The sequence below is a fragment of the Sphingomonas sp. S-NIH.Pt3_0716 genome (assembly GCF_003950715.1).
Lineage (GTDB): Bacteria > Pseudomonadota > Alphaproteobacteria > Sphingomonadales > Sphingomonadaceae > Sphingobium > Sphingobium yanoikuyae_A.
On record NZ_QLJK01000014.1, the window covers coordinates 54965 to 110656 of the forward strand.

The 55692-nt window shown below is 66.1% G+C and carries 59 protein-coding genes (2 of these 59 only partly in view); 41 read left to right on the top strand and 18 right to left on the bottom strand.

All coding sequences use genetic code 11. The features are described 5' to 3' along the window. From ptsP to BRX37_RS13030, 10 genes are all read left to right on the top strand, one after another. Positions 1-377, top strand: partial view of a phosphoenolpyruvate--protein phosphotransferase gene (gene ptsP / locus BRX37_RS12985; RefSeq protein ID WP_125987459.1) — the end only. The gene continues 1897 nt to the left of window position 1, outside the view; the window shows 377 of its 2274 coding nt (coding positions 1898-2274); the start codon falls outside the window, past its left edge; its stop codon occupies positions 375-377. A 74-nt stretch (positions 378-451) separates the two neighbouring features. Then, positions 452-1390: a helix-turn-helix domain-containing protein gene (locus tag BRX37_RS12990; protein ID WP_125987461.1), complete on the top strand. Its 939-nt coding sequence runs from the start codon at positions 452-454 to the stop codon at positions 1388-1390. 96 nt (positions 1391-1486) lie between these two features. Next, entirely contained in the window at positions 1487-2428 is a 942-nt protein-coding gene (locus BRX37_RS12995) for a tol-pal system YbgF family protein (protein WP_004208018.1), read from the top strand. A 10-nt stretch (positions 2429-2438) separates the two neighbouring features. Further along, positions 2439-3386 (top strand): tRNA lysidine(34) synthetase TilS, encoded by a 948-nt coding sequence (gene tilS, locus BRX37_RS13000; protein ID WP_125987463.1) that lies wholly within the window; start codon positions 2439-2441, stop codon positions 3384-3386. 129 nt (positions 3387-3515) lie between these two features. Further along, on the top strand, positions 3516-3707 hold the full coding sequence (locus tag BRX37_RS13005; protein ID WP_017502470.1) for a hypothetical protein: 192 nt from the start codon (positions 3516-3518) through the stop codon (positions 3705-3707). 100 nt (positions 3708-3807) lie between these two features. After that, positions 3808-5754: an ATP-dependent zinc metalloprotease FtsH gene (ftsH, locus tag BRX37_RS13010; protein WP_125987546.1), complete on the top strand. Its 1947-nt coding sequence runs from the start codon at positions 3808-3810 to the stop codon at positions 5752-5754. Positions 5755-5929: 175 nt separating this feature from the next. Beyond that, on the top strand, positions 5930-7552 hold the full coding sequence (locus tag BRX37_RS13015; protein ID WP_125987548.1) for a family 43 glycosylhydrolase: 1623 nt from the start codon (positions 5930-5932) through the stop codon (positions 7550-7552). Between the two features lie 159 nt (positions 7553-7711). Continuing rightward, positions 7712-9169 carry an IMP dehydrogenase gene (gene guaB / locus BRX37_RS13020; RefSeq protein WP_010336239.1) on the top strand — a complete coding sequence of 486 codons (1458 nt, stop codon included), beginning with the start codon at positions 7712-7714 and terminating at the stop codon, positions 9167-9169. A gap of 12 nt (positions 9170-9181) precedes the next feature. After that, positions 9182-10357, top strand: a complete 1176-nt coding sequence (locus tag BRX37_RS13025; protein ID WP_125987465.1) for an RsmB/NOP family class I SAM-dependent RNA methyltransferase — start codon at positions 9182-9184, stop codon at positions 10355-10357. A gap of 92 nt (positions 10358-10449) precedes the next feature. After that, positions 10450-10968: a tetratricopeptide repeat protein gene (locus tag BRX37_RS13030; RefSeq protein ID WP_037517267.1), complete on the top strand. Its 519-nt coding sequence runs from the start codon at positions 10450-10452 to the stop codon at positions 10966-10968. A gap of 1 nt (position 10969) precedes the next feature. Here the strand turns inward: BRX37_RS13030 and BRX37_RS13035 are convergent, their stop codons facing one another. The 3 genes from BRX37_RS13035 to BRX37_RS13045 form a co-directional block, all read right to left on the bottom strand. Continuing rightward, positions 10970-11470: a GNAT family N-acetyltransferase gene (locus BRX37_RS13035; protein WP_125987467.1), complete on the bottom strand. Its 501-nt coding sequence runs from the start codon at positions 11468-11470 to the stop codon at positions 10970-10972. Between the two features lie 75 nt (positions 11471-11545). Beyond that, positions 11546-12196, bottom strand: coding sequence for a hypothetical protein (locus BRX37_RS13040; RefSeq protein WP_125987469.1), 651 nt, complete (start codon positions 12194-12196; stop codon positions 11546-11548). Positions 12197-12290: 94 nt separating this feature from the next. Then, positions 12291-13727, bottom strand: coding sequence for a sigma-54-dependent transcriptional regulator (locus BRX37_RS13045; RefSeq protein WP_125987471.1), 1437 nt, complete (start codon positions 13725-13727; stop codon positions 12291-12293). A gap of 154 nt (positions 13728-13881) precedes the next feature. Here BRX37_RS13045 and BRX37_RS13050 point away from each other — a divergent pair, with 154 nt between their 5' ends. From BRX37_RS13050 to BRX37_RS13075, 6 genes are all read left to right on the top strand, one after another. Continuing rightward, a complete protein-coding gene (locus tag BRX37_RS13050; RefSeq protein ID WP_004208006.1) occupies positions 13882-14007 on the top strand; it encodes an aa3-type cytochrome c oxidase subunit IV in 126 nt (41 codons plus the stop codon). A gap of 36 nt (positions 14008-14043) precedes the next feature. After that, complete coding sequence (locus BRX37_RS13055) at positions 14044-15168, top strand: NAD(P) transhydrogenase subunit alpha (RefSeq protein ID WP_125987473.1); 1125 nt, start codon at positions 14044-14046, stop codon at positions 15166-15168. Between the two features lie 183 nt (positions 15169-15351). Then, positions 15352-15663 carry an endonuclease domain-containing protein gene (locus BRX37_RS13060; protein WP_052076662.1) on the top strand — a complete coding sequence of 104 codons (312 nt, stop codon included), beginning with the start codon at positions 15352-15354 and terminating at the stop codon, positions 15661-15663. A 1-nt stretch (position 15664) separates the two neighbouring features. After that, positions 15665-15949 carry an NAD(P) transhydrogenase subunit alpha part 2 gene (locus BRX37_RS13065; protein WP_004208003.1) on the top strand — a complete coding sequence of 95 codons (285 nt, stop codon included), beginning with the start codon at positions 15665-15667 and terminating at the stop codon, positions 15947-15949. Beyond that, entirely contained in the window at positions 15949-17370 is a 1422-nt protein-coding gene (locus BRX37_RS13070) for an NAD(P)(+) transhydrogenase (Re/Si-specific) subunit beta (protein ID WP_037517256.1), read from the top strand. Before BRX37_RS13065 ends, BRX37_RS13070 begins: the two co-directional genes overlap by 1 nt. 155 nt (positions 17371-17525) lie before the next feature. Further along, positions 17526-18218, top strand: coding sequence for an aspartate/glutamate racemase family protein (locus BRX37_RS13075; protein ID WP_004208001.1), 693 nt, complete (start codon positions 17526-17528; stop codon positions 18216-18218). Positions 18219-18240: 22 nt separating this feature from the next. On the opposite strand, the gene folP is transcribed toward BRX37_RS13075, so the two are convergent. Both folP and BRX37_RS13085 read right to left on the bottom strand, forming a co-directional pair. Continuing rightward, a complete protein-coding gene (folP, locus tag BRX37_RS13080; protein ID WP_125987475.1) occupies positions 18241-19365 on the bottom strand; it encodes a dihydropteroate synthase in 1125 nt (374 codons plus the stop codon). 80 nt (positions 19366-19445) lie between these two features. Further along, complete coding sequence (locus BRX37_RS13085; RefSeq protein ID WP_010336249.1) at positions 19446-20579, bottom strand: site-specific DNA-methyltransferase; 1134 nt, start codon at positions 20577-20579, stop codon at positions 19446-19448. Between the two features lie 288 nt (positions 20580-20867). Here BRX37_RS13085 and BRX37_RS13090 point away from each other — a divergent pair, with 288 nt between their 5' ends. After that, complete coding sequence (locus tag BRX37_RS13090; protein ID WP_004207998.1) at positions 20868-21206, top strand: ArsR/SmtB family transcription factor; 339 nt, start codon at positions 20868-20870, stop codon at positions 21204-21206. A 69-nt stretch (positions 21207-21275) separates the two neighbouring features. Here BRX37_RS13090 and BRX37_RS13095 read toward each other — a convergent pair whose 3' ends face one another. From BRX37_RS13095 to BRX37_RS13130, 8 genes are all read right to left on the bottom strand, one after another. After that, the gene (locus BRX37_RS13095; RefSeq protein ID WP_125987477.1) at positions 21276-21704 is read right to left on the bottom strand and encodes a DUF2147 domain-containing protein; all 429 of its coding nucleotides are present in this window, start codon (positions 21702-21704) and stop codon (positions 21276-21278) included. A gap of 134 nt (positions 21705-21838) precedes the next feature. Next, positions 21839-22828, bottom strand: a complete 990-nt coding sequence (locus BRX37_RS13100; protein ID WP_004207996.1) for a type II secretion system F family protein — start codon at positions 22826-22828, stop codon at positions 21839-21841. An 18-nt stretch (positions 22829-22846) separates the two neighbouring features. Further along, positions 22847-23845: a type II secretion system F family protein gene (locus tag BRX37_RS13105; RefSeq protein WP_017501236.1), complete on the bottom strand. Its 999-nt coding sequence runs from the start codon at positions 23843-23845 to the stop codon at positions 22847-22849. Between the two features lie 62 nt (positions 23846-23907). After that, a complete protein-coding gene (locus BRX37_RS13110; RefSeq protein ID WP_125987479.1) occupies positions 23908-25203 on the bottom strand; it encodes a P-loop NTPase in 1296 nt (431 codons plus the stop codon). Between the two features lies 1 nt (position 25204). Next, positions 25205-25858, bottom strand: a complete 654-nt coding sequence (locus BRX37_RS13115; RefSeq protein ID WP_125987481.1) for a CpaD family pilus assembly protein — start codon at positions 25856-25858, stop codon at positions 25205-25207. Positions 25859-25874: 16 nt separating this feature from the next. Further along, a complete protein-coding gene (locus BRX37_RS13120) occupies positions 25875-27428 on the bottom strand; it encodes a type II and III secretion system protein family protein (RefSeq protein ID WP_125987482.1) in 1554 nt (517 codons plus the stop codon). 1 nt (position 27429) lies between these two features. Then, on the bottom strand, positions 27430-28443 hold the full coding sequence (gene cpaB, locus BRX37_RS13125) for a Flp pilus assembly protein CpaB (protein WP_125987484.1): 1014 nt from the start codon (positions 28441-28443) through the stop codon (positions 27430-27432). A 51-nt stretch (positions 28444-28494) separates the two neighbouring features. Continuing rightward, positions 28495-28968, bottom strand: coding sequence for an A24 family peptidase (locus BRX37_RS13130; protein ID WP_125987486.1), 474 nt, complete (start codon positions 28966-28968; stop codon positions 28495-28497). Positions 28969-29017: 49 nt separating this feature from the next. Between BRX37_RS13130 and BRX37_RS13135 the strand changes: the two genes are divergently transcribed. The 3 genes from BRX37_RS13135 to BRX37_RS13145 are packed head-to-tail and all read left to right on the top strand — an operon-like array spanning position 29018 to position 31269. Then, positions 29018-29971, top strand: coding sequence for an alpha/beta fold hydrolase (locus BRX37_RS13135; protein WP_125987488.1), 954 nt, complete (start codon positions 29018-29020; stop codon positions 29969-29971). After that, a complete protein-coding gene (locus BRX37_RS13140) occupies positions 29968-31071 on the top strand; it encodes an NAD(P)/FAD-dependent oxidoreductase (RefSeq protein ID WP_125987490.1) in 1104 nt (367 codons plus the stop codon). The genes BRX37_RS13135 and BRX37_RS13140 overlap by 4 nt, the downstream gene beginning before the upstream one ends. Before the next feature lie 21 nt (positions 31072-31092). Then, a complete protein-coding gene (locus BRX37_RS13145; protein WP_004207987.1) occupies positions 31093-31269 on the top strand; it encodes a YegP family protein in 177 nt (58 codons plus the stop codon). A 39-nt stretch (positions 31270-31308) separates the two neighbouring features. On the opposite strand, the gene rnhA is transcribed toward BRX37_RS13145, so the two are convergent. Genes rnhA through ispH form a run of 3 tightly spaced genes read right to left on the bottom strand, consistent with a single transcriptional unit; the run spans position 31309 to position 33694 of the window. Continuing rightward, positions 31309-31755, bottom strand: a complete 447-nt coding sequence (gene rnhA / locus BRX37_RS13150) for a ribonuclease HI (RefSeq protein WP_004207986.1) — start codon at positions 31753-31755, stop codon at positions 31309-31311. Then, a complete protein-coding gene (gene thrB / locus BRX37_RS13155; protein WP_125987492.1) occupies positions 31752-32729 on the bottom strand; it encodes a homoserine kinase in 978 nt (325 codons plus the stop codon). The genes rnhA and thrB overlap by 4 nt, the downstream gene beginning before the upstream one ends. Positions 32730-32734: 5 nt before the next feature. Next, positions 32735-33694, bottom strand: coding sequence for a 4-hydroxy-3-methylbut-2-enyl diphosphate reductase (ispH, locus tag BRX37_RS13160; RefSeq protein WP_125987494.1), 960 nt, complete (start codon positions 33692-33694; stop codon positions 32735-32737). A gap of 167 nt (positions 33695-33861) precedes the next feature. Between ispH and BRX37_RS13165 the strand changes: the two genes are divergently transcribed. The 9 genes from BRX37_RS13165 (at position 33862) to tatC (ending at position 41069) form a co-directional block, all read left to right on the top strand. Next, positions 33862-34470, top strand: coding sequence for a hypothetical protein (locus tag BRX37_RS13165; RefSeq protein WP_010336260.1), 609 nt, complete (start codon positions 33862-33864; stop codon positions 34468-34470). 129 nt (positions 34471-34599) lie between these two features. After that, positions 34600-36327: an arginine--tRNA ligase gene (argS, locus tag BRX37_RS13170; protein WP_125987496.1), complete on the top strand. Its 1728-nt coding sequence runs from the start codon at positions 34600-34602 to the stop codon at positions 36325-36327. A gap of 19 nt (positions 36328-36346) precedes the next feature. Beyond that, complete coding sequence (locus BRX37_RS13175) at positions 36347-37066, top strand: SPOR domain-containing protein (RefSeq protein WP_004207980.1); 720 nt, start codon at positions 36347-36349, stop codon at positions 37064-37066. A gap of 55 nt (positions 37067-37121) precedes the next feature. After that, positions 37122-38132 (top strand): beta-N-acetylhexosaminidase, encoded by a 1011-nt coding sequence (gene nagZ, locus BRX37_RS13180; RefSeq protein WP_125987498.1) that lies wholly within the window; start codon positions 37122-37124, stop codon positions 38130-38132. 17 nt (positions 38133-38149) lie between these two features. Then, the gene (locus BRX37_RS13185; RefSeq protein WP_125987500.1) at positions 38150-38932 is read left to right on the top strand and encodes a segregation and condensation protein A; all 783 of its coding nucleotides are present in this window, start codon (positions 38150-38152) and stop codon (positions 38930-38932) included. 8 nt (positions 38933-38940) lie between these two features. Further along, the gene (scpB, locus tag BRX37_RS13190; RefSeq protein ID WP_010336265.1) at positions 38941-39522 is read left to right on the top strand and encodes an SMC-Scp complex subunit ScpB; all 582 of its coding nucleotides are present in this window, start codon (positions 38941-38943) and stop codon (positions 39520-39522) included. A gap of 28 nt (positions 39523-39550) precedes the next feature. Further along, a complete protein-coding gene (locus BRX37_RS13195) occupies positions 39551-39790 on the top strand; it encodes a twin-arginine translocase TatA/TatE family subunit (RefSeq protein WP_004207976.1) in 240 nt (79 codons plus the stop codon). Positions 39791-39816: 26 nt separating this feature from the next. After that, a complete protein-coding gene (locus BRX37_RS13200; protein WP_125987502.1) occupies positions 39817-40281 on the top strand; it encodes a twin-arginine translocase TatA/TatE family subunit in 465 nt (154 codons plus the stop codon). After that, positions 40278-41069, top strand: coding sequence for a twin-arginine translocase subunit TatC (tatC, locus tag BRX37_RS13205; RefSeq protein WP_017501221.1), 792 nt, complete (start codon positions 40278-40280; stop codon positions 41067-41069). The genes BRX37_RS13200 and tatC overlap by 4 nt, the downstream gene beginning before the upstream one ends. Positions 41070-41104: 35 nt before the next feature. Here the strand turns inward: tatC and BRX37_RS13210 are convergent, their stop codons facing one another. Together BRX37_RS13210 and BRX37_RS13215 are read right to left on the bottom strand one after the other, a co-directional pair. Further along, the gene (locus tag BRX37_RS13210) at positions 41105-41233 is read right to left on the bottom strand and encodes an entericidin A/B family lipoprotein (RefSeq protein ID WP_004207973.1); all 129 of its coding nucleotides are present in this window, start codon (positions 41231-41233) and stop codon (positions 41105-41107) included. Between the two features lie 372 nt (positions 41234-41605). Next, positions 41606-42583: a cell wall hydrolase gene (locus tag BRX37_RS13215; RefSeq protein ID WP_125987550.1), complete on the bottom strand. Its 978-nt coding sequence runs from the start codon at positions 42581-42583 to the stop codon at positions 41606-41608. A gap of 198 nt (positions 42584-42781) precedes the next feature. Between BRX37_RS13215 and BRX37_RS13220 the strand changes: the two genes are divergently transcribed. The 12 genes from BRX37_RS13220 to BRX37_RS13275 form a co-directional block, all read left to right on the top strand. Continuing rightward, positions 42782-43774 carry a cysteine synthase A gene (locus BRX37_RS13220; RefSeq protein WP_010336269.1) on the top strand — a complete coding sequence of 331 codons (993 nt, stop codon included), beginning with the start codon at positions 42782-42784 and terminating at the stop codon, positions 43772-43774. A gap of 42 nt (positions 43775-43816) precedes the next feature. After that, the gene (locus BRX37_RS13225) at positions 43817-44134 is read left to right on the top strand and encodes a hypothetical protein (protein ID WP_004207970.1); all 318 of its coding nucleotides are present in this window, start codon (positions 43817-43819) and stop codon (positions 44132-44134) included. A 36-nt stretch (positions 44135-44170) separates the two neighbouring features. Continuing rightward, positions 44171-45364, top strand: coding sequence for a Gldg family protein (locus BRX37_RS13230; protein ID WP_318276681.1), 1194 nt, complete (start codon positions 44171-44173; stop codon positions 45362-45364). Between the two features lie 183 nt (positions 45365-45547). Then, positions 45548-46045, top strand: coding sequence for a division/cell wall cluster transcriptional repressor MraZ (locus tag BRX37_RS13235; protein ID WP_125987507.1), 498 nt, complete (start codon positions 45548-45550; stop codon positions 46043-46045). Continuing rightward, positions 46042-46989 (top strand): 16S rRNA (cytosine(1402)-N(4))-methyltransferase RsmH, encoded by a 948-nt coding sequence (gene rsmH / locus BRX37_RS13240; RefSeq protein ID WP_037517206.1) that lies wholly within the window; start codon positions 46042-46044, stop codon positions 46987-46989. The genes BRX37_RS13235 and rsmH overlap by 4 nt, the downstream gene beginning before the upstream one ends. Then, positions 46986-47639 carry a hypothetical protein gene (locus tag BRX37_RS13245; RefSeq protein ID WP_004207966.1) on the top strand — a complete coding sequence of 218 codons (654 nt, stop codon included), beginning with the start codon at positions 46986-46988 and terminating at the stop codon, positions 47637-47639. The genes rsmH and BRX37_RS13245 overlap by 4 nt, the downstream gene beginning before the upstream one ends. After that, a complete protein-coding gene (locus BRX37_RS13250) occupies positions 47639-49342 on the top strand; it encodes a peptidoglycan D,D-transpeptidase FtsI family protein (RefSeq protein ID WP_004207965.1) in 1704 nt (567 codons plus the stop codon). Before BRX37_RS13245 ends, BRX37_RS13250 begins: the two co-directional genes overlap by 1 nt. Further along, positions 49342-50784, top strand: a complete 1443-nt coding sequence (locus tag BRX37_RS13255; RefSeq protein ID WP_010336273.1) for a UDP-N-acetylmuramoyl-L-alanyl-D-glutamate--2,6-diaminopimelate ligase — start codon at positions 49342-49344, stop codon at positions 50782-50784. Before BRX37_RS13250 ends, BRX37_RS13255 begins: the two co-directional genes overlap by 1 nt. After that, positions 50781-52172: a UDP-N-acetylmuramoyl-tripeptide--D-alanyl-D-alanine ligase gene (locus BRX37_RS13260; protein WP_004207963.1), complete on the top strand. Its 1392-nt coding sequence runs from the start codon at positions 50781-50783 to the stop codon at positions 52170-52172. Before BRX37_RS13255 ends, BRX37_RS13260 begins: the two co-directional genes overlap by 4 nt. Continuing rightward, positions 52172-53245 (top strand): phospho-N-acetylmuramoyl-pentapeptide-transferase, encoded by a 1074-nt coding sequence (gene mraY / locus BRX37_RS13265; protein ID WP_017501213.1) that lies wholly within the window; start codon positions 52172-52174, stop codon positions 53243-53245. The genes BRX37_RS13260 and mraY overlap by 1 nt, the downstream gene beginning before the upstream one ends. A gap of 4 nt (positions 53246-53249) precedes the next feature. Next, positions 53250-54563, top strand: coding sequence for a UDP-N-acetylmuramoyl-L-alanine--D-glutamate ligase (murD, locus tag BRX37_RS13270; protein WP_125987509.1), 1314 nt, complete (start codon positions 53250-53252; stop codon positions 54561-54563). Positions 54564-54625: 62 nt separating this feature from the next. Beyond that, positions 54626-55692 carry the 5' portion of an FtsW/RodA/SpoVE family cell cycle protein gene (locus tag BRX37_RS13275; protein WP_010336276.1) on the top strand. It continues 136 nt past the right edge of the window, so only the first 1067 of its 1203 coding nucleotides appear in the window; the start codon lies at positions 54626-54628; its stop codon lies beyond the right edge, outside the window.

The window sequence follows — 55692 nt, forward strand, 5'->3', positions numbered from 1 at the left end:
GCACCAACGACCTGACCCAGTTCCTGTTCGCCGCCGACCGCGCCCATCCCAAGCTGGCGGAGCGCTATGACTGGCTGAGCCTGGCGATCCTGCGTTTCCTGGATCGGGTGGTGCGGATCTGCGATATCTACAAGGTGCCGGTCGGGGTCTGTGGCGAAATGGGCGGGCGCACGCTGGAGGCGATGGCGCTGATTGGCCTGGGCGTGCGGCGGCTGTCGATCACGCCGGCGTCGGTCGGGCCGGTCAAGGCGATGATCCGCGCGATCGACGCGGCCGAATTGCAGGCGTTGATGCGCGATCTGCTGGACAGCGGGGCGAGTGATCTGCGCGCGCAACTGACCAGCTGGGCCGAGCAGCGGAACATCGAGCTGGCCTGAAAAGACACCGCCCCGGCGTTGACAAGCGCCGTCCCGCAATGAGACAAGGCCGCCAATCAAGGTCGCGGAGCAGCATGGCAGACGAACCCGAATTCGAACCCGTCGCGGACGACGCGACGGCAGCGCAGCCCAGTACCCCCGGCGCCAAATTGCGCGCCGCGCGCGAGGCGCAGGGGCTGTCGGTGCAGGACATCGCCACCCGGACCCGCATCGCCCAGCGGCAGCTGGAGGCGATCGAGCGGGACGATTATGGCGCCTTGCCGGGCATTCCCTATGCGGTGGGTTTCGCCCGCGCCTATGCCCGCGCGATCGACCTGGACGAGGTGGCGATCGCCGCCGACGTGCGCAATGCCGTGCATAATTCCGACATGGGGGCGACCCGCTACGAAGCGTTCGAGCCGGCCGACCCGGCGCGGGTGCCGTCGCGCACCCTGGCCTGGACCGCGGCGGTGATCGGCATCATCGTGATTGCCGGCTTCACCATCTGGCGCACCCAGTTGCTGACCCCGCCGACCGGCGAGGAAATCGCCGAGCAGCAGGCGGAAAAGCCCGCCGCCGCGCCCAAGGCCGGCGTGCAGGCGCCGATCGCGGCGCCCGTCACCGGGCCGGTGGTGTTCACCGCCAATGACGATGTGTGGATGCGCATCGTCGACGAGGCGGGCGAGCGGCTGAAGGACGGGCTGCTGAAGAAGGGCGAGAGCTTCACCTTGCCGGCCGGCGCGCGCAATCCGACGATCCTGACCGGTCGCCCGCAGGCGCTGGACGTGACCGTGGGTGGCAAGGCGATCCCGCCGCTGGGCGCGGCCGACCGCACCATCGCCGACGTTCCGGTCAGTGCCGAGGCGCTGCTGGCACGGGCGGCTGCGCCGGCAGGGGCTCCGGCGGGCGCTCCGGCACCGGCCGGCCAGCCGTCGCGCGCGCCAACGACGCCCGCGGGCGGGCAGGGGAGCGTGCCGACGCCGGCTGCGCCACCGCCGCCGACCGCCGCGCCGCAGCCCAGCGCGGGCAACTAATCCGTCCCATAGCCGGACAGGTACGAGCGGGCCGCGCTTTGTTGCGTGGCGCGTCCGCCTATGGTTAAAGGCGGAAAGATTTAGTCGGGGATCATCATGCGTTACGCCTTTCTCGCCACCACCGCCATCGCGCTGGCGGCCCCGCTGCTGTCGGCCGTGCCGGCCGCTGCCCAGCAGAATCCCACGGTCGAACTGCGGGTCGACCGGCTGGAAAAGGAAATGCGGGCGGTGCAGCGCAAGGTGTTCCCTGCCGGCACGCCGGTAGAGGCGGAAATCACCCGACCCCAGACGCCGACCATCGCGCCGGGCAGCCCGACGTCGAGCCCGGTGGCCGACCTGACCGCGCGGGTGGGGGCGCTGGAATCGCAGCTCGCCTCGATCACCGGCCAGGTCGAGGAAAACAGCTACAAGCTCAAGCAGTTGGAAGAGGCGTTCAACCGCTACAAGGCGGAAGCCGAAGCGCGGGCTGCAACGCCGGTCGAAGCCGGCCCGCCGGTGATGCGCCCGACGGTCGCGACCGATGCGCCCGCGCCCAAGCCGGCTGCTGCCAAGCCGACGACCCCGCCCGCAAAGTCCGCCGCCGCGCCGGTGGCCAGCGATGCGCGCAAGACGGCGGTGGCGGCGATCGAGAAGCCGGATACAGGCGATGCGGCGGGCGATGCCTATAGCTATGGCTTCCGCCTGTGGGACGCGAAATTCTATCCCGAGGCGCAGGCCCAGCTCAAGGCGACGGTCGACAAATATGGCGACGGGTCGGTCGGCAGCCGCGCCGCCAACCTGCTGGGCCGCGCCTATCTGGACGATGGCAAGCCGGCGCTGGCGTCGGTCGCCTTCTACGAAAATTACCAGAAGCGCCCGCGTGGCGAGCGCGCCCCCGACAGCCTGGCCTATCTGGGCGAGGCGCTGATCCAGCTGAAGAAGCCTGCAGATGCCTGCAAGGTCTATGCGGAGCTGGAACAGGTCTATGGTTCGACCCTGTCGAGCGGCCTGCGCGGCATGATGGACAAGGGCCGGACCAAGGCCAAGTGCAGCGTTTGAGCCGATAGACGTGCCGGAGCTGGCACCTTCCCATCGCCCCGATGCGCTGCGGCTGGCCGTGCGCGCGCTGGTGGACGGGGAGGAGACGGCCCGGTTTGGCATTGCGGTGTCGGGCGGGCCGGACAGCATGGCGCTGCTGGACCTGGCGGTGCAGGCCTGGCCCGGCCGGGTGGCGGCGGCGACGCTGGATCATGGATTGCGGGCTGAATCCGCGGCCGAGGCGGCGATGGTTGCGCGCTGGTGTGCGGAGCGGCGCGTCCCCCATGCGACGCTGGCGCCGGAGACTGCGGTGTCCGGCAATATCCAGGATTGGGCGCGGCGACAGCGTTATGCCCAGCTGGAGGCGTGGCGGGCCGGCGCTGGGCTGGACTGGATATTGACCGCCCATCATGCCGACGACCAGCTGGAAACCCTGCTGATGCGGCTCAACCGGGGATCGGGGGTCGGCGGCCTGGCCGGGGTGCGGGCGCGGGCCGGCCGGGTGCTGCGGCCGTTGCTGACGGTGCGCAAGGCGCAGTTGCAGGCCCATGCCGACCAGGCCGGGCTACCCTATGTGCTGGACCCGTCCAATGCCGATCCGCGCTTCGACCGGGCGGCGCTGCGCAAGCGGCTGGATGGCGTCGACTGGATCGATGCCGAGGCGGCGGCGCGCAGCGCGGCGGCGCTGGCGGAGGCAGAGGCGGCGCTGCAATGGACGGTGGCGGGGTTGGCGGCCACGCATATCCATCCGTCGACCGACGCCTGGGTGCTGGACCGCACCGACCTGCCGCGCGAGCTTTTGCGCCGCCTGCTGATCGAGATGCTCTGTTCCGCCGACCCGGAGATCGTGCTGCCGCGCGGCGAGGCGCTGGACCGGGCGATTGCCGCGGCGCGGGCGGGGCGGCAGGCGAGTCTGGGCGACTGGCTGCTGCGCGGTGGCGCGGTCTGGACCCTGTCACCGGCACCCCCGCGACGCTAAGATTTCGGAAAAGTTCCACCGTCCGACGCAAGGCGCCAACGGCCGGTCGCTTTTGGGCGGCATGCTGACCGGTTCTTAACCCATGGGCCGTTAACCACATGGCATGACCAATAGCGGGATTTGTTCGGAATGATGGAATTTGCGGCGCTGACCTATGGCTTGCTGGTCAGCGTGATCCTCTCGGCCGTGAAGCGGAACCGGAAGCTGAACAAGGCGCATCCGCCGCTGCTTCTCTATATGGGCTATCTGCTGTGCGGCCTGTCCGCCGGCTTGGCGCTGGTGCTGGCCTATGTCGCGCTGTTCCAGCTGACCGGTAACTGATCGCCCAGATATCGACAGGGCCGGAAATCCGCAGCGGACAGCGCGTCCAGCTTGCGCTTTGCCGGCCACACCCTATCTTGCGGGGTGAAAGAGAGTGATGATGAACGACGAAAAAGACCCACAGGGTAATCCCTGGATCAAGAGTGCGATGATTTGGGCAGGGGTCATCATCGCCCTGCTCCTGTTCGTTTCGCTGTTCGAGCGCCCGACCACCCAGGCCGGCAGCGCCATCGCCTATTCGGAATTCCGCGCCAAGGTGCAGGAAGGCCAGGTCAAGGATGTGGCGATCGCGCCCGACCGGATCACCGGCACCCTGTCGAGTGGCCAGGGTTTCAGCACGGTCCCGGTCAATGATCCCAAGCTGACCGACCTGCTGGACGATTATAACGTCAAATATTCGGGCCAGGCCGAACAGCAGCCCAGCTTCTGGCAGATCATGCTGTACCAGTCGCTGCCGTTCCTGCTGATCCTGGGAATCGCCTTCTTCGTGCTGCGCCAGATGCAGAAGGGCGGCGGCGCCGGTGGCGCGATGGGCTTTGGCAAGTCCAAGGCCAAGCTGCTGACCGAAAAGCATGGCAAGGTGACGTTCGATGACGTCGCCGGCATCGACGAAGCCCGCGAGGAACTGCAGGAAATCGTCGAGTTCCTGAAGGACCCGAGCAAGTTCGCACGTCTTGGCGGCAAGGTCCCCAAGGGCGCGCTGCTGGTCGGTTCGCCCGGCACCGGCAAGACGCTGCTGGCCCGCGCGATTGCGGGTGAGGCGGGCGTGCCCTTCTTCACCATTTCGGGTTCCGACTTTGTCGAGATGTTCGTCGGCGTCGGCGCGAGCCGCGTGCGCGACATGTTCGAACAGGCCAAGAAGAACGCGCCGTGCATCGTCTTCATCGACGAAATCGACGCGGTCGGTCGCCATCGCGGCGCAGGCCTGGGCAATGGCAATGACGAACGCGAGCAGACGCTGAACCAGCTGCTGGTCGAAATGGACGGCTTCGAGGCGAATGAGGGCATCATCATCGTCGCGGCGACCAACCGCCCCGACGTGCTGGACCCCGCGCTGCTGCGTCCGGGCCGTTTCGACCGTCAGGTCGTGGTGCCCCGTCCCGACATCGAAGGCCGCGAGAAGATTCTGGCCGTCCACATGAAGAAGGTACCGCTGGCGCCCGACGTCAACCCGCGCACCATCGCGCGCGGCACGCCGGGCTTCTCGGGCGCTGACCTTGCCAACCTGGTCAACGAAGCCGCCCTGATGGCAGCCCGTCGCGGCAAGCGCCTGGTCGCCATGGACGAGTTCGAGGCGGCCAAGGACAAGGTCATGATGGGCAGCGAACGCCGCTCCATGGTCATGACCGACGACGAGAAGAAGATGACCGCCTATCATGAGGCGGGCCATGCCATCGTCGCGGTCCATGAGCCGGCGTCCGACCCGATCCACAAGGCGACGATCATCCCGCGCGGTCGCGCGCTGGGCATGGTGATGCGCCTACCGGAACGGGACAGCTACAGCTATCATCGTGACAAGATGCACGCGAACATGGCCGTGGCCATGGGCGGCCGGGTCGCCGAGGAAATCATCTTCGGCTATGACAAGGTGTCGTCGGGTGCGTCGGGCGATATCCAATATGCCACCAAGCTGGCGCGCGACATGGTCACCCAGTGGGGCATGTCCGACAAGCTGGGCCCGCTGCAATATGAAGAGCAGCAGGGCGAGACCTTCCTCGGCTATTCGCAGAGCCAGCGCGTCCATATGTCGGACGAGACGGCGAAGCTGATCGACAAGGAAATCCGTGGTCTGGTGGAGCAGGGCTATGCCCGTGCGCAGGAACTGCTGAAGGGCCATGAGGACCAGTTGCACCTGCTGGCCAACGCCATGCTGGAATATGAGACGCTCTCCGGCGAGGAGATCAAGGCGCTGCTGGAAAAGGGCGAGATCACCCGCGACGACGGCACGACGATCAAGCCGTCGGTGATCCCGGCGGCGGGGTCGTCCATCCCCAAGACGCGCAAGCGCAAGGGGCCGTTCGGCGATCCGACCCCCGCTGGCGCGTAATCGCCGAGCAGGCAGTGGAATGAAAAAGGGGCGCGGCCATGATGGTCGCGTCCCTTTTTCGTTTCCGGTATTTTTGCGTTTCGGACCATTGCGTTGCGTGCGCGAGCGGACCAGAAGCGGGGCCGGACACCATCAATGTTGGGGAAATATCTTGGCCCATTCCCGCCGTGACGCGATGTTTCTGGGACTGGCTTCGACGGCGGGGCTGGCGATGCCGGGGCTGGGCGAGGCGAGGGTGTCGGATAGCTGTGCCTCTGCGCCGGCCTGGCGCCATGGCGCCGAGGGCGAGCGGCTGGCGGACCTTGGCAATGGCCGCTTTCTGAACCCGGTGCTGTCGGGGGATCGGCCCGATCCCAACATATTGAAGGATGGCGACGACTATTGGGCGACCTTTTCGTCCTTCGACTATTTCCCGGCGGTCGTGATCTGGCATTCGCGCGATCTGGTGAACTGGCGGCCGGTGGGACCGGCGCTGACCGCGCCGCTGGGTTCGGTCTGGGCGCTGGACATCGCCAAGCATGAAGGCCGCTATTTCATCTATATTCCGGTGTTCAATCCGACCGATCCCAGCTTTTCGGCGGGGCCGGCCATCCCCTGCAAGATTTTCGTCGTCCATGCCGACCGGATGGAAGGGCCATGGAGCGCCCCCGTCGACATGGACATCAAGGGCTATATCGACCCCGGCCATGCGGTGGGCGAGGACGGTAAACGCTATCTGTTCCTGAATGGCGGTGCGCGGGTGCGGATCAGCGATGACGGGCTGCGCCGGGACGGGCCGATCGAGCAGGTCTATGACGGGTGGCCGATCCCGGAGGACTGGATCATCGAGGCGCTCGCGCTGGAAGGCCCCAAGGTGCTGCGCCGGGATGGCTGGTTCTACCTGTTTTCCGGGCAGGGCGGGACGGCCGGGCCGCCGACCAGCCATATGGTGATCGTCGCCCGGTCCCGATCGATCAACGGACCGTGGGAAAATTGTCCACATAACCCGATCGTGCGGACGGCGCGGGCGGGCGAACCCTGGTGGTCGCGTGGCCATGGCACGGCGGTGGAAGGGCCGGCGGGCGATTGGTGGCTCGCCTATCATGGCTATGAAAATGGCTATCGCACGCTGGGACGGCAGATGCTGCTGGAGCCGTTCGTCTGGGACGCGGATGGCTGGCCGCGCATGACCGGTGGCGATCTGTCAGCGGCGCTGCCCATGCCGGCGGCCAGGCGCGCGGGCGGATCGGAGCTTGCGCTGTCCGGCCCGTTCAAGCCGAGCGACATGGGGAGCCGGCTGGCCTTTTTTGCGCCGCAGAAGGATTATCTCGATCGTGCCGCTTTCAGGGATGGTGCGCTGGTGCTGAAGGCGCAGGGCAAGGGGCCGGCGGAGTCATCGCCATTGGCCTTCATCGCCGGGGATCGTTCCTATGAGGTGAGCGTCGATGTCGAACTGGAGGGCGGCGCTCAGGCGGGTCTGCTGCTCTTCTACAATCCCCAATATTTTGTCGGCCTGGGGTCGGACGTGGGCGCGCTGCACAATTACAAGGTCGGGCGCGAGCAGGGCTATCCGCCGCCCGGACCGGCGGAAGGTGGCCGTTTTTCGCTGCGGGTCGTGAATGACGACAATGTCGCGAGCTTCCATATTCGCCGCGCCGGCAAGGCATGGCGCAAGATCATTTCCTATGAAGTGTCGAGCTATCATCATAATCTGGCGGATGGCTTCCTGAGCCTGCGCCCGGCGCTGTTCGTATCGGGAGCCGGGCAGGCGCGCTTTTCCAATCTGCTCTATCGCGGGCGGGGCGGCGAGGGGGCGTAGCGACTGGTTGAACGCCAAGATCGGGATTGCAAGAAAGGCGGCAAGAAAATCCCCAAGGGGTCTGGCCGTTTTGCGGGTTAATGGTTACATGGGCCGCCACGAATCCCCAGCGGTCCGGTTCCCCTCCGCCCGACCCGCGCAGCAGAAAGTGGCTTTCACATGGACATCCGCCTTGGCCTCACCTTTGACGACGTGCTGTTGCAGCCCGCCGAATCCGATGTGCTGCCCAGCCAGGCGGACACGTCCACCCATGTGACCAAGGCGATCAAGCTGAACATTCCGATCCTGTCGTCGGCGATGGACACGGTGACCGAAGCCGACATGGCGATCGTCATGGCGCAGCTGGGCGGCATCGGCGTGCTGCACCGTAACCTGACGGTCGAGGAACAGGCCGATGCGGTCCGCGCGGTCAAGCGCTTCGAGAGCGGCATGGTCGTCAATCCCATCACCATCCTGCCGACCGCCACGCTGGCCGACGCGCAGATGCTGATGCAGCGCCACAGGATCAGCGGCATTCCGGTCGTCGAGGCGAACGGCAAGCTGGTCGGCATCCTGACCCATCGCGATACCCGCTTTGCCGAGAATCCCGGCCAGCCGGTCAGCGAGCTGATGACCAAGGACAATCTGGCGACGGTCAAGGCCGGTGTCGGCCAGGATGAGGCGATGCGCCTGCTGCATGCCCGCCGGATCGAGAAGCTGCTGGTGGTGGACGATAATTATCACTGCGTGGGCCTGATCACGGTCAAGGATATCGAGAAGGCCGTGACCTATCCGCAGGCGACCAAGGATGCGTCGGGCCGGCTGCGCGTCGCCGCGGCATCGACCGTGGGCGACAAGGGGCTGGAGCGCAGCAAGGCGCTGATCGACGCGGAGTGCGACCTGATCGTCATCGACACCGCCCATGGCCACAGCAAGCAGGTCGCGGTCGCGGTGGAAGCGGTCAAGAAGCTGTCCAACCATGTCCAGGTCGTGGCCGGCAATGTCGCCACCGCCGAAGCGACCAAGGCGCTGATCGACGCCGGCGCGGACTGCGTGAAGGTCGGCATCGGCCCCGGCTCCATCTGCACCACCCGCGTCGTCGCCGGCGTGGGCGTGCCGCAGCTGACCGCCGTCATGGATTCGGCCAATGAAGCGCACAAGCATGGCGTGCCGGTGATCGCCGATGGCGGCCTGCGCACGTCGGGTGACGTCGCCAAGGCCCTGGCGGCGGGCGCGGGCTGCGTCATGGTCGGGTCGCTGCTGGCCGGCACGGCCGAAGCGCCGGGCGAAACCTTCCTGTATCAGGGCCGCGCCTATAAGAGCTATCGCGGCATGGGCAGCGTCGGCGCGATGGCGCGCGGCAGCGCCGACCGCTATTTCCAGGCCGACATCAAGGACCAGATGAAGCTGGTGCCCGAGGGTATCGAAGGCCAGGTGCCGTTCAAGGGCCCGGCCAAGGATGTCATCCACCAGCTGGTCGGCGGCGTGAAGGCGGCGATGGGCTATACCGGCAGCCGCACGATCAAGGATCTGCAGGAACGCGCCCGCTTCGTCCAGATCACCAATGCCGGCCTGTCGGAAAGCCATGTCCACGACGTGACCATCACGCGTGAGGCCCCCAACTATCCGACGCGCTAAGGAGCAGGCGGGATGACGCCTGCGGCGCGAGTGCAGGCGGCGATCGACCTGCTGGACGCGATCATCGCCGCCGCCCGTGATGGCGGGCCGGCGGCGGACACGCTGATCGCGCGCTATTTCAAGGAACGGCGCTATGCCGGGTCGCGCGATCGCCGCGCGGTGCGCGACCATGTCTATGATGCGATCCGCCGCGTCGCCGATCGGCCCGAGACTGGCCGCGCGGCGATGATCGGCCTGGTCGAGGCCCAACCGGAGCTGGCCGCGCTGTTCGACGGATCGGCCCATGCGCCGCTGCCGATCGAACCGGGCGAAGCAGGCGCGGCGGCTGGCGCAGTGCCGGGCTGGTTGCAGCCCTTGCTGGCCGCGCCGGTGGAGCAGGATGCGTTGCTGGGTCGCGCGCCGGTGGACCTGCGCGTCAACCGGCTGAAGGCGACGCCCGCGCAAGTTGCGCCCGAATTGCCCGACGCGACGCCGATCGCCGGCTTGGCTGACGCGCTGCGCCTGCCCGAAGGCTATCCGGTCGAGCAGAGCGAAGCGTGGAAGCGCGGTGCGGTCGAGGTGCAGGATGCCGGCAGCCAGCTGATTTCCGCGGCATGCGGGGCACAGGCCGGCCAGACGGTGATCGACCTGTGCGCAGGGGCGGGCGGCAAGACGCTGGCGCTGGCTGTGGCGATGGGCGGCAAGGGCCGGCTGATCGCCGCCGATACGATCCGCAACCGGATCGACCGGCTGGCGCCGCGCGCCGAACGGGCGGGTGTGACCTGTATCGAGAGGCTGCTGCTGGACCAGGGGCATGAGGCGCGCGCGCTGGCGCCGCTGGCGGGGCAGGCGGATGTCGTGCTGGTCGACGCACCCTGTTCGGGCACGGGCACCTGGCGCCGCAATCCCGAGGCGCGCTGGCGCCTGACCCAGGCGCGGCTCGACCGGCTGGTGTCGGAACAGGCCCGGATCCTGGATTTCGCTGCGCCCTTGCTGGCGCCCGGCGGCCTGCTGGTCTATGCTACCTGCGCATTGACCGACAGAGAGGGGCGGGATCAGGTGGATGCGTTTCTGGCGCGTCAGGCCGGCTGGAGTGCCGAGCCGATCGACGCGGATATGGGCCGCGCCCATGGCCATGGGCTGCTGCTGACGCCCGGTCATGACGGCACCGATGGCTTCTACTTCGCCCGGCTGCGGAGGACCGCCTGAAACAGGCCATGGACAAGCGCGCGCAAAATAGCGACACTTGCCCTTCGGTCTGCGGGCCTGAGTCAATGCCTGAAACATGGCTGGAGATTTTGATGCGTTTCACCCCGGCCTCGATTGCCCTTGCCGTCCTTCTGACCACCGTTTCCAGCGTGGGCCTGACCCAGCGCCCCGATACCCAGATCGAACCGCGGTCGATCGAATGGCAGAAGGCGGGCGAGGCGGCGCGCAAGGCGGGCAATCTGACCGGTGCCACCGACGCGCTGGAAAGTGCGCTGGCGGTCGATCCGCGCAACCGTGCGGCCTATATCGAACTGGCCGAAGTGGCGCGCGCGCAGGGACTGCAGGGCAAGGCCATCCGCCTCTACAAGGAAGCGTTGCTGCTCGACCCGACCGACGTGACCGCGATCGCCGGCCAGGGCGAGGCGATGGTCGAGAAGGGCGCGATCGCCAAGGCCAAGGAAAATCTCGCTCAGGCGCAGAATCTGTGCAAGGGCAGCTGTCCTGAAGTCGCGCAGCTCAATGCCGCGATCCAGAAAGGACCGCCGGCAGTGGCGATGACCAGCAAGGAAGCGGTGCCGGGCGCTAAGGCCAACAGCACCGATAATCCGTAATCTATCCGGCTTTCGCCGGTTCGATCGATTTTTCGTAGAAGCGCGTGTCGACCGCCATCCTGGGGAAGGCGGGCGGCAGGTCGTCGGCTTCGACCAGCGCGAAGCCATTCTTCTCGTAGAAGCGGTGCGCCGCCAGGAAACGGGCAGTGGTGCCGAGATAGATTTGGGCGAGGCCGCGGTCGGCCGCCGCGTTGAGCAGATGGTCGAGTAGGGCCTGCGCGACGCCGGCGGCGCGGCCGCGATGGCTGGACGCCACGAACATCTTACGCAGCGCGCCCTGACCCTGGCCGATATCCTTGAGCGCGATCGTGCCGATGATCCGGCCGTCCTCCTCCGCGACCCAGAAGCCGCCGGTGCCGGGCAAATAGAAGCCCGCTATGTCGGTGAGGTCCGGCTGGTCCGCTGCGGTGATGGCGATGCCATATTCGTCGCGCTGGATGCCAAGGATCAGGTCGAGAATGCCCGGCTGGTCGGCGGGGGCGAAGGGGCGGATCAGGGGCAAGGGGTTGGGCTTCCTGGCAGCGGTTCGGAATGATCGATGCGGACGGAAACGAACGACCGCGCCGAAAGCCGCCGGTCAGTTGCTGGCGTTGGCGGCCGGTGCGGGCGTGGCCGTGGCGCTTGTGCCCTCCGGCGTCTGGCCTTCCGGCGTCTGGGCCTTGGGCGCGAAGATACGCAGGCTGTCGAGCAGGGCCTGCGCGATCGGCTGATATTGTTCGCTCAGCATTTCGGGATAGACGAAGGTGGCGGTGACGATCGCGCCGTCAGGCTGTTTCAGCAGGCGCAGCGCGACATTATTGCCTTCGCCGTCATTGGCTGTGCCGCGATATTCATTCTCGCCGATGAAATCGCCATCCACGCCCTCGGCGCCGTCGGACAGTGCCTCGACGATCTGTTGCAGTGTCTGGTCATTGTCATTCTTCTGCCAGAAGACGCGGACGTCGGCCCCTGCGCCGGGATCCTGATAGACGACGCCATCGGCATTGCTGGCTTCGCCATCCTTCATCCAGCCTTCGGGCATGGTGACCGAATAGCCATGGTCGATATTCACATAGTTGCGGCTGTCGCCGGCATCATCCTTTTGCGCATTGGCCAGCGCATTGGCAGCGGCCGCATTGGCGGCGGCGGCCAGTTCCTCCTGGCTCGGCATGTCCGCGACCGGTTCGGCGCGGCCACAGGCGACCAGCAGCAGGAGGGGGGAGCAGGTGGCGAGGAGGGGCGCTTTCATGCCTCGTTCAAAAGCATAGGCGCGGGGATAATTCAACGCCGTAGCGGAACTCCCGCGACAATATGCCCCGGCCGCAGGGCGCCCGGTCCCGCGATCAGGCCGCGTTGTCGATGCCGAGTTCTGCGAGCTTGCGATAGAGGGTCGAACGGCCGATCCCCAGCCGGCGGGCGACTTCGGTCATGCGGCCGCGATAATGGCCGATGGCCAGGCGGATGACGTCGGCCTCTATCTCGGCGAGCTGGCGGACATGGCCGTCGCCTTCGAACAGGGTGATGCCGGCGGCTTCGCGCGGCGGCGTGGCGGCAGCGCGCTGGCGCGGACCGCTGGCGCCGCGCGACAGGATATGGGCGGCGACCTGCGGGAAGTCATGCGGGGTCAGCGCATCGCCCTCGCACAGCACGGCGGCGCGGAACAGGGCGTTCTGCAGCTGGCGGACGTTGCCCGGCCAGTCATGCTGCATCAGCAGCGCCAGCGCATCGTCGGTGAGGCCCAGGCCCCGCAGGCCCGGCTGGGTCGCGATGCGGGCGAGGAGGTGGCGGCAAAGGGCGGGAATGTCGCCCATACGCTCCCGCAATGGGGGCACGGTCAACTGGACGACGTTGAGGCGATAATAGAGATCCTCGCGGAACCGGCCTGCCTCGATCTCGTCGCTGAGCTTCTTGTTGGTGGCGGCGATGACGCGGACATCGACATGGACGGGGCGGCGCGCGCCGATCGGCTGCACCTCGCCATCCTGAAGCACGCGCAGCAGCTTGACCTGCGCGTCGAGCGGCATTTCGCTGACTTCGTCGAGGAAGATGGTGCCCATGTCGGCCGACAGGAACTTGCCGACATGGCGGTCGAAGGCGCCGGTGAAGGCGCCGCGTTCATGACCGAACAGTTCTGATTCGACGAGGTTGGCGGGGATCGCGCCGCAATTGACGGTCACCATCGCCTGCTTGTGGCGCGGCGAGGCGGCATGGATGGCGCGGGCGACGACATCCTTGCCGACGCCGCTTTCGCCCTCGATCAGCACCGGCACGCGGGCGCGTGCGGCCTTGGCCGCGATGGCCAGAGCGGTGCGGAACTGGGGCGCCGCGCCGACGACATCCTCGAACGCCAGCGGGGCGCTGATCTTTTCGGTGAGCGGGCGCAGTTCGCCGCGCACATTGCCCTCCAGCGTCGCGTTGAGCGCGGCGAGCAGCCGTTCGGGCGCGATCGGTTTGGACAGATAGTCGGTGGCGCCGGCGCGCATCGCCTGCACCGCGACGGCGACGCTGTTATGCGCCGTCAGCACCAGGATCGGCAGGGCGGGGCGCTGCGCATGGATGGCGCCGATCAGGTCGGCCGGATCGAAATCCGGGCTCCATTGATCGATCAGGACCGCGTCGAGCTGCATGCCGTCCTGCGTGCCCAGCGTTGCCAGGGCGGTTTCGGCATTGCTGGCGAAGATGGTCCGCCATCCCGCGCGCGCGGCCAGCGCGGACACCAGCCGGCGCTGGGCGGGCTCGTCGTCGATCAACATCAGCAAGGGAACGCCTTCGCGAACCATCTGGACCCCTCTTGTGCAAACAGGAGGTCATCCTAGGCGCCGGGGGTAAAAGCGCCCTTAACCTGTAAAGATTTTCTTGTGCCCCTACGGCTTGAGGGGGGTGGGGGGACAGGATAAGAGGTTGCACAACGATGTAATAACTAGGGGAACGGATATGGCTTCTGACGGGAACATCAAGAGCGCAACCCAGACCTATGAAGGGTTTGTCGGCTTCGTGAAGTGGGGCACCATTGCCTGCCTCATCGTCGCCGCGATTGTCGTGCTGCTGATCTCCAGCTGAGCCATGTCGACGCTATAGGAGGGGGATGCTGATATAATGAAAATTGCGATATTGAAGGAACAGGCTGAGGGCGAACGGCGCGTGGCCGGCACGCCCGAGACCGTGAAGAAATTCATCGCGCTGGGCGCGACTGTCGCGGTCGAGGCCGGGGCAGGCCTGACCGCATCGATTGCCGACGATGCCTATGCGGCTGCCGGTGCCAGCGTTGGCGATCGTGCCGCGACGCTGGCGGGGGCCGATATCCTGTTGGGCGTGCAAGGCCCCGATCCGGCCAGCCTTGGCGGTGCGGCACCGGGGGCGTGGATTGTCGCGGGCCTCAACCCGTTCGGCGAGCGGGCGCGGGTCGATGCCTATGCCGCCGGTGGCTATGAGGCGCTGGCGATGGAGTTCATGCCGCGCATCACCCGTGCGCAGTCGATGGACATCTTGTCGTCCCAGTCGAACCTGTCGGGCTACAAGGCCGTGCTGGACGCGGCGGCCGAATATGACCGCGCCTTCCCGATGATGATGACCGCGGCGGGCACCGTGTCGGCGGCCAAATGCTTCGTCATGGGTGTGGGCGTGGCCGGCCTTCAGGCGATCGCCACCGCGCGGCGGCTGGGCGCGCAGGTGAGCGCCACCGACGTGCGCGCCGCGACCAAGGAGCAGATCGAATCGCTCGGCGCCAAGGCGATCTTCGTGGAGAAGGTGGCCGGCATCGAGGGTGAGGGCACTGGCGGCTATGCCACGGAAATGTCGGACGAATATAAGGCGGCTCAGGCCGAGCTGGTATCGTCGCACATCGCCAAGCAGGACATCGTCATCACTACCGCGCTGATCCCCGGCCGGCCTGCGCCGCGCCTGATCAGCGACGCCCAGATCGCGTCGATGAAGCCGGGCAGCGTGATCGTCGACCTGGCCGTCGAGCAGGGCGGCAATGTCGAGGGCGCGGTCGCGGGCGAAGTGGTCGTGCGCCACGGCGTCAGGATCGTGGGCCATCGCAACGTGCCCAGCCGCCTGGCCGCCGACACCTCCGCCCTGTTCTCGCGCAATCTCTATAATTTCCTGTCCGCCTTCTGGGACAAGGAGAAGAACGCGCCGGTGCTGGACGAGGAAATCGGCAACGCCATCCGCCTGACCCAGGGGGGCAAGGTCGTCAACGAACGGCTGCTGGCAAGCTGATGCGGGCCATGGTCCCCATCCTCCCCTGCAAGGGGAGGGGGACCAGCCGCAGGCTGGTGGAGGGGTATCGCCCTGTCATGAACGGGACACCCCTCCGTCTGGCTTCGCCAGCCACCTCCCCTTCCAGGGGAGGATGATGTGCTGCAAGGGCAGGCGAACAGGGCACGGCAGTTGCGCAAGGCGATGTCGAAGCCGGAAGTCCTGCTCTGGCAGATATTGAGGCAAAGGCCGCAAGGTCTGAAATTTCGCCGTCAGCACCCGTCCGGTCCTTATGTGGCAGATTTTTACTGCCATGAGGCGCGGCTGGTGATCGAGGTCGACGGCGAAGCGCATGCAAGAGGGGATGCGCCGATGAGGGATGAGCAGCGCGACTGCTGGTTTGCGGAACGGGGACTGTCCGTTCTGCGTCTGCCGGCCGCCGCAATCATGAATGATAGGGACAATGCCGTAGCCGCGATCCTGGCCAGGGCAGTCGAAACAAGTGGGGAGGACTAGAATGGACTTCATTGCCATCCTGTCGATTTTCGTGCTGGCGTGCTTCGTCGGCTATTATGTGGTCTGGTCGGTGACGCCGGCGCTGCATACGCCGCTGATGGCGGTTACCAATGCCATTTCGTCGGTCATCATCGTCGGCGCGCTGGTCGCCTCGGCGGAGGCCGGTAGCCTGGCGGCCAAGCTGCTGGGGCTGGTCGCGGTGGTCTTTGCATCGGTCAACATCTTCGGCGGCTTTGCCGTGACCGAACGCATGCTGGCCATGTACAAGAAGAAGGAGCGCAAGTGATGCACGAGCTTGCGCCCGTCTCGCCCTTCGTTGCGCTGGCCTATCTGGTTTCCGGCGTCCTCTTCATCCTGGCGCTGCGCGGCCTGTCGAGCCCGTCGACCAGCCGCCGCGGCAACCGCATGGGCATGGTCGGCATGGCGATCGCCGTGGTCACGACCCTTTATACCCATGACGTGCTGAGCCTGCCCGAGATCCTGGGCGCCATCGCCATCGGCGGCGGCATCGGCTTCATCATCGCCCGTCGCATCGAGATGACGGCGATGCCGCAGCTGGTTGCGGCCTTCCACTCGCTGGTGGGCCTGGCCGCCGTGCTGGTCGGCGCGGCCGCCTATCTCAATCCCGGCGCGTTCGGCATTCTCGATCCGCTGACGAACGAGATCCACAATGCCAGCCGCATCGAGATGGGGCTGGGCGTCGCGATCGGTGCGATTACCTTCTCGGGTTCGGTCATTGCCTTCCTGAAACTGAACGGCAACATGTCGGGCAAGCCGATCATGCTGCCGGGCCGCCATGTCATCAATCTGGCGACGCTGGCGGCGATCCTGGGCCTGATCGCCTATTTCGTGACCGACCAGTCGCCCTGGATCTTCTGGACCGTGACGGCGCTGAGCTTCGTCATCGGCTTCCTGCTGATCATCCCGATCGGCGGGGCGGACATGCCGGTCGTGGTGTCGATGCTGAACAGCTATTCGGGCTGGGCCGCCGCCGCCATGGGCTTTACCCTGGGCAATACCGCGATGATCATCACCGGCGCGCTGGTGGGCAGTTCCGGCGCGATCCTGTCCTACATCATGTGCAAGGCGATGAACCGCAGCTTCATCAGCGTGATCGCCGGCGGCTTCGGCGCGGAAGCCGGCCCGTCGGGCGGCGGCGCGGCGGCGGTCGACCGTCCCTACAAGCGCGGCAGCGCCGAGGATGCGGCCTTCCTGATGAGCCAGGCGGACAATGTCATCATCGTGCCCGGATACGGCATGGCGGTCAGCCAGGCGCAGCATGCGCTGCGCGAAATGGCCGACCTGCTGAAGAAGGAAGGCGTGAACGTCAAATATGCGATCCACCCGGTCGCAGGGCGCATGCCCGGCCACATGAACGTGCTGCTGGCCGAAGCGAACGTGCCGTATGACGAGGTGTTCGAGCTGGAGGACATCAACAGCGAGTTCGGCCAGGCCGACGTCGCCTTCGTCATCGGCGCCAATGACGTGACCAATCCGGCGGCCAAGACCGACAAGACGTCGCCCATCTATGGCATGCCGATCCTGGACGTGGCCAACGCCAAGTCGGTGCTGTTCGTGAAGCGCTCCATGGGCGGGGCCGGCTATGCCGGCGTCGACAATGAGGTCTTCTACATGGACAACACGATGATGCTGCTGGCCGACGCCAAGAAGATGGTCGAGGAGATCGTCAAGGCGCTGGCCCACTAAAGTGACCCGATCCACCCGCGCCGGATCGCCCCGTCGACGGGGCGGGTGGATCGTCCTGACTTGTCGAAGCCGGCATCTTTCGTAAAAGAAGGGCTGGGGCACCGACATGCCCGGCCCGCACGGGGCCGGACAGGCGCCCCCATATTGGGAGCGACATGCGTAAACTTGGTCTGATTGGTGGTCTCAGCTGGACGTCCACCGCCCGCTATTATGAGATCATCAACCAGGCGATCCACCGGGCCAAGGGTGGCCAGCACAGTGCGCGGCTGCTGATCGAAAGCCTCGATTTCGCACAGGTTTCCGGCTGCATCACGCAGGAAGACTGGGATTGCGCATCGGGCCATCTGATCGGCGCGGCCCAGCGGCTGGAACAGGGCGGGGCGGAAGCGCTGCTGATCTGTGCCAATAGCATGCACCGCATCTATGACCGGATCCAGGCGAGCATCGCCATTCCCATCATCCACATCGCCGATGTCGTCGGCACGCGGATGAAGGCCGACCGGATCGATCGCGCCGCCCTGATCGGCACGCGCAACGTGATGACCGAGAAATATTATCGCCAGCGGCTGGTGTCGCACGGCGTGTCGCTGCTGCCGGCCGATGTCGCGCTGGCCGAGCGGATCGACCGGATCGTCTATGACGAACTGACCGTCGGCAAGATCAACCGCGATTCCGAGCGTTTCATGAAGTCGGAACTGACCGACATCGCCAAGGAGGATGTGCAGGCGGTCGTGCTGGCCTGCACCGAACTGGAGATGATCGTCGACGTGAAGGCCAATGTGCTGCCGATCTACGACTGCACTGAAATCCACGCCATGGCGGGCGTCGACTTCATCCTGAGCGAATAAGGGCAGAGGCAGCCGGGCGTGGTCAGACCGCGCTCAGCCCCGCATCGGCCAGGCCCCGCCACAGATGGAGGGCCTGGACGCTTTCCTTGACGTCATGGACGCGCACCATCTGCGCGCCCAGTTGCGCCGCGCGGAAGGCGAGGGCGACCGAGCCGCCGAGCCGGTCTGGCGCCGGTGCCTCGTTCGACAGGGCGCCGATCAGGCGCTTGCGGCTGCCGGCGAAGAGCAGCGGCACGCCCAGCCCCTGGAAGGTGGCGAGGCCATTCACCAGCGCCAGATTGTCTGCCAGGTTCTTGCCGAAGCCCAGGCCCGGATCGACCATGATCTTCTCGCGCGCGATACCGGCGTCGAGGCAGGCGGCGATGCGGGCGTCGAGATAGTCGAACACGTCGGTGACGACATCGGCATAGCCGCTGGGATTGTCGTGCGGATCGTCGCCGGTCGAAGGGGCGTGCATCAGGATCACCGGGCAGCCGGCGCGGGCCGCGACCTCCAGGCTGCGGGGATCATGTTCCAGCGCGCTGACATCGTTGATGACATGGGCGCCGGCGGCCAGCGCTGCCTCCATCACCGCGGCCTTGCGCGTGTCGACCGACATGGCGACGCCGGCGGCGGCGAGCTTCTCGATCACCGGCACGATGCGGGCGATCTCGTCGCCCTCCCAGAGCTTGGGCGCCTTGGGCCGGGTGGATTCGCCGCCGACATCGATCAGCGCGGCGCCGGCCGCCGCCATGGCAAAGCCGGCATCGGCCGCCGCCTGCGGGTCGGTCATATGCTTGCCGCCGTCGGAGAAACTGTCGGGCGTGATGTTGAGGATCGCCATCGCCTGCGGCGCGTCGAAGCGGATAACGCGATCGCCAAGGCTGAGCGGCGCGCGCTGGGCGGAAATGTTCGCGGCCAGTTGGCGGGCGCGCTCGGTCAGCGGGTCGGGCAGGGTGGCGGTAATCGCCTCGAACGCGGCGACCGGGATGGTTTCGCGCGCGATCCGGCGGCCGGCATGGCGCGCCGTCAGTTCATAGGCCTGGAACCAGATCAGCCCATTGCCCATCCGCGCCGCCGATCCGTCCGCCAGGCCGATCGGGCTCGGCACGAACCAGGTCGGCTTGAGATAGAGCCGGGCGTCAGCGGGGATGGAGGAGAGGGTCATAAAGCTCCGTTCGCCCCGGACGGGTCGGGGCCATGCCTTGGAAGAACTATGGCTGCCTCAACCCGAACGGGGGACGGAAATCAAGGCTCGTTGGCGAGCAGATAGGTCTGGCGCAGCGTGTCGATTGGGTGCAGCTTGCCCGCCTTCTCGATATGCCAGAAGGTCCAGCCGTTGCAGCTGGGTGCGCCCTGAAGCGTGGCGCCCAGCTTGTGGATCGAACCGGTGTCGCTGCCCACGGCGAGCGAGCCGTCGGCGCGCACGGTGGCGCTCCAGCGGCGCTTGCTGTCCATCACCACCGAACCGGGCTGGAGATAGCCGGTCTCGACCAGCGTGCCGAAGGCGACCTTGGGCTGCTGGCGCGCGGTCTGCATGATGGCGAGCGCGGATTCATCGAGCGGCAGCGCCTCGGCAATGCGTTCCTCGGCAACCTCGATATAGTCGGGCTCGCGCTCGATGCCGATCCACTGGCGACCCAGGCGCTTGGCGACGGCGCCGGTGGTGCCGGTGCCGAAGAAGGGATCGAGCACGATGTCGCCCGGCTTGGTGCAGGACAGCATCACGCGATAGAGTAGCGATTCCGGCTTCTGCGTCGGATGCGCCTTGGTGCCGTTGCGCTTCAGTCGCTCCTGGCCGCCGCAGATCGGCAGCACCCAGTCGGAGCGCATCTGCAGCTCGTCATTGAGCGTCTTCATCGCCTTGTAGTTGAACGTGTACTTCGCGTCCTCGCCCTGGCTTGCCCAGATCAGCGTTTCATGCGCGTTGGTGAAGCGGGTGCCCTTGAAATTGGGCATCGGGTTCGCCTTGCGCCAGATGATGTCGTTGAGGATCCAGAATCCCTCATCCTGCAAGGCAGCGCCGACGCGGAAGATGTTGTGATAGCTGCCGATCACCCAGATCGTGCCATTGGGCTTGAGGATGCGGCGCGCCTGCGCCAGCCACGCCTTGGTGAAGCGGTCATAGCTGCTGAGCGTGTCGAACTTGTCCCAGTCATTGTCGACCGCATCGACGCGGCCGCCCTCGGGGCGGAACAGGTCGCCGCCCAATTGAAGATTATAAGGCGGATCGGCAAAGATCATGTCGATGCAGCCGTCGGGCAGCTTGGCCATTTCCGCGATACAGTCACCGCGCAGCAGGCGGTTTGCCTCGATCGCCGGTGCCGGCGCGAGCGCGACCGCCTTCTTCCGCCGCGGTGCGACGCGTTCCATGACACCCATGTGTGCAACCCCCATATGTTTCGTCCATCAGCACTGAGTCCTCAGGAGTCTGCCGTCAAGGTCAGGGATTTAGCGGTCGTCCCTGTCAGGATTGCGAGGATGGTGGAGAACGAAGCAGGTAGCCACAACATATTGAGTCATGCGAGTCGCGGGAGACTCATCATCGGGTGGTGTGACTCAAAAGACTCAGCGAGGAGGCGGTTCGCACTTTTTTTCGTTAATGGCGCGGCCGAGTCGAAAATCATCCTCCACTTGACCAAATCATAACCAGATGATTATGAAATTTGCATGACGGAAGTGAAATTCAGAGGCGATCTTGGAGCGAACAGCGATTCACTCTTCAAGGCGCTGTCCGACGGCACGCGACGTGCCCTGCTGGAATATCTGGTGCGCGAAGGGGAGCAGAATGTCGTCGCGCTGACCGCCGTGGCCGGCGTGTCGCAACCGATGGTGTCGCGCCATATGGGCAAGCTCAAGCGCGCCGGTCTGGTGACGGCCCGGCGGACGGGGCGCGAAACCTGGTTTGCGGCGCGGACCAAGGGGCTGGGGCCGGTGGTGCAGTGGATGGCGATCTATGGCGCGCTCTGGTCGCAGCGCTTCACGCCGATGGAGCATGCCGGGGATTGAACGGGACCGTATCGACAGGAAAAGGGGCGCCATTTGGCGCCCCTTTCGTTTTCCAGGCTGTGCGCGGGATCAGCGCAGCGGCGTCCAGGTCTGGGTCTTGCAGAAGAAGGCGATGCAGCCCTGCACCTTGAGCGTGCCGTCGCCATTGCGGCTGACCTTGGACGTATAGCTCTTGCCGCTTTCCGGATCGTAGATCGTGCCCTTCCAGATATCGCCCGCATCGCTGAAGCCCGACAGCAGGGCAAGGCCGACCAGCGGCTTGGAGCGCAGCGCCGGATCCGGGTTCTTGATGTCGGTCTGGGGGCGGCCTGGCGTCGGCTTCACGATCTTCTCGATCTTGCCGCAGATGCTCTTTCCGCACGGTGCGATCTGGACGATCGCCTTGCCATCGACAGTCGACCAGCGGCCGGTGATGGGCTGGGCGGCATAGGCGGGCAGGGCGGTGGTGAAGGCGGCCAGAGCGGCGATGGCGACGCGAGCGCCGATCTTGATGGTCATGATGCGATCCTCTCCTTTTGGGTTGAGGGTGAGAATAAGGGAGGAAAATGCGGTGCGCCAGCGCTTCGCTTGCAGTTTACGGAAACGGAAGGAGGGGACGCTACGGCAGCGCCCCCTCCTTGCCCGGAAATTTTTTAGAAAGCCGTGCTGATCGAGCAGGCGGCCGGACCCAGGATGACGACGAACAGGGTCGGCAGGATGAAGAGAATCAGCGGCACGGTCATGATCGCGGGCAGGCGGGCGGCCTTTTCTTCCGCGCGCATCATGCGTTCATGGCGGAACTCGGCCGACAGCACGCGCAGCGCGGAGGCGAGCGGCGTGCCATATTTTTCGGTCTGGATCATGGTCGTGACCACGCCCTTGACCGCGTCGAGCTTCACGCGCGTGGCGAGGTTTTCAAAGGCCATGCGGCGTTCGGTAAGGAAGCTGAGTTCGATTGCCGTCAACTGGAACTCGTCGCCCAGTTCGGGATAGGCGCGGCCTAGTTCGCGGGCGACGCGGCTGAAGGCGGCGTCGACGGTCAGGCCGGCCTCGGCGCAGATGACCAGCAGGTCGAGCGCGTCGGGCAGGCCCTTGCGGATCGCGGCAGAGCGCTTGGCAATCTTGTTGTCGATGAAGAGGTCGGGGGCCTTGTAGGCGAGCAGCAATGCGCCGGCGAAGGCCATGAACCGCTTGGCGCCGCCCCATTCGGGATAGATGCCCACGGCATAGAGCAGGATCGCGGCGGTGCCGCCGATCAGGATCGGCATGATCATGCGGCCGAAGATGACGGCGACGGCCCAGTCCTTGGATCGGATGCCGGCCTGGGCCAGGCGGATCTGCGCGTCCTTGAGCTGGTCGTCCTGCAGCACCTTGAGGCTGGTCAGGAAGGACCGCATCTGGTCGGTCGTCTGGTTCTTGTTGACCAGCTTGGCGCGGCGCTTGGCGGTCGAGGCGGTGATGCCGGCCTTGAGCTGTTCACGGCGTTCGTTGAGCGCCTTGACCCGCTTAGCCATCGGATCGCGCACCGTCATCACGGCATAGAGCGCGTAGAGGGTGGCGAGCGTGGCCAGCGCGGCAAGCAGCGTCCCGAAATCGGTCGCGGTCATGCCGAACAGGGTGCCGGTGGGGGTAGGGGCGTCCATATCTCTATCCGTTCCCCGTCAAATCTCGAAGTTGATCATCTGGGCCATGATGAAGGCGCCGATGGCCATCCAGCACATGCCGCCAATGCCGACGACCTGCATGGTCGAGAGCCCAAAGATGCCCGCCGGATCGGGGGTGAAGAAGGGGCTCATATAGCCAAAGTTGATGTAGCAGATCATGCCGAACACCAGGAAAGGCAGGACGCCGATGATATAGGCCGACGCCTTGGATTCCGACGACATGGCGCGGATCTTAAGCTTCATCTGGGCGCGCTGGCGCAGCACGGTGGCGAGGTTCTGCAGCGTTTCGGCGAGGTTGCCGCCGGTTTCGCGCTGGATCGCCAGGGTGATGACGAAAAACTGGAATTCCGGCGTGCCCAGGCGATCGGCGGTTTCCTGCAGAGCCTGGTCCATGCTCTTGCCGATCTTGATCCGTTCGGTGATCAGCTTGAATTCCTCGCCGACCGGGCCGGGGATTTCGCTCGACACGATGCCCAGCGTCTCGCCGACCGGCAGGCCCGATCGCAGGCCGCGGGTCAGCAGCTCGAGCGCGTCGGGGAACTTGGCGTTGAATTGCTGGATCCGCTTGTTGATCAGTCGACCGACCCACAGATGCGGCAAGGCAAGGCCTGCCGCCAGCCCGACCATCAGCGCGAGCAGGAAGGGAAAGCCGCGCATCAGCAGGAACAGGGTGGTCAGCAGGAAGACCACCGCGCAGGACGTCATATATTGGCTGAGCGTCCATTTCTTGCCGGTCATGCGGATGCGCTTGGCCAGATTCTCCGGATTGGGGATCAGCGAGACCAGCATCTTGGCTTCGTTGCCGGTCGCCCGAGTGGAGATGGCCTTGCGCATGCGCGCTTCCATCATCGCCTCGGTGGAGTCGCTGTGGCGGCCACGGATCAGGGCGACACGGCGTTTCTGCGCCTTGTCGGGCGAGGGGCCGGCAAAGGCGACCACGACCAGACCAAGCATGGTCGCGACCAGCACCAAGATCAGAAGGAAATTGCCGTCCATTGTTCGCCCGTTCCCCGTGCGTGAATATGGCTGTGCGGGGCCGCCCTGAAGCGGCCCGCGCGTCAGCCTTCCAGTGCCGTCGCCTTGTCCTTGCGGCGCGACGGGATCATGCTCTTGAAATCGCCGATCTTGCCGAGCAGGGAATCTCCCTTCCTGGCTGTCGACTTGGCGCCCGGATTATCGGCTTCATCGCCGGCCAGACCCATCACTTCGTCCATCATGGCGGTGCAGGCGGCGCCCACCTTGCTGCCCTTGGCGGTTTCCGCCAGCGTCTTGCCGAGCTTGGCGGCCTGGGCCGCGATGCGCAGGTCGAACGGCACGATCACATCGACCTTGCGTTCGATCGACTGTTCGAAATCCTTGCGGCTGATTTCCGGCGCGCCGGGATGGACGCGATTGGCGACCACCAGGATGCGGGCCTGCGGTGCATTCGACTTGAGCCAGGACAGGATGCGGATCGTGTCGCGCGCCGCCGCCAGGCTGAGTTCGGTCACCACCACCGCGACATTGACGTCGGTCATCAGGTGCGTGTGCTGGATCAGCATGTTGCGCGGCAGATCGATGATGCTGCATTCGAACGCCTGACGGAACTCTTCCAGCAACTGGTAGAAGGCGCCACCATCGGTCATCATCGGCTGGTTGATCGGCGCTTCGGCCGACAGGATGGCGAGCATGTCGCTGGCGCGAACCATGGCGCGCTCGATGAACAGCCCGTCGATGCGGCTGGGATTCTCGATCGCGTCGGTCAGGCCACGGCCCGGTTCCAGATCCATCGCCAGCGCATTGGTGCCGAAATGGATGTCGAGGTCGAGCAGCGCGGTCGGGCGCTTCTTCTTTTCGCTCAGCAACCAGGCGAGCGAGGTCGCCATGCTGGAGGCGCCGACGCCGCCGCGCGTGCCGATGACCGCGACGGTCATGTGCGGGCGTTCCGGGCCTGCGTCACGCGGGGCGAGGAAGACGGCCTGCGCCTGCGCCAGCGCATCGCGCAGCTGGTCGGCGCCAAAGGGCTTGAGCAGATAATCCTGGATGCCGCTGGCGACCAGATCACGATAGAGGCGCACATCATTGACCTGGCCCGCCGCGATCACGACCGTGCCGGGTTCGCAGACCTCGGCGAGGCTGTTGATGTCGTTCAGCGGATCGCCGCTTTCCGACATGTCGACGAACAGGATTTGCGGGCTGGCGGTGATCGACAGGCTCTGCACCGCGTTGCGCATGCCACCCTTGTTCACCTTTTCCGGCGCCCAGCCCATTTCGGACGCGACCGCACGCAGCAGGTCGAAGCTGTGATCGTCGCAGACGAAGGCGTGGAAGGGGTCGCGCTGGCCCACGGAACCATGTTTCCAGGGTGCGTTCATCTTACTGGCCTCCGTTCGAGAGTTGCTTGAGCTCGCCAGCGCCGGTCGGTGCCTTGTCGCGATAGGTGGAAATGGCGCGGTTCGAGGTCGCGGTGCGCAATTCGCTGTCGCTGCTCTGGCCACGGACCAGATCTTCGGGGTCGGCGACCATCGCTGCGAGATTGCTGTTCATGGCGCAGCCGAAATTGGACGACGTCCCCAGGCTCATCGGCGTTTCAGCCTTGTTCGACCAGTCGGGGCAGCCGGGAACCGATGCGGTGGTGCGGCGCACGACCAGCCGGACACTGCCTTCCGGCGCGGAGCCGGCGGCAGCCGAACTGTCCTGACCCAGCAGCATGCCATGGCGCGCGACGACATTGGCGATGTCTTCGCCAAGGTCGGGGCTGTAATAGCCCGCATCGGTGACGATCGCGACCCGATCACCATAGCCAAGCTTGATCGTGGCGAACCAGTCGTCGAGGCGCGCGGCTTCGGCGGGGGCAAGGCGCGCGCCGCCGGCCTGCACGTCGAAGGTGTAGCTGGTATAGCTGACCACCGGCTGGTGGACCGAATCCACGCCGCGATTGGGGCTGTCGGTCGAGCAGGCCGCGAGCGGCAGCGCCAGCAGGGCAAGGGCGCCGAGGCGGACGAGGGTCTTGCGGGACGTGGAAGTCATGTCTTTCGTCCTTCCGTCAGAAGCTGAAGCCGGGGGTCGCGCCGCCGGACTTGCCGGACGAGCGATCTTCGTCGCGGGCGGCCAGCGCGGGCGCCGCGATCGAGGCCTGCGGGCCGGGCGTGGGCGCGACGGGCGAACCGGGCGCGCGGGTCGGCATATTGGGCTGGGCGCCGCTGACGCCGTCATGCATCTGCTGCAGGAACAGGCCCTGGCCGACATTGGCGTTGCGGAAGCCATCGGTCGGCAGGCGAATGTCGGACGCGTTGACCGGCTTCACCAGATAGGGGGTCACGACGATCACCAACTCGGTCTCGTTCCGCTGAAAGCTGCGGGACTTGAACAGGCTGCCCAGGATCGGGACATTGCCCAGGCCCGGCACCTTGTTGACCGTGTTGCCGGTTTCGTTGTTGAGCAGGCCGGCGATCATGAAGCCCTGACCCGAGCCCAGTTCCACCGTGGTTTCGGCGGTGCGGCTCTTGAGTGCAGGAACCGAGCTGCTGACGCTGAAGTCGAGGCTCGACACGGTCGGGCGAACGCGCAGCGAGATGCGCCCGTCGGCGAGAACCGTCGGGGTGAAGGCCAGTTGCACGCCATATTGCTTGAACTGGATGCTGTTGCCCGACGACGGGCCGTTATTGACCGTGTAGGGATATTCGCCACCGGCCAGGAAGCTGGCGGTTTCGCCCGACAGCGCCGTCAGGTTCGGCTGGGCCAAAGTGGTTGCCAGGCCGCTGGATTCGGCGAGATCAAGTGCGCCGGCGATGTCCATGCCGAATAGGCGGGCAACGCCGCCCAGGCTGTAGGAGCCATCGCTAGGGCTGGAGAATGCCCATTCGGCAGGCTTGGTGATCAACCCGGTGGTCGTATCAATTTCCGGCTTGGTGTAGGTCGAGAAAGCCCGACCGCCGCCACCTATGAAGCCCAGATTGCCGCCGCTGCGATCTGCGCTGGCAAAGTTGGTACCGATCTTGTGGCCGACATCCCTGCTGACTTCGGCGATCTTCACCTGCAGCATGACCTGCAGCGGGGTCGCCATCAGCAGGCGGCTGACCACGGTCGTTTCCTTGCCGACGAAGGCCTGGGTCAGGCGTTCGGCCTCGGCCGCGTCCTCGGGCGCCTTGATCGTGCCGGTCAGCAGCACCATGCCGTTCATCTTGTTGACGGCGATGTTGGCACCCGGCATCGCCAGGCGCAGCATGTCGTCGATGGTGGTCAGGTTGTTGCCGACCCGCACCGTGCCGGAGAACAGCACCTTGCCATTGCCGGCAGTGACGAAGATGGTCGTTTCACCCGGCTTCTTCGCGATCAGATAGAGCTGGTTGTTGGTCCGGACATGGACATCGACGACATCGGGATTGGCGATGACGACGTCCGACATCTTGGCCGGCAGGTTGACAACCTTGCTGCCGCCGACCGACATCAGGATCGCATTGTCCTGATCCGCTGCGGGGGCGGCGTTGAGCGCCGTGGTCGGCGCGGCGACCATGGCAAGCGCCAGGCCGAGCGCGATCGCCGGGGCGGCGAGCGGACGGGCCGCCTTGTGCCGCGCGAGCATCTGGTAAGCGTTCATCTTACTTCCCCCCGACCGGAACTTCGGTCACATTGGTGCCGCGGGCGATGCGGACGGTCGGCCCCTTGAAGACGGCCGTGCCGACCGGTGCGCCACCCGGAGCTGCCATCGCGGGCATGGCCGCATCAGGCTTGGCCGGGACGCTGCTGCGCTGGTAGCGCGACACGTCGGCGCCCGTGGAATAGGTGGAGCCACGATCGACCGGGCGGGCCGCGATCTTGGCAATGATCGACTTTTCCGAACCCGGATTGCTGCCATCGGGCAGGTCGACGTCAGAGCCGGCAATGGCAGCGTCAAGGTCCGATGCGGTATCCGCGATCGAGCGCAGCGACAGCGACAGCGAGCCGATGGTCTGCGACACGGCGAGCTTTTCGGCGATCTTGGGCGTCACTTCGACCGTGACGTTGGAATAGGTCTGGACGACGGGCTTGCCATCGGGACCCATGGCGTCGGTCCGCTGGTCGGTGGCGAGCACGCGCAGGTTGCGCAGGATCGTTTCCGAAACCTTGAGCGGGGCGCCATCGCCGCCGCCGGAAACCGTCTGGGTCAGCACCAGGTCGATGCGGTCGCCAGGGAAGACGAAGCCGGCAACCGCATTCTGGGCCGAGACCGGCACGGTGACGGCGCGCATGCCGGGGCCGAGGGCCGCGGCCAGGAAGCCACGGTCACCCGGACGGATGACGGCGCCCTGGGTCAGCGGCTGGCCGGCGGTGATCGCGTTGCGCACCACGCTGCCTGCAAGCTTGAGCGGATCGGCCTGGCCCTTGAGATAATAGGCCGCCTCGATCAGATCCTTGGGCCAGGGCTGGAAGCGGAAGCTTTCCGCGTCCAGGATGGTCCCCACCGGCAGGGCCTTGGTCGCTACCAGAACATGCGGCTGGTCCGCCTCGTTCGGCATTGCGGCCGCGTTCACCTGCGGCGTAGATGAAGAACTCAGCATGCTGCGCGCAAGCAAGGCTGTAGTGACCGCTATGATTAGCGCCCCCACCAGCAGCACGATCTTCTTAGCATCCATGACGAAACTCGCCTTTCTCAAATGGGCGGCCTGCCCCCAGGGGCCCAATCATCACGCAAATTGGTTAAGATATCGTTCGCCAAGTAACCAAAGGGCGGCGATCGATATGGCTACGCCGTACGGTATTTCGGGTTGGCCCTGCTTCCGGCGGAGGCGGTGGTGGATCACCGTGACGATCGTCACAGCCCCGCCCAGAATCGCCATCAGCGTCAACAGGGTCAGCACCGCCTGCCACGGAAACCACAGCGCCAGCGCGCCGAGCAGCTTCACATCGCCCCCGCCCATCATGCCGAACGCGAACAGCGCGGCGAACAGGACGAAGACCAGCAGGCCGACCAGCAACTGCACCGCCACGCCCGGCCAGAGCGGCAAGCCGCAGGCGATCCACCATAGTGGCGCCAGGGCGGCGACGCCCAGGTTCAGCCGGTTGGAGATGATGCGCGCGCGCAGGTCCGTGATCGCGGCTGCGATCAGCAGGATGCCCAGTGCGGCGATCAGCGCCAGTCTGAAATATTCCCCCAACATGAGGGTCAGGCACTAGACCATATGGCTTACCAAACCGTAACCATGGCCCATGGATTCGCCGATCTTCCCGTCGCCCGCCCTTGACCGTCGTGCCTGGCCGATGGGTGGCCAGCTCGATTATTGGCAGGCGCCCGACGGCTGGCCGATCCGCCGCTATCGGCTGGGCGCTGGCACCCGTGGCCGGATGCTGATCCTCAACGGTCGCGGCGACATGATCGAGAAATATCTGGAGGTGATCCACCACTGGGCGCAGCGCGGCTGGGCGGTGACCAGTTTCGACTGGCGCGGACAGGGCGGGTCGGGCCGGCTGACCGATGATCCACTGTGCGGCCATATCGACGACTTCGCCCGGTGGATTGCCGATTTGCGCGCGCTTTCAAATGATTGGCGCGCGGAGGGCCGTGGCCCGACGGTCATGTTGGGCCACAGCATGGGCGGGCATATGCTGTTGCGGGCGCTGGCTGAAGGCCTGCCCGAACCCGATGCGGCCGTGGCGGTAGCGCCGATGCTGGGGCTGCATACGGCCCCCTTGCCGCGCTGGCTGGCGGTGGCGATCGCCAATTTCATGTGCGCGATCGGCCAGGGGGAAAAGCGGGCCTGGACACAGAAGGAAGAGAGCGAGCGGCAGCGCCAGATGCGGCAGAAGCGGCTGACCCATGATCCCGATCGCTACGCCGATGAAATCTGGTGGCGGGACCATAGCCGGGACATTGCGCTGGGGCCGCCAAGCTGGAACTGGGTGCGGCTGGCGCTCGAGTCGACTCGCGCCTTGGAGGCGGGAAACGGGCCGGAGCGAATCGCGACGCCGACCCTGGTCCTGGCCGCCTGTCGCGACCGGCTGGTGGCGACGCCGGCCATCCGGCGGATTGCGGCGCGCTTGCCCGATGCCCGCCTGCATGTCTATGGGCGCGAGGCCGCGCATGAAATTTTGCGCGAGCTCGACCCGGTGCGGCTCGATGCGCTGGGGCGGATCGACCGTTTCCTGGATGAGGTTGCCCGTTGAACAGACCCGATATCGTGATTGTCGGTGGCGGGATCGCGGGCGCCAGCCTGGGCGCGGCGCTGGCGGAAACGGCGCGGGTGCTGATCCTGGAGATGGAAGACAGTGCCGGCTATCATGCGACGGGGCGATCGGTCGCCTTCTGGGAAGAAACCTATGGCGGGCCGGTGGTCCAGCCGCTGACCACGGCCTCGGGCGGGCTGCTGGAGTCGCCCGATCCCGATTTCTTCGACGGCTCCTTCCTCTCCCCGCGCCGCACGCTGCATATCGGCCGGGCCGGGGACGAACGGCTGCGCGACGCGCTGCTGGCCGATTTTGCCGGGGCGGTCGAATTGCAGCCGGTGGCGCCGGCGAGCCTGGTGCCGGGCTTGCGGCCCGACTGGGTGCTGGGCGTGCTGGAGCCGAGTTGCCGCGACATCGATGTCGCGGCGCTGCATCAGGCCTATCTGAGCCGGTTCCGCAAGCTGGGCGGCGAAATGCGGCTGGGGGCCAGGCTGGAGCGCGCCGAACGACAGGGCGATGGCTGGCGGATCGAGACCCGTGACGGGCCGATCGAATGCGGCCTGCTGGTCAATGCCGCCGGGGCTTGGGCGGATGATGTCGCTGTGGCCTGCGGTGTCGCGCCGGTCGGCATCACGCCCTATCGCCGGACGGTCGTGCAGTTGCGGCTGGAGGATATGCCGGCCGACGAAATGCCGCTGGTGATGGACATGCAGGGCGGCTTCTATTTCAAGCCCGAGGGGCAGGGGCGGATCTGGCTGACGCCGCATGACGAGGTCGCTTCGCCCCCCTGCGATGCCGCGCCCGAGGAACTGGCGATCGCGCAGGCCATCGACCGGTTCCAGGCGGCGGTCGACTGGCGGATCGCGGCGGTCGAGCGCAAATGGGCCGGCCTGCGCAGTTTCGCGCCGGACCGGGTGCCGGTCTATGGCTTCGAGCCGGCGGTCGAGGGTTTCTTCTGGTTCGCCGGGCAGGGCGGTTTCGGTATCCAGACCGCGCCGGCGGCGGCGGCGCTGGGCGCCAGCCTGTTGACCGGCGCGGTCATGCCGCAGGCGATTGCCAGCCTCGATATCGCTGCTTATGCTCCCGAACGGTTTCGATAGCGCAACCAGCAGGAGAGCATGATGGCGCACAAGTTCGTGATCGAGAAGAACAAGGCCGGCGAGTTCGTGGCCAAGTTCAAATATAATGCCGAGATCATCTTCTGGACCGAGGGCTACAGCTCCAAGGCGAGCGCGAAGAATGCGATCGAGTCGATCCTGAAGAACGGCCCCGGCGCGCCGATCGAAGAAGCCGAATAATCCGTGCGGCGCGGGGAGGCTGACCTCCCCGTCCGTATCCTATTTGCGGAAGCTTTCCGCCGCGGCGCAGGCGAGGGCATCGGCCCGCTCATTTTCCGGGTGGCCGGCATGGCCCTTGACCCATTGCCATGTCAGCTTGTGCCGGGCGGCGGCCTTCACCAGTTCCTGCCAGATCTCGACATTCTTGACCGGCTTGTTGTCGGCCGTCTTCCAGCCGCGCTTCTGCCAGCCGAAGATCCATTTGGTGATGCCGTCCATGACATATTTGCTGTCGGTGTAGAGCGTCACCTGGCACGGCTTCTTGAGCGTGTTGAGCGCTTCGACGGCTGCCATCATCTCCATGCGGTTGTTGGTGGTCATCGCCTCGCCGCCGGAGATTTCCTTCTCCTGGTCGCCAAAGCGCAGCACCGCGCCCCAGCCGCCCGGACCAGGATTGCCCTTGCACGCGCCGTCGGTGAAGATCTGGACTTGGGGCAGGTCGCTCATGCGCCGAGCAGCTCCGCCGGGTCGGCCTTGGCGTAGAAATCCATGCGGCGCAGATAGGCGAGCGGATCCTTGCGGGTCACCAGTGCATCGGCGGGCGTGTTGATCCAGTCATAGGCGCGGGTCAGCAGGAAGCGCAGCGCTGCGCCGCGGCACAGGATCGGAAAGGCGGCCCTTTCCGTGTCGGTCAGGCCATGGGCGGCGGCATAGCCTGCGCCGATCGCGGCCGCGCGGTCGCCATACCAGGTGGCGCCGTCATTGCTGAAGCACCAGGCGCTGTGGGTGACGGCCAGATCATAGGCGCGAATGTCGGTGCAGCTGAAATAGAAGTCGATGAGGCCGGTGACGTCATCGCCCAGCATCAGGACATTGTCCGGGAACAGGTCGGCATGGATCACCGAACGCGGCAGATCGGCCGGCCAGTGGGCGTCGAGAAAGGCCAGTTCCTCCGCCACGCGGGCGCCAAGGCCCGGCGCAATCTGGTCGAAATCATCGCCACACTTGGCGGCCAGCGCGTGCCAGCCATCCTTGTCGAGCGCATTGCGCCGTTCGCCGGCAAACCCCTGCGCCGCCTTGTGCAGTTCGCCCAGCGCCACGCCGCAGGCGCGCGCCTGCGCCGGGGTCGGTTCGGTCACGGAAATGCCGGTCAGGAATTCGATCAGGCAGGCCGGGCGCCCGCCCAGCTGTTGCAGGCGCTTGCCATCGGTGTCGGCGATGAAGCGCGGCACCAGGCAGCCGCGCGCGCCCAGATGGTCGAGCAGGTCCATGAAGAAGGGCAGGTCCGCCTCATCCACCCGCTTTTCATAGAGGGTCAGGATATAGCGGTGGCCGCTTCCGTCGGCGCCGGTGGTTTCGAGCAGATAATTGCTGTTTTCCACCCCTTCGGCGATGCCCTTGGCGGACACCAGCCGACCGGCATCATAGCGGGTGAGGAAGGCGTCAATTTCTTCGGCGGGAACATGCGTATAAACGGCCATGGGGGTTATGCGACCTCCAGTCCGCGCGGCAGCTTGAAGGAGATATTCTCCTGCGCCGTTTCCACCTGTTCCTCGGTCACGGCGAAGCGCTCCGCAATCCGGTCGACGACTTCGCGCACCAATATTTCGGGCGCGGAGGCGCCGGCGGTGAGGCCGAGCGTCGTCACGCCCTCCAGCCAGGCAAAGTCGATCTCCTCGGCGCGCTGGATCAGGCGGGCGGGGGTGCCCTCGCGCTCGGCGACTTCGACCAGGCGCAGCGAGTTGGAACTGTTGGGCGCGCCGATCACATAGACGGCGTCGCAGCGGGCAGCGATCGCCTTGACCGCCGTCTGGCGGTTCGACGTCGCGTAGCAGATATCCTCGCCCTTGGGCGCGATGATCGCGGGGAAGCGGCGCTCCAGCGTGGCGACGATCGCGGCGGTGTCGTCGACCGACAGGGTCGTCTGGGTCAGGAAGGCGAGATTGTCGGCGTCAACAGGCGCCAGCGCCTCGGCATCCTCGACCGTTTCGATCAGCGTCATCGTCCCCTCGGGCACCTGGCCGAAGGTGCCGATCACCTCCGGATGGCCCTTGTGGCCGATGAACAGGATGTGGCGACCGGCGGTCACCATGCGTTCGGCCTGGCGATGCACCTTGCTGACCAGCGGGCAGGTGGCGTCGAGATAGTCGAGGCCGCGCTCCTCCGCCTTGGCCGGCACCGCCTTGGGCACGCCATGGGCGGAAAAGACCACCGGCACGCCGTCGGGCACCTGGTCCAGTTCCTCAACGAAGATCGCGCCCTTGTCCTTCAGGCTGTCGACCACGAACTTGTTGTGGACGATTTCATGGCGGACATAGACCGGCGCGCCATATTTCTCGATCGCGCGCTCGACGATGATGATGGCGCGGTCGACACCGGCACAGAAGCCGCGCGGGGCAGCGATCAACAGGGTCATCGGCGGGCGAGGGGCGGGGCTCTGCGTCATGGGCGCGGCTTAGGGCAATGTCGCGCCCGAAGGAAGGGCCAACGCAAATCACCGCGCTTTGTGTTGCGTGGGCGGCGGGGGATGGATAAGGAAGCCGGACGCCTCTGTCCAAGGGGCATGCTGAGGAATTGCTGCCTGTGACATTGTCCCGAATTGCGTTGACCGGAATGCTCGCCCTTGCCCTTGCCGGCTGTTCTCGCCGGGGGGAAATCGACCCGACGGGCGGTATCGTCACGGTGCGTTCGGCTTGCCCGGTGGCTGCAATCCCGGCCTATACCGGTGACGTGACCCTGTTCAATCCGGCCCAGAGCCGCGATGCTTCCGCGATCGACGTGGTGGCGAACATCACCGATCTGCGCTCGACCTGTTCCGATGGCGCCCAGCTTTATACCCAGGCGACCTTCGTGGTGAATGCGCGTCGCAACGACGCCAGCGCCGCGCGCCAGGTGACCTTGCCCTATTTCTCGGCGATCGTGCGCGGCGGCAGCGCCGTCGTCGCCAAGCGGATCGGCCAGGTGACGCTGAACTTCGCGCCGGGCGAATATCGCGCGACCGCGACCGCGACGGCCGGTTCCTATGTCGACAAGGCATCGGCCACGCTGCCGCCGGAAATTCAGCAGAAGATCACGCAGAAGCGCAAGGCAGGCGACGCGGATGCCGCGATCGACCCCTTCGCCCAGCCGGACGTCAAGGCGGCGCTGCAGCGAACCAGCTTCGAGCTGCTCGTGGGTTTCAACCTGACCCAGGATCAGCTCAAATATAACGCGACCCGTTAAGCCCGTTGATTTGTTTCCGTTCGGGCTGAGCGAAGTCGAAGCCCGCCACTGAGCGAAGCGAAGTGCTTCACTCCGTTCAGCCTGGCCCTTCGACTTCGCTCAGGGCGAACGGAGTTGAAGGAAATGCCCGTGTCCCTTTACACCCGTTTCACCGCCCATCTCGATGCCGTGCTCGACGCGCTGGAGGCTGAAGGCACGCTGCCCGCCGGCCTCAACCGCAAGCCGGTGACGGTGGAGCCGCCGCGCGATCCCAGCCATGGCGACCTGGCCACCAACGCCGCGATGGTGCTGGCCAAGCCCGCCGGCACCAATCCGCGCGCGCTGGCCGATGCGATCGTGACCAAGCTGCAGGCGCTGGACGAGGTCGAGGCAGCCAGCATCGCCGGCCCCGGCTTCATCAACCTGACCCTGACCGACCCGACCTGGCGCGCCGAACTGGCGGCGATCCATGCCGAAGCCGCCGATTATGGCCGGTCCGATTTCGGCGCGGGCACGACCGTGAACGTCGAATATGTCTCGGCCAACCCCACCGGTCCCATGCATATGGGCCATTGCCGCGGCGCGGTGGTCGGCGACGCGCTCGCCACCCTGCTGGAATATGCCGGGCACAAGGTGATCCGCGAATATTATATCAATGATGCGGGCGGCCAGGTGGATGTGCTCGCCCGTTCCGCGCATATCCGCTATCGCGAAGCGCTGGGCGAGGATGTCGGCGCGATCCCCGAAGGCCTCTATCCCGGCGATTATCTGGTGCCGGTGGGGCAGGCGCTGGCCGCCGAATATGGCGACAAGTTCGTCGGCGCACCCGAAGCCGACTGGCTGGTCCTGTTCCGCACCTTTGCCGTCGCGAAGATGATGGACATGATCCGCAGCGATCTCGCGCTGCTGGGCATCCACCACGACATCTTCTCGTCGGAGGCGGAATTGCAGGCGGCAGGCAAGCCGGCCGAGGCCGAAGCCTGGCTGCGCGCGCATGACCTGGTCTATGATGGCGTGCTGGAAGCGCCCAAGGGCGAACTGCCCGACGATTGGGAGGCGGTGGAATTGCCGCTGTTCCGTTCGACCAGGTTTGGCGACGACCAGGATCGGCCGATCAAGAAGTCGAATGGCAGCTGGACCTATTTCGGCGCCGACATGGCCTATCATTTCCAGAAGGCCCAGACCGCCGATCAGCTAATCGACATCTGGGGCGCGGACCATGCCGGCACGGTGAAGCGCATCCAGGCCGCCGTCGCCGCCCTGACCGAGGGCAAGGCGCGGTTCGACGTGAAGCTGATCCAGATGGTCCGCCTGCTGCGCGATGGCGAGCCGGTGAAGATGTCCAAGCGCGCCGGCAATTTCGTGACGCTGGCCGATGTCGTGCGCGAAGTGGGCAAGGATGTCGTCCGCTTCACCATGCTGACGCGCAAGGCCGATGCCCAGATGGACTTCGATTTCGCCAAGGTGGTGGAAGCGTCGAAGGATAATCCGGTCTTCTATGTGCAATATGCCCATGCCCGTATTTCCTCGCTCGGCCGCCGTGCAGAGGAGGCCGGGATCGACCTTCCCGCGCCCGACCTGTCCCTGCTTGGGACGGCGGAGCTGAGCCTGGTGAAGCTGGCAGCGCAGTTCCCGCGCGTTGTCGAAGGATCGGCGCAGGCCCGCGAACCGCATCGTATTGCCTTCTATCTCAATGACTTGGCTTCGGCATTCCATGGCTGGTGGAATATGGGCAATGATGATCCGCGCGCGCGCGTCGTGCTGGCGGACGATCCGGCCCTCACCTCGGCCCGGCTTTTCTTGAGCCGCGGAATCGGGCAGATCATCCGCAACGGCCTTGCCCTGATGGGCGTGGTCGCGCTGACCGAAATGCAGTGAGCCGAGCGGAGTTTCGATAATGGGTGACTATGCACGTGGGCGACTTGACCTCGATGACGAGGACCGGCTGCCCTGGCTGGAACCTGCGCTCGACGAGGCGGATGAGGAGCGGATTTCGCCCTTGCGCCTGCTGGGCCTCATCATCCTGGGGCTGGTGCTGATCGGCGCGGTGGTTGCGGGCATGTGGTGGCTGCAGAACCGCAATGGCGGCGGCGCGGGCGAGGGGCAACTGATCGCCGCGCCGCAGGGCGACTACAAGATCGCGGCCAAGGAAGCGGACGCCAAGAAGTTCCAGGGCGAGGGCGATGCCAGCTTCGCCGCGAGCGAGGGCGTGGCCCGCGATGGCCAGATCGACCCGAGCCGCGTGCCCGAGGCGCCGATCACCCCGACCGGCGCTGCCCCCGCAGGCACCAAACCCGCTGTTCCCGCCAAGCCCGCGCAGAGCGTCACCGCCAAGGTCGAGGACGAGACCAGGGCCGCGCCCAAGGCCGCCGCGCCCAAGGCGGCCGGCAGCGGCGTCATCCAGTTGGGCGCCTATGGCAGCGCGTCGGGCGCCAAGGATGCCTGGGGGCGCCTGTCGAAGCGCTTTGCCTATCTGGCGCCGCTCGCCATGTCGGTCGAGCCGGCCGAAGTGGGCGGCAGCACCGTCTATCGTCTGCGCGCCAGCGCCGGCGGGCAGGCGGGCACCGTCTGCGGCAAGCTGAAGGTCGCGGGCGAAAGCTGCATCATCGTCAATTGACCCAAACAGGGCGCGGGCGTCGACAGCCCGCGCCTTAGTCATTAGCATCGGCGTCATGAAACCCGTCATCTTCGGCCTATCCGGCGAAACCCTGACCGCCGACGAGCGCGCCTTCTTTGCCGAGGCGCAGCCGGCCGGCTATATTTTGTTCAAGCGCAACATCGCCGATCGCGCGCAGGTGCGGGCGCTGACCGACGAATTGCGCGCGCTGCACGGGCGCGACGACCTGCTGATCATGATCGATCAGGAGGGCGGCCGGGTCGCGCGGATGCAGGCGCCGGTCTGGCCCAGCTTTCCCGCCGGCGCCGTGTTCGACCGCCTCTATGACATTGCGCCGTCCAGCGCGATCGCGGCGGCGCGGGCCAATGCGCGGGCTCTGGCGCTGACGCTGGCGGAGGTTGGCATCACGGTGGATGCGCTGCCACTGCTGGACGTGCGGCAGGCGGGCGCGAGCGACATCATGGGCGACCGGACGCTGGGCGCCGAGCCGATGCGCGTCGCGGCGCTTGGCCGGGCCGTGATCGAGGGGCTGGCCGACGGCAATGTCGTGGGCATCGTCAAGCATATGCCTGGCCATGGCCGGGCGCTGGTCGACAGCCATCTGGAACTGCCGGTCGTCCATGCCGGGACGGAAGAACTGGAAACCGACCTGGCGCCGTTCCGTGCGCTCAAGGACGCACCGATGGGCATGACCGCCCATGTCGTCTACACCGCCTGGGATGCCGACCGGCCGGCCAGCCTGTCGCCGATCGTGATCGAGGAGATTATTCGCCAGCGCATCGGCTTTGACGGGCTGCTGATGTCCGACGATCTCGACATGAAGGCGCTCAAGGGCTCGATTCCCGAACTGGCCGCCGGCGTGGTCGCGGCCGGGTGCGACCTGGCGCTCAATTGCTGGGGGCGGATGGACGATATGGTCGGCATTGCCAATCTGCTGCCGGAGATCACGCCGGCTGCGCGGGCGCGGCTCGATCGGGCGATGGCGTCGGCCCATGTCGCCGACCTGCCGCCGTTCGAGGAGTTGCTGGCGACCCGCGATACGTTGCTGGCGCTGGTTCCGGCCTGATCGCGGACGCGGGGGCGATGGACGATCTCTTCACCGCCCCGGCTGCGACGCCCGCCGAGGTCCTGACCGTCAGCTTCGAAAGCTGGGAGGGGCCGCTCGACCTGTTGCTGGCGCTGGCGCGGACGCAGAAGGTCGACCTGCGCGAAATCTCCATCCTGGCGCTGGTCGAGCAATATCTGGCCTATGTCGATGGCGCGCGGCAGTTGAAGCTGGAACTGGCGGCCGACTATCTGGTGATGGCGGCCTGGCTCGCCTATCTCAAATCGGCGATGCTGCTGCCCAAGGAAGCGCAGCCCGAGCCCAGTCCCGAGGAAATGGCGCTACGCCTGCAATTGCGGCTGCAACGGCTGCACGCCATGCGCGAGGCCGGCGCGCGGCTGATGGCCGGCGATCGAATCGGGCGCGACGTATTCGTCCGCCCCCGGCCCGAGGGGCTGCACATGGTGCGGCGGGCGAAGTGGAGCGCCAGCCTTTATGATCTGATCCAGGCCTATGGCCAGATCCGCGCGCGTAACCAGCCCGTGGTGCATATGGTCGCGGTGCGGCCGGTGATGACCCTGGACGAGGCGATCCAGCGGGTGAGTGCGCTGGTCGGATCGGCGCTCGACTGGACGGCCCTGGAATCCTTCCTGCCCGACGATCGCGACGGACCGATGGCGAAATCGGCGCTGGCCAGCAGCTTCGTGGCGATGCTGGAACTGGCCAAGCAAGGGCGGGTGGACATAAGGCAGGACGGAATATTCGAGCCGATCTATCTGCGGGCGGCGCTGTCGGGCGATCAATGGGAGCAGTTGCGGTGATCCGGGAGATGGATGATTTCGCGCGCGCGGTGGAGGCGGCCTTGTTCGCGTCGGAGGAGCCGCTGACGCCCGCCGAACTGCGCGCCCATGTCGGTGATGGCGGCGACCTGCCCGCGACGCTGGCCGGGTTGGCGCAGGATTATGCCGGGCGCGGCGTCAATCTGGTCGAGCGGGGCGGACGCTGGCATTTCCAGACGGCGGCCGACCTGGCGCATATCTTGCGGCGGGAACGGGACGAGACGCGCAAGCTGTCCCGCGCGGCGATGGAGACGCTGGCGATCATCGCCTATCATGAGCCGGTGAGCCGCGCGGAGATCGAGGCGATTCGCGGGGTTCAGGTGGCCAAGGGCACGCTGGATGTGCTGATGGAGGCCGGATGGGTGCGTCCGGTGGGGCGGCGCGAAGTGCCGGGTCGCCCGCTCATCTATGCGACCAGCGTAGAGTTTCTGTCACATTTTGGCCTTAGCAGCCGCCGGGACTTGCCGGGTCTGGACGATTTGCGGGCTGCGGGGTTGCTGGATCCGGTGGATTTGGCGCTGGAGGGTCTGGGCGGTCAATCCGTTCTGGAAAAGGATGAGGAAGAGGCCTAGAAAGGCCTCCTTTCAGGAGTATGTGAAAATGGGTTCTTTCTCGCTGATGCACTGGGTGATCGTGCTCCTGGTCGTCATGCTGCTGTTCGGTGGCGGCCGGATTTCCGGCCTGATGGGTGACGTGGCCAAGGGCATCAAGAGCTTCAAGAAGGGCATGGCCGACGACGAGGATGACGCGACGCCGGCAAAGCCCGCGACCCGGATCGAGGGTCATCGCGTGCCCGAACAGGATGCGCCGAGCGCAACCGAAGAAAAGACCAAGGCCTGATCTCTAACGCAGGCTGGTAGTCGCGCATGTTTGGCATCGATTCGACCGAATTTCTGGTGATCGTGATCATTGCGGTGATCGTGATCGGCCCGAAGGATCTTCCGCGCGCGCTCTACAAGGTGGGGCAGATCGTGGGGAAGGCCCAGGGCATGGCCCGGCATTTCCGCACCGGCATTGATGCCATGGTGCGGGAAGTCGAGCTGGAGGAACTGGAAAAGAAATGGGCCGAGCAGAATAAGCGCATCATGGCCGAGCATCCGCCCGAGACCCAGGTTTCCGAAACCCAGGTCATCGAGCATGCTTCGGCCAGCGATGCGCCCGCTGCTTCGGCTGTAGACGACAAGCCGCCTTATGTGGCGGAAGCGCCGGCGGCCCCCGCTGTCGATGCACCGCCCTATGTGGCGGAGGCCGCGCCGCCGCCGGTGGCGGACAAGCCGCCCTATGTCGCCGAGGAGCCGGTGGCGCCCAAGCAGGGGGATGCGGCGGCATGATCGGCGAGATTGACGACAGCAAGGCGCCCTTGCTGGACCATCTGATCGAGCTGCGCAGCCGCCTGCTCAAATGCGTCTATGCGCTGTTCATCACCGGGGGGATCTGTTTCTATTTCTCCGAACAGCTCTTTGCCATCCTGGTCCATCCGCTCAAGGAGGCCTTTGGCGACGCCGGCGGCAAGCTGGTCTATACCAAGCTCTACGAAGCCTTTTTCGTGCAGATCAAGATCGCGGCCTTCGGTGCGTTCTGCCTGTCCTTCCCGATCATCGCCAACCAGCTCTGGGCGTTCGTCGCGCCGGGCCTGTATGCGAAGGAAAAGAAGGCGCTGCTGCCGTTCCTGATCGCCACGCCCTTCCTGTTCGCGCTGGGCGCGAGCCTGGCCTATTTCGTGGTGATGCCGACCGCCTTCCATTTCTTCCTGGGCTATCAGGGGGATGCAAGCGGGCTGCAGATCGAGGCGCTGCCGAGCGCGGACAGCTATCTGGGCCTGGTGATGCAGTTCATCCTGGCCTTTGGCATCTGTTTCCTGTTGCCGGTGCTGCTGATGCTGCTCAACCGGGCCGGCTTCGTGTCGCGCGACCAGCTCAAAGGCATGCGCCGCTACATGATCGTCGGCGCCTTCATCCTGGCCGCGGTGCTGACCCCGCCGGATGTGGTGTCGCAGCTGATGCTCGCCATCCCGCTGCTGCTGCTCTACGAAATCACGCTGGTCGCGATCTGGTTCACCGATCGCAGCCAGGCGAAACGGGCCGCCGCAGAAGCGGCGGCAGAGGAAGTTTCCGCATAAGAAAAGGCCCGCGAAACGCGGGCCTTTTTATCTGATCAGTTGGCCGACTTCTCGACGGCCTTGCCGGCGCTCTGCACGTCCCTGCCAGCGCCTTCCACCGTGTTGCAGGCGGATACCAGCAGCGAGCCGGTGAGCAGCAGGGCGGTGACGATTGTCTTGGTCATCGGTTTCTCCTTCCGAAATTCGGCCGACCGCATGGCGAGCCATATCGGTGACCGCTGGAGAACACGCCTGGACGGGAAGGGTTCCGCCGGCTGACGCTGGTTCGACGATGAGGGAGGGTGGCCCGAAAAAGTCTGAGCCCGGAACGCGTCGGGGGGGGGGATGATGCGTTCCGGGCTCATATTTTTTGGATAGCAAGAGCGGGGGGCAAAAGATTTGCTATCCGAAATGCAGAACGAGCGGCAAAGCGGGTGGTTCCCGATTTCCGCTCCTGATCGCGAATTTTAATTGCCCTTGTTTTCAGGCATTTCGCTGGTTGATTGGATATTAACCTAAAATAATCTCCCCAGGCGAGCGCAAAAAGATGGTGCGGTTCAACCGAGCGGCCGGCCGCTGTTGCGATATTCGGGACGGATCGTCGATTCCGGCAGATTGTCGATCGGCGCGGCAAGGGGCGCTGCGGGCGCGGGCTGCGTCGCCGGCGTGGAGGGCGCGACCGTCGGCAGGGGCACATAGGCGGTTGCCGGTCCCGCGCTCATCAGTTCGACGGGCGTCACCGGCTGGACCGGCCAGATCCGGCGGGCAGGGCCGGATATCAGTTCGCGCCCCGCATAGGCGTCGCCGAAGGCGGCGGGCGTGCCGTTGAAGCCCATGCCGCGATAGAAAATATGGGCGCCGATCACGGCAACCGGCTGCAGCGTGGCGGACCAGGCCGGGCGGACGGCCAGCGTATGATAATGGGTGGCAAGGCCCACCGGGGCATAGGCTTTGCCCGACAGCGCCTGCTGCGCGATGCCGCGCGCGCGGACCCAGGCGACGGCGTTGGGCAGGCGGGCCATGGCGCCATCGCAGCTGAAGGTGAACTGGCAGTGGAAGTCGGTGCGTTCCGACCCCTGGTAGACCACGCCGCAGACGCTGTTGGGCCAGAGCGGGCTGCGCACGCGGTTCAATACCACCTGCGCCACGGCGCGCTGGCCCTCCTCCGGCTCATTCCCGGCTTCATAATAGATGGCCGATGTCAGACAGTTGAGCGCGCGATAGCTGTCGGTTGCGGTGAGGCCGCGGAAGATGGTCGCGGGGGCGGTCTTCACCTCGGCCAGGCCCATGACATGCGGGCTCTGGATGGTTAGCGCGCCGGGGGCGGGATCAAAGGCGCCTTCGGCATAGAAGAAGGCGGAGCCGGGGAAATTGGCGCCCGCCTGTTCGGCTGGGCCGGGGCCATGATGATCCTCGGCCAGCATGTCGAGCGGCGCGGCGGTGATGAGATGCGGCACGACCAGCACCGCAAGCGCCACCGCGCCCAGGCCGCCATGCCAGATCCATCGTTCCTGTTGTCGCGAAAGCCGCATCATCCAGCCGGTATCGAGCGGGCCCGATTGCCGCGCGGCCTTGGCCATAGCCGATTTTCCTTTCCAATTCCTCCACGGAATCGGGTCGGCCCCGGATCGGGGGCGGGCAACCGGCGCGCAAAGCCGGGGCAAACCGGCTCTTTTCGTGGTGCAGCATTCCCTTGCTTGGCAAGCACGTATCGGCTCCGCTATGCGGGGTGCATGCTGCTCCAGAAAGATAGCCTCGCCCTGATCGGTAATACCCCGATGGTGCGTCTCGCCGGTCCGTCCGAAGCCACCGGATGCGATATCTACGCCAAGTGCGAATTCGCCAATCCCGGCGCGTCGGTGAAGGATCGCGCCGCCCTGTTCATCGTCAATGATGCCGAGGAGAAGGGGCTGCTGAAGCCCGGCGGCACGATCGTCGAGGGGACGGCCGGTAATACCGGCATCGGCCTGGCGCTGGTCGCCAATGCCAAGGGGTACAAGTCGATCATCGTCATGCCCGAGACGCAGAGCCGGGAAAAGATGGACACGCTTCGCGCGCTGGGCGCGGAACTGGTGACGGTGCCGGCGGCGCCCTATTCCAACCCCGGTCATTTCGTCCACACCTCGCGCCGCCTAGCGGAGGAAACGGAAGGCGCGATCTGGGCCAACCAGTTCGACAATATCGCCAATCGCAAGGCGCATATCGTCGGCACGGCCGAGGAAATCTGGACCCAGATGGAAGGCCGGATCGACGGCTTCATCTGTGCGGCCGGCACCGGCGGCACGATCGCGGGCGTGGGCCTCGGCCTCAAGGCGCATGACGAGAATATCGTCATCGGCCTCGCCGATCCCCATGGCGCGGCGCTCTATAATTACTACGCCCATGGCGAGTTGAAGGCCGAGGGCAATTCGGTCGCTGAAGGCATCGGCCAGGGGCGCATCACCGCCAATCTGGAAGGCGCGCCGATCGACACCCAGTTCCGCATTTCCGACGAGGAAGGGCTGGAGTGGGTCCGCCGCCTGCTGGCCGAGGAGGGGCTGTGCCTGGGTCTGTCGTCGGGCATCAATGTCGCGGGTGCCGTTGCGCTCGCGAAACAGCTTGGGCCGGGCAAGAAAATCGCGACAATCCTGTGCGATACCGGCTTCCGCTATCTGTCGACCCTCTACAACCGGCAGTGGCTCGAATCGAAGGGCTTGACGATATTCCCCTGGCTCGCGCACAATTGACGGGCCGACACGGGTCGCGGCGGCATAAAATAGAGCATGTTCATGGCTGATCATTCCCGCCGACAGGAGGGGTTGCAGCGCGTTCAGATAGGGCTGACCGGCCTGGCAGGCGTTGTCCTGCTGGTCGGGCTGGCGAACATCGTCATCGACAAGGCGCGGGTGGACGATATTGCGTCCGCGCCGCCGGCCGTGCCGACGATCGACGTCAATGCCGCTGTCGCCGCCACCACGCCCAAGGAGCCGCTCGCCGAACTGGGGGTGCAACCCGCGCCGGAAATGGCGCCGATCGTCCCCGATCTGCAGCCCGATCCCAAGATCCGCAAGCCGATGGACCAGGAACCCACGCCGCAGACGCCCTGACGGGCGATGATGTCGTTCGTTCGCTGTCTTTCGCGATTGCTCACCCTGTTGCTGCCGGCGACGCTGATGCTGCTCGCCGGTTTAGCGGTTGCCTGGCGCACGGGGCAGGCAGACCCCTGGTGCTGGGGCTGGCCGGCGCTGCTGTTGCTCGTGCCGACGGGGTGGTGGCTGGCGCGGCACGACTTTCTGCATGCACTGTGGGTGGGGCTGGGTGGTGCCGGGATGGCGCTGCTCTTCTGCGCATTGGCTGCTGCACGCATTTCTGACCCCTGGGCCATGATCGGCTTGCTGCTGCTGGCACTGGCCGCGGCCGCTGGTGGCGCGTTGCTGTGGCAGCGGCGCTGGTTGTCGGCATGTATCGCATTGGCCGCGGCGCTGCTGCTGCTCGGCGTCGGGCCGGCCCGTCCCATTTCCTCCCAGCCTGATCGTCCGCTGCTCGCCGTCATCACCGCGCTGCCGCTCTTCTGGGAAGAGGGGGGGGCTGGGACAAGGCGGGACGCGCCGATCGTGACGCTGCTGCGCAGCCGGTTCGAGGTGCGGCCGATCGATGATGTGCGGGCACTGGCCGCATCCGGCGCCCCCGTCCTGCTGCTGGCGCAGCCCCGACCGATGACGCCGCAGGCGCTGGTCGCGCTTGATCGCTGGGTCCGGGATGGTGGCCGGTTGCTGCTGCTCACCGATCCGCGTCTGCGCTGGCCGTCCGATCTTCCGCTGGGTGACCGGCGCCGGGCGCCGATGGTCGGCACGCTTGGTCCCTTGTTGGCGCATTGGGGTGTGCGGGGCGGGGCCGTGCGAGACCAGGAAATACGCCATTTCCTGCCCGATGGGCGGCTTTTGACGATGGCCGGGATGCAACCCCTGTCATCGGGCGGGCAGGTGGCGGCTGTTCCGCTGCCGCTGAGGATCGGGCGCGGGGAGGTGCTGCTGCTGGGCGACGCGGACCTGATCGACGACCGGCTGTGGCTGGCCGATCCGGCGCGGCCGCTCGATCTGCGCGCCTGGAGCGCCGATACGCCGGCGCTGGTGGCGCAATGGCTGGGGGCGGAGATGCCGGATGGCCGTCGCTGGATGCGGGATGTCGCGGATGTCCGGCTGGGGCTGCGATCGGCGCTTCTGGCTGGGACAGGCTGGGCGATACTGGGTCTGATGCTGCTGCGCCGTCGTTCCGGGCGGAATGGAATGAGAACAAAAAGTGAAAATAAGCTGGTGAAAGGAGGAAAAAACGGTTAATCCCGTTTCTGACCGGCTTTTCCCAGCTTCACCCAACATTTCCCTTTGCAGGCCGCCTCATGCTTGGTAGATATTCCAACATTGGGGTTAGTCAGGCTTTGCGAGAGTCTTGCGCCGGGATTCGAAAACGCGATTCCGGCGACGGGAAGCCTGCGCCCTGCTTAAAAGGGGCGAATTTCCAGCGTGTCGGACGTCATTCTCTATTCGGGCAACGCGTTCAGCGTCGCGGACGGCAAGGGCCGTTTCGTGCTGCCCCTGGAGATGCGCCGCCAGGTGAAGCTGGCGAGCAGCGGCGAAAACCGTCTGTGCCTGTCGGTCCATATGGACAATGGCTGCGCCACCGGCTTCGGCCTGTCCCACAAGCTGTTCCTGTTCGAGGAAGTGAATGAGCTGGAGCGCGAGGCGCGCGCCGCCAATCGCCCGTTCAATGGTGACCTGGAGCGCGAGAATCGCCTGGGCACGATCGAGGACGTGAATTTCGACGAGGGTGGCCGCTTCTTCCTGCACCCCGATATCAAGGAAGAGGCCGGTATCACCGACGTCGTGTTCTTCTATGGCGTTGGCCGTTATTTCCAGATCTGGAAGCCCGAGGCGCTGGTCGAAAGCCCGGATCGCCCTGCGCTGATCCGCAACAAGGTGCGCCGCTGGCTGGAACAGCGCGCAGCGGAGGGCGGCAAGTGAGCGCCGCGCCGCATATCCCTGTCCTCCTGACCGAAGTGCTCGATGCGCTCGCCATTACCCCAGGCGAGCGACATGTCGACGGCACCTTCGGCGCGGGCGGCTATTCCAGCGCCATGGCGGCAGCTGGCGCGCAGGTCTTTGCCTTTGATCGCGACCCCGATGCGATCCGGGAAGGGCAGGCCCTGGCCGATGAAAAGGGTATCACGCTGATCCCCGGCGAATTTTCGCGGATGGAGGAGCTGCTGGCCGAACGTGGCGTCAGCAGCGTGTCGGGCATCACGCTGGATATCGGCGTGTCGTCGATGCAGCTCGACCGGCCTGAACGCGGTTTCTCCTTCCAGGCGGACGGCCCGCTCGACATGACGATGAGTCAGGGCGGCATGAGCGCGGCCGATTTCCTCAACACCGCCGCGGAAGAGGATATTGCCGACGTCATCTATCGCTATGGCGAGGAGCCGCGTTCGCGCCGGGTTGCCCGCGCGATCGTCGATGCGCGGCCGCTGGAGCGGACCGGGCAGCTTGCTGCCGTGGTGCGCCGGGCGCTGGGCTACAAGCCGCATGACAAGAAGGATCCCTCGACCCGCACTTTCCAGGCGATCCGCATCCATGTGAATCGCGAACTGGAGGAGCTCGAGCGCGCGCTCGAAGCGGCGGAAGCGCTGCTGGAGCCGGGCGGCCGCCTTGCGATCGTGACCTTCCACAGTCTGGAGGACCGCATCGTCAAGCAGTTCCTGCGCAAGCGCAGCGGCAGCGAGGCGGGCGGATCGCGTCACCTGCCCGAGAAGAAGGCCGAGGCTGCGCCTGCATTCGAAAAGCCCGCCAAGGCCGTAAAGCCTGGCGAAACGGAACTGGCGCGCAATCCGCGTGCCCGTTCCGCCACCCTGCGCAGCGCCGTGCGGACCGGCGCCCCTGTTGCCAATGCCCATCGGAGTGCCCGGCCATGATCGCGGTCAAGAGATTGCAGAGCCTGATCTGGGTGTTGCTGGTCGCGCTGGGCGCGCTCGGCGCCTATCTCGTCTCCTTGAAGGTCGCGACCGAGCGCAATGACGTGATGCGGGTGCGGATGCAGATCGCGCAGGCGCGCGGCGATATCCGCTATCTGGAAACCGAGTTCAGCGCCCGCGCCAGCATGCGCCAGCTGGAGCGGTGGAACCAGGACGATTTCATGTATGCGACGCCGACCGCCGGCCAGTATCTGGCGGGCGAACAGGCGCTGGCGCATCTGGATGGCGTCCAGCCCAATGGCCCGGACTATGTCGCACCGCCGGTGATGGTGGCGATGGTCGAGACGCCGGCCGATCTGCCGTCCGCGCCGCAGGCCGCGCCGGCCAGCCCCGCCGCCAGCCAGATCCGCAGCGATATCGCCGTGATCCGCGAGGCGCATGCCGCCGACAATGTCGAGAAGCTGGCCAAGCCCGCCGCGCCGGTGAAGCTGGCCGAACAGCGTGCCAAGGCCGACGCGGACGTGTCGCGGCCCAATCCGGTCGCGCGCCGGGCCGAGCGCATGGCGATGCTGGACGCCAAGCTGCTGGACGACAGCACCATGGGTGACCTCAGTGCGCGTGCGGCGCGCGAGCGAAAGGGAGGCCGCTAATGGCCACGATCATCGTCCAGCCGGGCGGCGCCCGTGCCGGGCGGCAGCGGGTCAACCTGACGGCAATCGCGCATAATCGCCTGATGTTGCTGTTGATCCTGTTCATGATGATCACGGCCGTGCTGATCCTGCGTCTGACCTGGGTCGGCATTTTTGCGAGCGGCAACGGCAATGGCGATGGATTGTCGGGCTTCACCCCGGCGCGCGCGGACATTGTTGACCGCAATGGCGTGCCGCTGGCGCGGACCATGGACGCCTATTCGATCGCGGTGCGCCCGTCCAAGCTGATCGGTGATCCCGACGAGCTGGCGCGCAAGCTGCACGAAATCTTCCCGGATGAGTCCGAGGCAGTCTTCGCCAAGAAGCTGAGGGGGCGCGGCTGGGCCTATCTGCGCCGCCGTGCGCTGCCCGAGGAAGTGGCGGCGGTGAACGCGCTGGGCGAGATCGGCATCGAATTTCCGCGCGAGAAGGAGCGCCTCTATCCCCAGCGCACGCTGGCCGCGCATATTCTCGGCTTTGCGCCCAATGCCGAGGGCAAGGGCGGCATGGGCGTGGAGGCTGCGTTCAATGATCGGATGATCGATCCGGCGCAGCGTAGCCGGCCCTTCGCCATGTCGATCGACAGCCGGGTGCAGGGCGCGCTGGAAAGCGAGCTGTATGCCCAGTTGGTCCAGACACGGGCCAAGGGCGCCGGTGGCATTATCCTGGACGTCAATACCGGCGAAGTGATCGCCATGGCATCGATCCCGGTGTTCGATCCCAACAAGCTGCAAAATTATGCCGGCAAGCGCTGCTCCGAATCGCCGCTCTGCAACCATATGGTGCAGGCCCGCTATGAGCTGGGTTCGGCGTTCAAGCCGCTGTCGATCGCGGCGGCCATGGATGCGGGCGTCGTGACATCGATGAGCAAGCGCTATGACGCGACCGCGCCGCTGGCCGTTGGCGGCTTCCGCATCAAGGACGACCACTCGCTTGGCCGCTGGATCAACGTGCCGGAAATCCTGGTCCACAGCTCCAACATCGGTACCGCCCGGATCGCCGACGAAATGGGCGCCGCGCCGCTGCAGAAGCTGTTCCGCAGCCTGGATTTCGACCAGCGTGCGCCGATCGAGTTCAATGAGCGTGCCGGTGGCCTGTGGCCGACCAATTGGGGCCGGATCACCAGCATGACCACGTCCTACGGCCATGGCATCGCGGTGACGCCGCTGCATCTGGCGGCGGCCTATGCGGCGCTGGTCAATGGCGGCATCTGGCGCCCGGCGACGATCCGCAAGCTCAAGGCCGATGAAGTGCCCGAGGGGCGCCGGGTCTTTTCCGCCGCGACCAGCGCGCGCATGCGCCAGCTGTTGCGGATGATCGTGTCGGCGGGTACAGGGCGTAGCGCCGACGCCAAGGGATTCCGGGTGGGCGGCAAGACGGGTTCCGCTGAAAAGCCCCAGGAAGGGCGCTACAACAAGACTTCGCTGGTGACGACTTTCGCTTCCGCCTTCCCGATGGACAATCCCCGCTATGTGGTTCTCGTCACGATGGACGAGGCGACGGGCCAATATGGCCTGCGCACCGCTGCATGGACGGCGGCGCCAGTGGTGAAGCGGGTGGTGGAGCGCACCGGGCCGATGCTTGGCGTAATGCCGGACGAGCGGCGGGACGTGGATATTTCGGATTTGATGCCGCTGTTGCACGGCGACAAGGAGACAGAGTGATGCGCCTCGGGTCGCTAATCGAGGAGCTGGGCGTCGAGGTCGGTGGCAACACCGGCCTCGACACGTCCGTGACGGGTTTTGCCATCGACAATCGCAAGGTTGCGCCGGGCACCATCTTCGGTGCCTTTCAGGGCCTGCGCGTCAATGGCGAGGATTTTATTGCCGACGCGGTGAAGGCGGGCGCGGTCGCGATCGTCGCCCGGCCGGAGGCGAAGGTCGAGGGCGCGGTGCATATCGCCGACGCCAATCCCCGCCGCCTGTTCGCGCAACTGGCCGCGCGCTATTTCGCGCCATTCCCTGATGTGACCGTCGCCGTCACCGGCACCAATGGCAAGACCAGCACGGTCGAACTGGCGCGCCAGTTGTGGCGAATGCTGGGCCACAAGTCGGCCTCGATCGGGACGCTGGGCGTCACCACCTCGGTCGATCAGGTGTCGACTGGCCTCACCACGCCGGACATCGTCACTTTCCTCGCCAACATGTCGGGCCTCAAGCGCGAGGGCATCACCCATGCCGCGTTCGAGGCGTCGAGCCATGGCCTCGACCAGTATCGCACCGAGGGGCTGCCGGTTGCGGCCGGCGCCTTCACCAACCTGTCGCGCGATCATCTCGATTATCATGGCGACATGGACAGCTATTTCGACGCCAAGATGCGCCTGTTCGACGAAGTCGTGGGCGACGGCGGCGCGGCCGTGATCTGGGCCGACGATGAATGGTCGGACAAGGCGATCCAGCGGGCTACGAAGCGGGGGCTTCGTGTGCTGAGCGTCGGGGTGCAGGGGCAGGCATTGCGTCTTGCCAACCGCACCCCGACCCAGTTGGGCCAGACGCTGGAAATCGAAGCCGATGGCAAGCTCTACAAGGTCAATCTGCCGCTGATCGGTGCCTATCAGGCGGCCAATGCGCTGACGGCGGCCGGTCTGGTCATCGCGACCGGCGGCGATACCGCTAAGGTTCTGGAATTGCTGGGGCGGGTTCAGCCGGTGCGCGGCCGTCTGGAACGCGCGGTCATCAGCAAGGCGGGCGCGCCCGTCTATGTCGACTATGCCCATACGCCCGACGGCCTGCGCGCCGCGATCGAGGCACTGCGTCCCCATACCAGGGGCAAGCTGATCGCGCTGTTCGGCGCGGGTGGCGATCGCGATGCCGGCAAGCGTCCGCTGATGGGCAAGGTCGCGGCGGATCTGGCCGACCATGTCATCGTGACCGACGACAATCCCCGTTCGGAAGAACCCTCCGCGATCCGCGCCGCCGTGATGGCGGGCGCGCCGGGGGCGGAGGAAATTGGCGGGCGCCGCGCGGCGATCGCCGCCGCCATCGGCCAGGCGGGGGGCGACGATATCGTCCTGCTCGCCGGCAAGGGGCATGAGCAGGGCCAGATCATCGGCGACCGGGTGCTACCCTTTGACGATGTCACCGTGGCACGGGAGTGCGCGGGTTGAGCGATCTCTGGACCTCGGCCGAGATCGCAGACGCTACGGGCGGCGCCGTGTCGGCGCCGTTCGCCGTTTCTGGCGTCGCCTTCGACAGTCGCGAGGTGGGCGCGGGCGACCTGTTCGTCGCGATGAAGGGCGAAACGACCGACGGCCACAAGTTCGTAGACAAGGCCTTTGCCCAGGGCGCGGCCGGCGCGATCGTCAGCGAACCGGTCGATTATCCCCATGTGCTGGTGGCCGACAGTGCCGCCGCGCTGGAGGCGCTGGGCCGTGCATCGCGCAAGCGCAGCAACGCGAAGATCATCGGCGTGACCGGCTCGGTCGGCAAGACCGGCACCAAGGAAGCGCTGTTCCATGCCCTTGAACGGGCCTGTCCGGGCGGCGTCCATCGGTCGGTCAAAAGCTATAACAACCATGTCGGCGTGCCGCTGAGCCTGGCGCGGATGCCGCGCGATGCGGCCTATGGCGTGTTCGAAATGGGCATGAACCATGCCGGCGAACTGGCTGCGCTGACACGGCAGGTACGCCCGAACGTGGCGATCGTCACCGCCATCGCGCCGGCCCATATCGAATTTTTCGGGACCGAGGAAAAGATCGCCGAAGCCAAGGCCGAGATTTTCGAAGGTCTGGAGCCGGGCGGCACCGCTGTCATTCCCTATGACAGCCCGCATGTCGCGACCCTCTATGGCAAGGCGGAGCGTCATGCCGATCATATCCTGACCTTCGGCTTCAGCCCGGAGGCGGATATTTTCGTGCGCGATACGGTGCCGGCGCCGGGTGGCGGCACGCTGGTGACCGCTGCGCTGCCGGGGGTGGAGCTTTGCTTCACCGTCGGCGCGCCGGGCGACCATTGGGTGTCCAATTCGCTCGCCGTGCTGGCCGCGGTCGAGGCGCTGGGCGGCGATCTGGCCGCTGCGGGCCTGGCGCTGGCGGAAATGCCGGGTCTGCCCGGACGCGGCGCGCGCCGCATCCTGCCGGTGGCGGGTGGCGAAGCGCTGCTGATCGACGAAAGCTATAACGCCAACCCCTTGAGCATGGCGGCGACGCTCAAGCAATTGGGGCGCGAGCAGGCCGACCGCCGCATCGCCGTGCTGGGTGGCATGCGCGAACTGGGCAGCCGCAGCACCGAACTGCACGCCGCACTCTCGCAACCGTTGAGCGAGAATGGCGTCGACTATGCGATATTGGTGGGCGAGGAGATGGCGCCGCTGGCCGACGCCCTTGGCGGCCTCGTCGCCTTCGACCATGTGCCGGACGCCGCGTCGGCCACCGATCTGATCAACAAGGAAATGCGTGCGGGTGACGCGATCCTGGTCAAGGGCTCCAATGGCATCGGGCTGTCCCGCCTGGTCGCCGCCCTTGGCGATGCCGCCCGCGACGGAGATAAAGACTGATGCTGTACTGGCTTGCCCAGACCCTGGATTTTGCGGGGGCCTTCAACCTCATCCGCTACCTGTCCTTCCGGGCGGGGGCGGCGATTGCGACCGCGCTGATCATCGGCCTCGTCATCGGCCCCAAATTCATCGGCTGGCTGCGCGTGCGCCAGGGCAAGGGGCAGCCGATCCGCAGTGACGGGCCGCAGAGCCATCTGGCCAAGCGCGGCACGCCGACCATGGGCGGCCTGATGATCCTGACCTCCATGGTTGTATCGGTGCTGCTGTGGATGGACCTGTCCTCCACCTATGTCTGGGCCTGCCTGTTCGTGACGCTGGGTTTCGGCGCGATCGGCTTCCTCGACGATTATGACAAGGTGACCAAGGCCAGCCACAAGGGGCTGTCGGCCAAGATGCGCCTGGCCTTCGAGTTCCTGATCGCCGGTTTCGCCGCCTGGATGATCGTCAACCAGCATGGCAACACCGCGCTCTACGTGCCCTTCTACAATGGGCCTGCGATCGAGCTTGGGCCTTTCTATTTCCTGTTCGCCGCCTTCGTCATCGTCGCCTTCGGCAATGCGGTGAACCTGACCGACGGGCTCGATGGCCTCGCCACCATGCCGGTCATCATCGCCTGCATGGCGTTCATGGCGATCGTCTATCTGGTCGGTCGCGCGGACTTCGCCACCTATCTGGGCATCCCGCATGTGCCGGGCGCGGGCAACCTCACCATATTGTGCGGGGCGATCATCGGCGCGGGGCTGGCCTTCCTCTGGTTCAACGCGCCGCCGGCTGCCGTCTTCATGGGCGATACCGGCAGTCTGGCGCTGGGCGGGACGATCGGCGTGATCGCGGTCACCGCCCATCATGAAATCGTGTTGGGCGTCGTCGGCGGCCTGTTCGTGGTCGAGGCACTGTCGGTCATCATCCAGGTCTTCTTCTACAAGCGGACCGGCAAGCGCGTGTTCAAGATGGCGCCGATCCACCATCATTTCGAACAGCTTGGCTGGGCCGAGCCGACCGTGGTGATCCGCTTCTGGATCATCTCCTTCGTGCTGGCACTCGCCGGCCTTGCCACGCTGAAGCTGAGGTAAGCGGATGATCGTTTCGCAGGCCTTCAAGGGGAAGACCTACGCCGTATTGGGGCTGGCCCGTTCGGGGCTGGCCACGGTCGAGACGCTCGTCGCCAGCGGCGCGCGCGTCGTCGCCTGGGACAGTCGCGAGGAAGCGCGGGCGGCGGTCGCCGACAAGGCGGAGCTGGGCGACCCGATGGAGATCGACCTGGCCGGTTTCGACGGCATCGTCGTGTCGCCGGGCGTGCCGCTCAACAAGCATCCGATCGCGATGCGCGCGAAGATCGCCGGCGTGCCGATCATCGGCGACATTGAACTGTTCGCGCTCGCCCGGCCGACGCTGCCACCGCACAAGGTCGTCGGCATCACCGGCACCAACGGCAAGTCGACCACGACCGCGCTGATCCATCACATCATCGAGCAGGCGGGCTTCCCGGCGCGGATGGGCGGCAATATCGGCCTGCCGATCCTGGGCCAGGAGCCGCTGGAGCCGAACCTGCATGGCGTGGGCATCTATGTGCTGGAACTGTCCAGCTATCAGATCGACCTCACCCACAGCCTCGACTGCGATGTCGCCGTGCTGCTCAACATCACGCCCGACCATCTTGATCGCTACAACGGCTTTGACGGCTATGTCGCGTCGAAGGCGCGGCTGTTCGCCATGCAATCGGCCGACCATGTCGCGGTGATCGCGACCGAGGATGAGCCGAGCCGTGGCATCGCCGCATCGGCCCCGGCGCAACTGCGCGAAGTGAAGGCCGCCGATATCGATCCGGAGGCTCAGCTTGGCTGGCCATCGCTGCAGGGGCCGCACAATGCCCAGAATGCCGCGGTCGCGATCGCCGTCGGCCGGGCATTGGACATTGACGACGCGACCATCATGGCCGCGCTCGCCAGCTATGCCAGCCTGCCGCACCGGATGCAGGCGGTGGGAACGCATAATGGCGTGCTCTATGTCAATGACAGCAAGGCGACCAACGCCGCCTCGACCGCGCCGGCGCTGGGCGCCTGGCCGGCCAGGGATGGCAAGCCGCGCATCCACTGGATTTTGGGCGGCGTCGCCAAGTCCGACAATCTGGATGAATGCGCGCCTTATTATGGCAATATCGCCCATGCCTATACCATCGGTGAGGCGGGCCACATGTTTGCCGACCTGTTGCGGCCGCACATGGCGGTCGATGACAGCGAGATGTTGAGCGCCGCCGTCCGTCGCGCCGCGCGCATCGCCCAGCCGGGCGATGTCGTGCTGTTGTCGCCGGCCTGCGCCAGTTTCGACCAGTTCCGGGATTTCGAGGCGCGCGGCGATGCCTTTGCCGCGGCCGTGAACGCACTGGAATAGAACGCACTGGAATAGGCAGGGCGATCGGGGGCAACGGGATGGATAGCGAGGGACGTAAGGGCATGTTCAGGGCGGGCGAACTGGTGAAGGGCTTCAAGACCCGCACCGTGCCGCGCGAGCGTACCGCGCTGGCCATCTGGTTCTGGGAAATCGACCGGGTGCTGCTGTCGCTGATCGTCGCGCTGATGGCGATCGGGCTGGTCGCCGTGGCCGCCGCATCGCCGGTGGCCGCGATCGACCGCTCGACCGCGCAGGTGGCGGTCAATCCGCTGATCTATTTCTATCGCCAGCTGATGTGGGTGTTCATCGGCCTGCCGATCATGCTGGTCATCTCCATGCTGCCCCGGCCACAGGCGCGGCGGCTGGCGATCTTCCTGGCCGTCTTCTTCTTCCTGATGCTGCTGTTCGTGCCGTTGCTGGGTTCCACCGTGAACGGCGCCAAGCGCTGGATCGACCTGCCGGGCTTCCGCTTTCAGCCCTCGGAATTTCTGAAGCCCGTCTATGTCGTGACGCTGGCCTGGCTGCTGTCGCTGCGCGCCAAGGACCAGAGCCTGCCGGTGATGCCGCTCACGGGCGCGATGACGCTGCTGATCGCGGCGATCCTGATGAAGCAGCCGGACTTTGGCCAGACGGTCATCTTCCTGGCCTGCTGGGGCGTGCTGCTGATGCTCTCGGGCCTCGAAATGCGCTGGATCGCCATGCTGGGCGGGCTGGCGCTGGCGGGGCTGGTCGCGGTCTACATGTTCTATGAAAATGGCCGGCAGCGCATCAACGACTTCCTGGGCATCGGTGTCCAGATGGATACCGGCCCGGACCAGACGGACCTGGCGTTCCGCACCATCACCCATGGTGGTTTCACCGGCGTCGGGCCGGGCGGCGGCCAGAACAAGTTCCGTCTGCCCGAAGCCCATACCGACTATATCTTCTCGGTGATCGGGGAGGAGTTCGGCCTGCTCGCCTGCATCGCCATTGCCTGTGTCTATCTGGCGATCGTCGTGCGCGTGCTGCTGCGCCTGCTGGACGAGGAGGATAATTTCACCATCCTCGCCGCCGCCGGCCTCACCACCCAGTTCGGGCTGCAGGCGATCATCAATATGGGCGTCAATGCGCAGATTTTTCCGTCAAAGGG

Coding starts and splice junctions, on each gene's coding strand:
- BRX37_RS12990 (WP_125987461.1), top strand. CDS start 452: ATGGCAGACGAACCCGAATTCGAACCCGTCGCGGACGACGCGACGGCA.
- BRX37_RS12995 (WP_004208018.1), top strand. CDS start 1,487: ATGCGTTACGCCTTTCTCGCCACCACCGCCATCGCGCTGGCGGCCCCG.
- BRX37_RS13005 (WP_017502470.1), top strand. CDS start 3,516: ATGATGGAATTTGCGGCGCTGACCTATGGCTTGCTGGTCAGCGTGATC.
- ftsH (WP_125987546.1), top strand. CDS start 3,808: ATGAACGACGAAAAAGACCCACAGGGTAATCCCTGGATCAAGAGTGCG.
- BRX37_RS13015 (WP_125987548.1), top strand. CDS start 5,930: ATGTTTCTGGGACTGGCTTCGACGGCGGGGCTGGCGATGCCGGGGCTG.
- guaB (WP_010336239.1), top strand. CDS start 7,712: ATGGACATCCGCCTTGGCCTCACCTTTGACGACGTGCTGTTGCAGCCC.
- BRX37_RS13025 (WP_125987465.1), top strand. CDS start 9,182: ATGACGCCTGCGGCGCGAGTGCAGGCGGCGATCGACCTGCTGGACGCG.
- BRX37_RS13030 (WP_037517267.1), top strand. CDS start 10,450: ATGCGTTTCACCCCGGCCTCGATTGCCCTTGCCGTCCTTCTGACCACC.
- BRX37_RS13040 (WP_125987469.1), bottom strand. CDS start 12,196: ATGAAAGCGCCCCTCCTCGCCACCTGCTCCCCCCTCCTGCTGCTGGTC.
- BRX37_RS13045 (WP_125987471.1), bottom strand. CDS start 13,727: ATGGTTCGCGAAGGCGTTCCCTTGCTGATGTTGATCGACGACGAGCCC.
- BRX37_RS13050 (WP_004208006.1), top strand. CDS start 13,882: ATGGCTTCTGACGGGAACATCAAGAGCGCAACCCAGACCTATGAAGGG.
- BRX37_RS13055 (WP_125987473.1), top strand. CDS start 14,044: ATGAAAATTGCGATATTGAAGGAACAGGCTGAGGGCGAACGGCGCGTG.
- BRX37_RS13060 (WP_052076662.1), top strand. CDS start 15,352: ATGTCGAAGCCGGAAGTCCTGCTCTGGCAGATATTGAGGCAAAGGCCG.
- BRX37_RS13065 (WP_004208003.1), top strand. CDS start 15,665: ATGGACTTCATTGCCATCCTGTCGATTTTCGTGCTGGCGTGCTTCGTC.
- BRX37_RS13070 (WP_037517256.1), top strand. CDS start 15,949: ATGCACGAGCTTGCGCCCGTCTCGCCCTTCGTTGCGCTGGCCTATCTG.
- BRX37_RS13075 (WP_004208001.1), top strand. CDS start 17,526: ATGCGTAAACTTGGTCTGATTGGTGGTCTCAGCTGGACGTCCACCGCC.
- folP (WP_125987475.1), bottom strand. CDS start 19,365: ATGACCCTCTCCTCCATCCCCGCTGACGCCCGGCTCTATCTCAAGCCG.
- BRX37_RS13085 (WP_010336249.1), bottom strand. CDS start 20,579: ATGGGTGTCATGGAACGCGTCGCACCGCGGCGGAAGAAGGCGGTCGCG.
- BRX37_RS13090 (WP_004207998.1), top strand. CDS start 20,868: ATGACGGAAGTGAAATTCAGAGGCGATCTTGGAGCGAACAGCGATTCA.
- BRX37_RS13095 (WP_125987477.1), bottom strand. CDS start 21,704: ATGACCATCAAGATCGGCGCTCGCGTCGCCATCGCCGCTCTGGCCGCC.
- BRX37_RS13100 (WP_004207996.1), bottom strand. CDS start 22,828: ATGGACGCCCCTACCCCCACCGGCACCCTGTTCGGCATGACCGCGACC.
- BRX37_RS13105 (WP_017501236.1), bottom strand. CDS start 23,845: ATGGACGGCAATTTCCTTCTGATCTTGGTGCTGGTCGCGACCATGCTT.
- BRX37_RS13110 (WP_125987479.1), bottom strand. CDS start 25,203: ATGAACGCACCCTGGAAACATGGTTCCGTGGGCCAGCGCGACCCCTTC.
- BRX37_RS13115 (WP_125987481.1), bottom strand. CDS start 25,858: ATGACTTCCACGTCCCGCAAGACCCTCGTCCGCCTCGGCGCCCTTGCC.
- BRX37_RS13120 (WP_125987482.1), bottom strand. CDS start 27,428: ATGAACGCTTACCAGATGCTCGCGCGGCACAAGGCGGCCCGTCCGCTC.
- cpaB (WP_125987484.1), bottom strand. CDS start 28,443: ATGGATGCTAAGAAGATCGTGCTGCTGGTGGGGGCGCTAATCATAGCG.
- BRX37_RS13130 (WP_125987486.1), bottom strand. CDS start 28,968: ATGTTGGGGGAATATTTCAGACTGGCGCTGATCGCCGCACTGGGCATC.
- BRX37_RS13135 (WP_125987488.1), top strand. CDS start 29,018: ATGGATTCGCCGATCTTCCCGTCGCCCGCCCTTGACCGTCGTGCCTGG.
- BRX37_RS13145 (WP_004207987.1), top strand. CDS start 31,093: ATGGCGCACAAGTTCGTGATCGAGAAGAACAAGGCCGGCGAGTTCGTG.
- rnhA (WP_004207986.1), bottom strand. CDS start 31,755: ATGAGCGACCTGCCCCAAGTCCAGATCTTCACCGACGGCGCGTGCAAG.
- thrB (WP_125987492.1), bottom strand. CDS start 32,729: ATGGCCGTTTATACGCATGTTCCCGCCGAAGAAATTGACGCCTTCCTC.
- ispH (WP_125987494.1), bottom strand. CDS start 33,694: ATGACGCAGAGCCCCGCCCCTCGCCCGCCGATGACCCTGTTGATCGCT.
- BRX37_RS13165 (WP_010336260.1), top strand. CDS start 33,862: ATGCTCGCCCTTGCCCTTGCCGGCTGTTCTCGCCGGGGGGAAATCGAC.
- BRX37_RS13175 (WP_004207980.1), top strand. CDS start 36,347: ATGGGTGACTATGCACGTGGGCGACTTGACCTCGATGACGAGGACCGG.
- nagZ (WP_125987498.1), top strand. CDS start 37,122: ATGAAACCCGTCATCTTCGGCCTATCCGGCGAAACCCTGACCGCCGAC.
- BRX37_RS13185 (WP_125987500.1), top strand. CDS start 38,150: ATGGACGATCTCTTCACCGCCCCGGCTGCGACGCCCGCCGAGGTCCTG.
- scpB (WP_010336265.1), top strand. CDS start 38,941: ATGGATGATTTCGCGCGCGCGGTGGAGGCGGCCTTGTTCGCGTCGGAG.
- BRX37_RS13195 (WP_004207976.1), top strand. CDS start 39,551: ATGGGTTCTTTCTCGCTGATGCACTGGGTGATCGTGCTCCTGGTCGTC.
- BRX37_RS13200 (WP_125987502.1), top strand. CDS start 39,817: ATGTTTGGCATCGATTCGACCGAATTTCTGGTGATCGTGATCATTGCG.
- tatC (WP_017501221.1), top strand. CDS start 40,278: ATGATCGGCGAGATTGACGACAGCAAGGCGCCCTTGCTGGACCATCTG.
- BRX37_RS13210 (WP_004207973.1), bottom strand. CDS start 41,233: ATGACCAAGACAATCGTCACCGCCCTGCTGCTCACCGGCTCGCTGCTG.
- BRX37_RS13215 (WP_125987550.1), bottom strand. CDS start 42,583: ATGATGCGGCTTTCGCGACAACAGGAACGATGGATCTGGCATGGCGGC.
- BRX37_RS13220 (WP_010336269.1), top strand. CDS start 42,782: ATGCTGCTCCAGAAAGATAGCCTCGCCCTGATCGGTAATACCCCGATG.
- BRX37_RS13225 (WP_004207970.1), top strand. CDS start 43,817: ATGGCTGATCATTCCCGCCGACAGGAGGGGTTGCAGCGCGTTCAGATA.
- BRX37_RS13245 (WP_004207966.1), top strand. CDS start 46,986: ATGATCGCGGTCAAGAGATTGCAGAGCCTGATCTGGGTGTTGCTGGTC.
- BRX37_RS13250 (WP_004207965.1), top strand. CDS start 47,639: ATGGCCACGATCATCGTCCAGCCGGGCGGCGCCCGTGCCGGGCGGCAG.
- BRX37_RS13255 (WP_010336273.1), top strand. CDS start 49,342: ATGCGCCTCGGGTCGCTAATCGAGGAGCTGGGCGTCGAGGTCGGTGGC.
- mraY (WP_017501213.1), top strand. CDS start 52,172: ATGCTGTACTGGCTTGCCCAGACCCTGGATTTTGCGGGGGCCTTCAAC.
- murD (WP_125987509.1), top strand. CDS start 53,250: ATGATCGTTTCGCAGGCCTTCAAGGGGAAGACCTACGCCGTATTGGGG.